39 protein-coding genes and 1 pseudogene (1 of these 40 running past the window's edge) are annotated in these 42587 nt (G+C 54.1%); 19 read left to right on the forward strand and 21 right to left on the reverse strand.

Annotation, left to right across the window (positions count from 1 at the left end; genetic code table 11):
- Positions 1–3827: the 3' portion of an enterobactin synthase subunit F gene (locus M2371_RS17170; RefSeq protein WP_259268295.1), read on the forward strand. Its footprint begins 103 nt before the window's first position; only the last 3827 of its 3930 coding nucleotides appear in the window; its start codon lies off the left edge, out of view; it ends in the stop codon at positions 3825–3827.
- A gap of 36 nt (positions 3828–3863) precedes the next feature.
- On the opposite strand, the gene fepC is transcribed toward M2371_RS17170, so the two are convergent.
- The 3 genes from fepC to fepD are packed head-to-tail and all read right to left on the reverse strand — an operon-like array spanning position 3864 to position 6657.
- Positions 3864–4664 carry an iron-enterobactin ABC transporter ATP-binding protein gene (fepC, locus tag M2371_RS17175; RefSeq protein ID WP_172895319.1) on the reverse strand — a complete coding sequence of 267 codons (801 nt, stop codon included), beginning with the start codon at positions 4662–4664 and terminating at the stop codon, positions 3864–3866.
- Positions 4661–5653: an iron-enterobactin ABC transporter permease gene (gene fepG, locus M2371_RS17180; RefSeq protein ID WP_259268268.1), complete on the reverse strand. Its 993-nt coding sequence runs from the start codon at positions 5651–5653 to the stop codon at positions 4661–4663. The genes fepC and fepG overlap by 4 nt, the downstream gene beginning before the upstream one ends.
- Positions 5650–6657: a Fe(3+)-siderophore ABC transporter permease gene (gene fepD, locus M2371_RS17185; RefSeq protein ID WP_172895317.1), complete on the reverse strand. Its 1008-nt coding sequence runs from the start codon at positions 6655–6657 to the stop codon at positions 5650–5652. Before fepD ends, fepG begins: the two co-directional genes overlap by 4 nt.
- Positions 6658–6769: 112 nt before the next feature.
- Here fepD and entS point away from each other — a divergent pair, with 112 nt between their 5' ends.
- Positions 6770–8026, forward strand: a complete 1257-nt coding sequence (gene entS, locus M2371_RS17190) for an enterobactin transporter EntS (RefSeq protein WP_259268269.1) — start codon at positions 6770–6772, stop codon at positions 8024–8026.
- Positions 8027–8072: 46 nt separating this feature from the next.
- Here the strand turns inward: entS and fepB are convergent, their stop codons facing one another.
- Positions 8073–9038 carry a Fe2+-enterobactin ABC transporter substrate-binding protein gene (gene fepB, locus M2371_RS17195; protein WP_259268270.1) on the reverse strand — a complete coding sequence of 322 codons (966 nt, stop codon included), beginning with the start codon at positions 9036–9038 and terminating at the stop codon, positions 8073–8075.
- Between the two features lie 83 nt (positions 9039–9121).
- On the opposite strand from fepB, the gene entC reads away from it, so the two are divergent.
- The 13 genes from entC (at position 9122) to M2371_RS17260 (ending at position 20922) form a co-directional block, all read left to right on the forward strand.
- Complete coding sequence (gene entC / locus M2371_RS17200) at positions 9122–10327, forward strand: isochorismate synthase EntC (protein WP_259268271.1); 1206 nt, start codon at positions 9122–9124, stop codon at positions 10325–10327.
- Complete coding sequence (locus M2371_RS17205; RefSeq protein WP_259268272.1) at positions 10328–11944, forward strand: (2,3-dihydroxybenzoyl)adenylate synthase; 1617 nt, start codon at positions 10328–10330, stop codon at positions 11942–11944.
- A gap of 14 nt (positions 11945–11958) precedes the next feature.
- Positions 11959–12813 carry an isochorismatase gene (locus tag M2371_RS17210; protein ID WP_259268273.1) on the forward strand — a complete coding sequence of 285 codons (855 nt, stop codon included), beginning with the start codon at positions 11959–11961 and terminating at the stop codon, positions 12811–12813.
- A 2-nt stretch (positions 12814–12815) separates the two neighbouring features.
- Positions 12816–13568 carry a 2,3-dihydro-2,3-dihydroxybenzoate dehydrogenase gene (gene dhbA / locus M2371_RS17215; protein WP_259268274.1) on the forward strand — a complete coding sequence of 251 codons (753 nt, stop codon included), beginning with the start codon at positions 12816–12818 and terminating at the stop codon, positions 13566–13568.
- Entirely contained in the window at positions 13569–13985 is a 417-nt protein-coding gene (entH, locus tag M2371_RS17220) for a proofreading thioesterase EntH (RefSeq protein ID WP_259268275.1), read from the forward strand.
- A gap of 252 nt (positions 13986–14237) precedes the next feature.
- Positions 14238–16343, forward strand: a complete 2106-nt coding sequence (cstA, locus tag M2371_RS17225) for a pyruvate/proton symporter CstA (RefSeq protein WP_259268276.1) — start codon at positions 14238–14240, stop codon at positions 16341–16343.
- A 115-nt stretch (positions 16344–16458) separates the two neighbouring features.
- Positions 16459–16656 carry a YbdD/YjiX family protein gene (locus M2371_RS17230; RefSeq protein WP_034493861.1) on the forward strand — a complete coding sequence of 66 codons (198 nt, stop codon included), beginning with the start codon at positions 16459–16461 and terminating at the stop codon, positions 16654–16656.
- Positions 16657–16671: 15 nt separating this feature from the next.
- Entirely contained in the window at positions 16672–17694 is a 1023-nt protein-coding gene (locus M2371_RS17235) for a GTP-binding protein (protein ID WP_172895307.1), read from the forward strand.
- 118 nt (positions 17695–17812) lie between these two features.
- Positions 17813–17911 (forward strand): ilvB operon leader peptide IvbL, encoded by a 99-nt coding sequence (gene ivbL / locus M2371_RS17240; RefSeq protein ID WP_259268277.1) that lies wholly within the window; start codon positions 17813–17815, stop codon positions 17909–17911.
- Between the two features lie 111 nt (positions 17912–18022).
- Entirely contained in the window at positions 18023–19711 is a 1689-nt protein-coding gene (gene ilvB / locus M2371_RS17245) for an acetolactate synthase large subunit (RefSeq protein ID WP_259268278.1), read from the forward strand.
- Between the two features lie 3 nt (positions 19712–19714).
- Positions 19715–19996, forward strand: a complete 282-nt coding sequence (ilvN, locus tag M2371_RS17250; RefSeq protein WP_034493851.1) for an acetolactate synthase small subunit — start codon at positions 19715–19717, stop codon at positions 19994–19996.
- 270 nt (positions 19997–20266) lie between these two features.
- Positions 20267–20530: an antitoxin gene (locus tag M2371_RS17255; protein WP_034493852.1), complete on the forward strand. Its 264-nt coding sequence runs from the start codon at positions 20267–20269 to the stop codon at positions 20528–20530.
- Positions 20530–20922, forward strand: coding sequence for a type II toxin-antitoxin system VapC family toxin (locus M2371_RS17260; RefSeq protein WP_172895304.1), 393 nt, complete (start codon positions 20530–20532; stop codon positions 20920–20922). Before M2371_RS17255 ends, M2371_RS17260 begins: the two co-directional genes overlap by 1 nt.
- 31 nt (positions 20923–20953) lie before the next feature.
- Here the strand turns inward: M2371_RS17260 and M2371_RS17265 are convergent, their stop codons facing one another.
- The 3 genes from M2371_RS17265 to M2371_RS17275 form a co-directional block, all read right to left on the reverse strand.
- The gene (locus M2371_RS17265; RefSeq protein ID WP_259268279.1) at positions 20954–21703 is read right to left on the reverse strand and encodes an anti-sigma factor; all 750 of its coding nucleotides are present in this window, start codon (positions 21701–21703) and stop codon (positions 20954–20956) included.
- Positions 21700–22149 carry an RNA polymerase sigma factor gene (locus M2371_RS17270; protein ID WP_259268296.1) on the reverse strand — a complete coding sequence of 150 codons (450 nt, stop codon included), beginning with the start codon at positions 22147–22149 and terminating at the stop codon, positions 21700–21702. The genes M2371_RS17265 and M2371_RS17270 overlap by 4 nt, the downstream gene beginning before the upstream one ends.
- A gap of 87 nt (positions 22150–22236) precedes the next feature.
- Positions 22237–22770, reverse strand: coding sequence for a tetratricopeptide repeat protein (locus M2371_RS17275; protein ID WP_259268280.1), 534 nt, complete (start codon positions 22768–22770; stop codon positions 22237–22239).
- Between the two features lie 158 nt (positions 22771–22928).
- Here M2371_RS17275 and M2371_RS17280 point away from each other — a divergent pair, with 158 nt between their 5' ends.
- Complete coding sequence (locus M2371_RS17280; RefSeq protein ID WP_172895301.1) at positions 22929–23357, forward strand: OsmC family protein; 429 nt, start codon at positions 22929–22931, stop codon at positions 23355–23357.
- Positions 23358–23883: 526 nt separating this feature from the next.
- Here the strand turns inward: M2371_RS17280 and lldD are convergent.
- The 9 genes and pseudogenes from lldD to M2371_RS17325 form a co-directional block, all read right to left on the reverse strand.
- The gene (gene lldD, locus M2371_RS17285; RefSeq protein ID WP_259268281.1) at positions 23884–25065 is read right to left on the reverse strand and encodes an FMN-dependent L-lactate dehydrogenase LldD; all 1182 of its coding nucleotides are present in this window, start codon (positions 25063–25065) and stop codon (positions 23884–23886) included.
- Positions 25062–25847: a transcriptional regulator LldR gene (gene lldR, locus M2371_RS17290; RefSeq protein WP_172895299.1), complete on the reverse strand. Its 786-nt coding sequence runs from the start codon at positions 25845–25847 to the stop codon at positions 25062–25064. The genes lldD and lldR overlap by 4 nt, the downstream gene beginning before the upstream one ends.
- Positions 25847–27502 (reverse strand): L-lactate permease, encoded by a 1656-nt coding sequence (gene lldP, locus M2371_RS17295; protein WP_259268282.1) that lies wholly within the window; start codon positions 27500–27502, stop codon positions 25847–25849. The genes lldR and lldP overlap by 1 nt, the downstream gene beginning before the upstream one ends.
- A 306-nt stretch (positions 27503–27808) precedes the next feature.
- Positions 27809–29164 (reverse strand): annotated as a pseudogene (locus M2371_RS17300) (PepSY-associated TM helix domain-containing protein); the annotation flags it as partial.
- A gap of 31 nt (positions 29165–29195) precedes the next feature.
- Entirely contained in the window at positions 29196–29621 is a 426-nt protein-coding gene (locus tag M2371_RS17305; protein ID WP_259268283.1) for a DUF2946 domain-containing protein, read from the reverse strand.
- Positions 29622–29717: 96 nt separating this feature from the next.
- Entirely contained in the window at positions 29718–30773 is a 1056-nt protein-coding gene (locus tag M2371_RS17310) for an NAD(P)-dependent alcohol dehydrogenase (RefSeq protein ID WP_310473324.1), read from the reverse strand.
- Between the two features lie 22 nt (positions 30774–30795).
- Positions 30796–31203, reverse strand: coding sequence for a cupin domain-containing protein (locus M2371_RS17315; protein WP_172895296.1), 408 nt, complete (start codon positions 31201–31203; stop codon positions 30796–30798).
- A gap of 225 nt (positions 31204–31428) precedes the next feature.
- Positions 31429–31986 (reverse strand): LuxR C-terminal-related transcriptional regulator, encoded by a 558-nt coding sequence (locus tag M2371_RS17320; protein WP_172895295.1) that lies wholly within the window; start codon positions 31984–31986, stop codon positions 31429–31431.
- 227 nt (positions 31987–32213) lie between these two features.
- A complete protein-coding gene (locus M2371_RS17325) occupies positions 32214–33332 on the reverse strand; it encodes a YbdK family carboxylate-amine ligase (RefSeq protein WP_259268284.1) in 1119 nt (372 codons plus the stop codon).
- 226 nt (positions 33333–33558) lie between these two features.
- Here M2371_RS17325 and M2371_RS17330 point away from each other — a divergent pair, with 226 nt between their 5' ends.
- A complete protein-coding gene (locus M2371_RS17330) occupies positions 33559–34806 on the forward strand; it encodes a mechanosensitive ion channel family protein (RefSeq protein ID WP_034493870.1) in 1248 nt (415 codons plus the stop codon).
- Between the two features lie 39 nt (positions 34807–34845).
- On the opposite strand, the gene M2371_RS17335 is transcribed toward M2371_RS17330, so the two are convergent.
- The 5 genes from M2371_RS17335 to M2371_RS17355 all read right to left on the reverse strand — a co-directional run bounded on the left by M2371_RS17335 (position 34846) and on the right by M2371_RS17355 (position 40878).
- Positions 34846–35097, reverse strand: a complete 252-nt coding sequence (locus M2371_RS17335; protein WP_034494557.1) for a DUF1158 domain-containing protein — start codon at positions 35095–35097, stop codon at positions 34846–34848.
- Positions 35098–35212: 115 nt separating this feature from the next.
- A complete protein-coding gene (gene fdnI, locus M2371_RS17340; protein WP_172896161.1) occupies positions 35213–35866 on the reverse strand; it encodes a formate dehydrogenase-N subunit gamma in 654 nt (217 codons plus the stop codon).
- A complete protein-coding gene (gene fdxH / locus M2371_RS17345; RefSeq protein WP_172895293.1) occupies positions 35862–36746 on the reverse strand; it encodes a formate dehydrogenase subunit beta in 885 nt (294 codons plus the stop codon). Before fdxH ends, fdnI begins: the two co-directional genes overlap by 5 nt.
- Positions 36747–36757: 11 nt before the next feature.
- Positions 36758–39805 carry a formate dehydrogenase-N subunit alpha gene (fdnG, locus tag M2371_RS17350; protein ID WP_259268285.1) on the reverse strand — a complete coding sequence of 1016 codons (3048 nt, stop codon included), beginning with the start codon at positions 39803–39805 and terminating at the stop codon, positions 36758–36760.
- A 164-nt stretch (positions 39806–39969) separates the two neighbouring features.
- Positions 39970–40878, reverse strand: coding sequence for a LysR family transcriptional regulator (locus tag M2371_RS17355; RefSeq protein WP_259268286.1), 909 nt, complete (start codon positions 40876–40878; stop codon positions 39970–39972).
- A 105-nt stretch (positions 40879–40983) separates the two neighbouring features.
- On the opposite strand from M2371_RS17355, the gene M2371_RS17360 reads away from it, so the two are divergent.
- Positions 40984–41850, forward strand: a complete 867-nt coding sequence (locus tag M2371_RS17360) for an MBL fold metallo-hydrolase (RefSeq protein WP_259268287.1) — start codon at positions 40984–40986, stop codon at positions 41848–41850.
- A 12-nt stretch (positions 41851–41862) separates the two neighbouring features.
- Positions 41863–42510: a DsbA family protein gene (locus M2371_RS17365; RefSeq protein ID WP_259268288.1), complete on the forward strand. Its 648-nt coding sequence runs from the start codon at positions 41863–41865 to the stop codon at positions 42508–42510.
- Positions 42511–42587 lie beyond the last annotated feature (77 nt).

Genomic DNA, 42587 nt, shown 5'->3' on the forward strand with positions numbered 1-42587 from the left:
TTGCGCACTATATTGAATTAAACTGCGGGGGCGAACTTAACGGTGAGCTTAATGAAGCGCTGCTGTGCAAGGCGATAGTGGCGGGCATGAGCGAGGCGGATACGCTGAAAATGCGTTTTAGTGAAGTGGATGGCGAGGCGCGTCAGTGGGTCGATCCTGATGCAACATTTACAGCCCCGCTTTGCCGTGATTTACGCGGCGTCGCTGAACCCGAAACGGCTGCTCTTGCGTTGATGCGTGAGGATCTGGAGCAGGATTTGCGTATCAGCAGCGCAAAACCGCTTTATCATCATCAGCTCCTGCGTATCGGCGAAACGCGCTGGTTCTGGTATCAACGTTTTCACCATTTGGTGGTTGATGGCTTCAGTTTCACCGCAATTACCCGCCGTATTGCCAATATTTACAGTGCGTATTGTCAAAATCAAAATCCTGAACCCAGCCCATTTACCCCGTTTAGTGATGTTGTTGCAGAATACGAGCATTACCGCAAAACAGACGCCAGGCTTCGTGATGCGTCGTTTTGGGCTGATAAAACTCGCCAGCTACCGCCTCCTGCCACGCTTTCGGCAAAACCGCTGACGGATTTGGGCTCCTCCACCCAACTGATTCGCCAGTCGCTGAATTTTGAGAGCGCAGATTTCCACCTGCTGATGGATAACGCCCGCCAGAAAAACCTGACGGCCGCCGATATGGCATTAGGGCTGGTGGCGCTGTGGCTCGGGCGTTTAAGCGGGAGGGCTGATTACTCCGCGGGCTTTATCTTTATGCGCCGCATGGGGTCTGCTGCGCTGTGTGCAACCGGGCCAGTGCTGAATGTGTTGCCGTTTGGTGTGCGCATCGAACCCGATTTTACCCTGCCGGAATTCGCCTTAAACCTTGCAAAAGAACTCAAAAGCCTGCGCCGTTACCAGCGCTACGATGCTGAACAAATCCTGCGCGACTCAGGGACAGTCACCAGCGGTGAGCCGTTGTATGGCCCGGTGCTGAACCTGAAAATGTTCGATTACCGCCTTGATTTCAACGGCATCGAAGGCATTACGCATCAATTGGCTTCCGGCCCGGTGCGCGATTTAGAAATTGCGCTGTATATCAGCGAACAGGGTGAGTTCTCCCTCGAACTACTGGCAAATGCGCAGCGCTACGATGCCGCCACGTTGCAACAGCACATCGCCCGCTTGCCGCTTCTTTTACGCCAGTTTGCGGCCAGTCCCGCATTACGTTGTGTGGATGCGCAATTGCTGCACCCTTGCGAAATCGAACGGCTGGAAGGCATTAACGCGACGCAAACTCCGGTTCCCGTCACGACGTTAAGCCAGTTAATTGCCGAGCAGGCCGCCAGAACTCCCCATGCGCCCGCGCTGGCTGACGAAAACACTCAGTTCGACTATCGCCAGATGCGCGAACAGGTGCTGGCGCTGGCCGCAGAACTCATTTCACGCGGCGTGAAACCGGGGGATGTCGTGGCTGTCGCGCTGCCGCGCTCGGTGTTTTTATCGCTCGCATTGCAGGCGATTGTTGAAGTCGGGGCAGCCTGGCTGCCGCTCGATACCGGTTATCCCGACGATCGTTTGCAGATGATGCTTGAAGATGCCGCCCCGCGTTTACTGCTGACTTCTGACTCTCAGTTACCCCGGTTTAGTGCCGTAAATGGCCTGAAAACCTTCTGCTATCAAAGTATTATGGATACGGCTAATGTGCCGGAAACCCAAAATCTCTCACGCCCGGAACACACCGCGTATGTAATCTTCACCTCCGGTTCGACCGGGCGACCAAAAGGGGTAATGGTCGGGCAGCAGGCTATCGTTAACCGTCTTTTGTGGATGCAAAATCACTATCCGCTCAACGGCGAGGACGTGGTTTTACAGAAAACGCCGTGCAGTTTTGACGTCTCCGTGTGGGAGTTTTTCTGGCCGTATATCGTTGGCGCACAACTGGTGATGGCTCCGCCAGAAGCGCATCGTGACCCGGAAGCGTTACAGCAGATTTTTGCCCGTTATAGCGTGACTACCACGCACTTTGTTCCGTCAATGTTAGCGGCGTTTGTCGCGGCATTAACCGATGATGACGCGAGAGCAAAATGCGCCACTCTGCGCCGGGTGTTTTGTAGCGGGGAAGCGCTACCGACCGAACTTTGCCGCCAGTGGGAACAACTCACTCACGCACCATTACATAATCTCTATGGCCCAACCGAAGCCGCCGTTGATGTCAGCTGGTATCCGGCGTCTGGCGAAGAGCTGGCGCGGGTTTCAGGCAGCAGCGTGCCGATTGGCTGGCCGGTATGGAATACCGGATTACGCATTCTGGACTCAGCGATGCGCCCCGTTCCGCCGGGGATCGCAGGCGATCTGTATCTCACCGGAATTCAGTTGGCGCAGGGTTATTTATCGCGCCCGGATCTCACCGCCAGCCGCTTTGTGGCCGATCCTTTTGATGCAGGTGAACGCATGTATCGCACAGGCGATGTCGCGCGTTGGCTGGATGACGGGGCTGTGGAATATCTCGGGCGCAGTGACGATCAGCTCAAAATTCGCGGCCAGCGTATCGAACTGGGTGATATCGACCTGGCGATGCTGGCGCTGCCGGGCGTTGCTCAGGCGGTGACGCACGCCTGCGTGTTGAATAAAGATGCCGTCAGCGGCGGCGATGCCCGTCAACTGGTGGGGTATCTGGTGTCAGCCTCCAGCGAGGTTTTGGCTCTCGATACCCTGCGCGAACGACTGGCTGCCGTGCTGCCTGCACACATGGTTCCGGTGGCGTTAATTCAGCTGGATGATTTCCCCCTCAGCGCGAATGGTAAGCTGGACAGAAAAGCGCTGCCTTTACCCGAACTGGCGCAACGCGGCAGCGGGCGTGCTCCCGAATCGAGCCTGGAAATCACCATCGCCGACGCATTTTCACAGCTTTTAAACTGCGAAATTTCCACAGTCAATGATGACTTCTTTGCGCTCGGCGGGCACTCGCTACTGGCGATGCGCCTGGCGGCACAGTTACGCGAAAAACTCGCAAGGCCAGTCACGGTCGGGCAGGTGATGGTGGCGTCAACCGTCGGCCAGCTTGCGGAAATACTGGCCCAGCAACAGAGTGAAGAAGAAGCCAGCCGCGCGGGTTTTGATACGGTGCTGCCGTTGCGTAAAGGCAGTGGGCCAACGCTCTATTGTTTCCATCCGGCGTCGGGCTTTGCCTGGCAATTTAGCGTATTGCAGCGTTATCTCGACCCGCGTTGGTCGATTACGGGCATTCAATCTCCGCGCCCGAATGGCCCGATGCAGCAAGCCGAAAACCTGGCGCAGGTTTGCGAAACGCACTTGCAAACCCTGCGCGAGCTTCAGCCCCATGGCCCGTATTATCTGATGGGCTATTCGCTCGGCGGCACGCTGGCGCAAGGCATTGCGGCACGTCTTGAAGCGGCAGGGGAAGAAGTCGCGTTCCTCGGCCTGCTGGATACCTGGCCACCAGAAACGCAAAACTGGACGGAGAAGGCGGCAAACGAACTCGATCCAGCGGTGCTGGATGAAATCAACCGCGAACGTGAGGCTTTTGTCGCCGCACAACGTGGACAAACGTCAGATGCTTTATTCCAGGCTATTGAAGGGAATTACGCCGATGCGGTGCGACTGCTGACGACCGCAAACAGTGTGCCGTTTGGCGGGAAAGCTACGTTGTTTGTTGCAGAGAGAACGTTACCCGAAGGAATGGACCCGCAAAAAACCTGGGCACCGTGGATTGCCGAGCTTGATGTCTTCCGCCTCGACTGCGCCCACGTCGACATTATTTCCCCAAAATCTTTTGAGGAAATAGGGCCGGTATTGCAGCGAGTGTTGGTGTAAGCGCCGGATGACGCCGACCTACTATGAAAGGGATTTTCAGCCACGCCCGAGCGGCACGACCAGCGGTGTATGCGCTACCGGATCTTCGATAATCATGCAGCGCAGGCCGTAAATTGCTTCGATAAGCTCGGGCGTGACAATCTCTGTCGGCGCGCCTTCAGCGATAATTTTGCCATCTCGCAGCGCGATTAAGTGAGTCGCGTAGCGGCAGGCCTGGTTCAAATCATGCAGCACCGCGGCAAGGGTAAAACCTTGCTTTTGGTTCAGGTCGCGCAGCAATTCCAGCAAATCAATTTGATGGCTGATATCAAGCCAGGTGGTAGGTTCATCCAGCAACAGAATGGACGTTTCCTGCGCCAGCACCATCGCAATCCAGGCACGCTGGCGCTGGCCGCCGGAAAGCGTATCAACGGGTTGGTCAGCCAAATCCTCAATATTCGTCGCTTTTAACGCCCGTTCCACCGCCAGTCTGTCTTCTTCGCGCCAGCGAGAAAACATCGGCTGATGTGGATATCGCCCACGCGCCACCAGTTCTGCGACGCTGATATCTCCCGGGGCGCTGGAGTTTTGCGCCAGTAAACCCACGCGACGCGCCACTTCTTTGGTCGCAAAGCGATGGATTTCATTGCCATCGAGCCACACCTGGCCGTGCATTGGTTTCATCAGGCGGCTAAGGGTGCGCAGCAGCGTGGATTTCCCGCAGCCGTTGGGGCCGATAATGGCGGTGAATTTCCCGTCAGGAATGGCAACGGTCAGGCCGTCGGCGACCACATGATTGCCATATCCCAATGTGAGCTGTTCGCCATGCAGGCGCGGTGGAGCGGAAATCTGGCTCATTTTTTACGGGACTCCTGAATCAACAACGCAATTAAATAGATACCGCCGAGGCTTACCGTAACCACGCCAACCGGCAGCTGATAAGGCATGAAAAGATGTTGAGCGCATAAATCGGCCGCCAGTAATAACGCCGAACCACAGAGTGCTGATTGCAGTAAACCCCAACGCGAAGTGCCACTCAGGCGGCGCGCAATGTGCGGGGCGACCAGGGCGACAAACGAAATCGGCCCGGCAAGTGCGGTGGCGGCGGCAGTCAGAATCACGCCGGTTAACATCAGCATCAGGCGCGAACGCTCAACTGAAACGCCAAGCGCACAGGCGCTGTCATCGCCCATTTCCAACAAGCGCATCCGCCGGACCAACAATCCACCGGCAATCAACGCCAACAGCATTAATGGTACAGCCGGGAAGATTTTCCCCCAGGTTAACCCATTGAGCGAACCGGCATTCCACAGCCCGGCGGAAATCGCCGTTTCAAGCGAGGCGTGCAGCAATAACCAGGTATTAAACGCGACCAGCATCGCCCGCACGCCGATGCCAATAATGATCAGGCGGAAAGTTTCGATGCCGTTTCGCCACGCGAGCAGCCAGACCACCAGCGCGGTCACCACGCCGCCGATCATCGCCGAGGTAGCAATGGCGGTTTGATGCTGGCCGAATAGCACCATGGCCACCAGCACGCCACTCCAGGCACCGGTGTTAAAGCCCATCACATCCGGGCTGCCGAGCGGGTTGCGCATCAGCGACTGGAAAATAGCACCGCTCACGCCTAATGCCGCGCCAATGAGTAGCGCCATCACTACGCGGGGCAAGCGCCATTCGACAACGACGAGTGAAACATTTCGCGGTGCAGAACCGGCCAGAGCGTCAATCACCTGGCCTACTGAAAGCGGTAAAACGCCGCTTCCCAGGCTCCACACGCCTAATGCGCAACTGAACAGCAATAGCGCCAGGCTGACGAACAGTAAGCGAGGAGAGAGACGGGTCATGCATTCGCTCCCTTGCGTTGGCGGCGCACCAGATAAATCAGCATCGGCGCGCCAATAAACGCGCTAACCACCGACACCCGCAGTTCACCCGGCACCAGCAGGCGGCCAACAATATCGGCGAACAGCAATAGTGCAGGCGTGGCAATCAGGGTGACGGGGAGCGACCAGCGGTGATCGGCCCCCACCAGCCAGCGCGAAAGATGCGGCATCATCAGGCCGATAAACGCAATCGGGCCAACGGCTGCCGTCGCGCTGCCGCACAATAACGTGATGGCGATTAAACCGAGCAATTGAGTGCGTGCAACTTTGCTACCCAGCGCGGTGGCGGTGTCGGTTCCCATGCTCAGGCTGTTGAGTGAACGGCTTATAAACAGGGCAATGGCGCAGCCTGCCAGTACCGGCAACACGATTATTTTCAGCGTGTCGAGGGTGCGAATATCCAGCGTTCCGGCCTGCCAGAAACGTAACTGGTCGTAAACCACCGGGTTAAGCAGTGCGATGCCGTTGCTCAGGCCTTCCAGCACGGCGGCAAGCGCAACGCCCGCCAGCGTTAAACGCACCGGGCTGAGTTGCCCGCCGCCCTGGCTGCCGGTAAATGCCACCACCAATGCGGCGCACAGCGCACCAGCAAAGGCCATGCCGAGCAGGGCAATCGGTGAAGAAAAACTCCAGACCGCCGCACCTAATACAATGGCAAAACTGGCCCCGGCATTGACGCCAAGCAGGCCGGGGTCGGCTAGGGGATTACGAGTCAGAGTTTGCATCAGCGCCCCGGCAAGGCCGAGTGCGCCACCGGCGAGAATGCCTGCCAGCGTACGCGGAAGGCGAGCGTCGAGCACGATAGTGCAATCAGCACTTCGGCATTGACCGCTGAATGCATCGATAACGACCTCAACGGGCAGTGATTTTGCCCCAATAAGCAGACTCATCACCGCCATTAAGAGCAACAGCAAAAACAGAATCAGCAGCGTCACAACGCGTGTTGATGGCCGTGGAAATAACATAAATCCCTTTCATGAAAATTAATGATAGTTATTATCATTATCACTCTTATTTGTTTATGTTAGCATGAGCCGCCTCGCACCCGGAAAGAAAAATTCGCTTTAAGGCCCTGTAATGAACCGCAATTCTTTGCTGCTAAATCTCAGTTTGCTCAAGACTCATCCCGCTTTTCGCGCCGTCTTCCTTGCTCGCTTTATTTCCATCGTCTCGCTGGGGTTACTCGGTGTTGCCGTTCCGGTACAAATCCAGACGCTGACCGGCTCCTCGCTGCAAGTCGGCCTCGCGGTGACGCTCACCGGCAGTGCGATGTTTATCGGCCTGATGATGGGCGGGGTGCTGGCTGACCGTCATGAACGCCGCCGTCTGATTTTGCTCGCCCGCTCCACGTGTGGCGTCGGTTTTATTGGCCTGACGATTAACGCCGCGTTGCCGGAACCTTCGCTGGCGGCGATTTACTTGCTTGGCGTGTGGGATGGATTCTTTGGCGCACTGGGCGTGACGGCACTTCTGGCGGCGACTCCCGCGCTGGTTGGGCGTGAAAATTTAATGCAGGCGAGCGCGATAACCATGCTCACCGTGCGCCTGGGTTCAGTGATTTCACCCATGATTGGCGGGCTGCTGCTGGCGTCAGGCGGTGTGGTATGGAACTACGCGCTGGCTTCCGTCGGCACGTTTATCACGTTATTGCCGCTGCTGAGTTTGCCGAAACTGGCACCGCCGCCGCAGGCGCGTGAAAATCCGCTGCTCTCGTTGTGGAATGGGCTGCGTTTCCTGGTCGGCCATCCGGTAATCGGCGGCATTGCGTTAGTCGGTGCGCTGCTGACGATGGCGAGTGCGGTGCGCGTGTTGTATCCGGCACTCGCCGGGCACTGGAATATGAGTGCGGCGCAAATCGGCCTGATGTACGCCGCCGTTCCGCTCGGTGCGGCAATCGGCGCGTTGACCAGTGGGCGTATCGCGCATCACGTTCGCCCGGGCATGATTATGCTGGGGACGGGAATTGTGTCGTTTATCTCCATTGGCGTCTTTAGCCTGATGCCGGTTTGGGGGCTTGGGCTGGCGTGCCTCGCGCTGTTTGGCTATCTCAGCGCCATCAGCTCTTTGCTGCAGTACACCTTAATTCAGACGCTGACGCCGGACGGGATGTTAGGGCGAATCAACGGTTTATGGACGGCGCAGAACGTGACGGGCGATGCGATAGGGGCCGCAATTTTAGGCGGGATGACGGTGGCGTTAACGCCAGTCGCAGCAGCGAGTTACGGCGGTTTAGCATTGACGTTGTGCGGCGTGGTATTGGCGGTTGTGTTGGTGCAGTTGCGCGGTTATTTGCAAGCCGCCCCGGAGCAAACCGAAGCGGCAGACATCAAATAGACCCGTAGGTCGGATAAGCCGCAGGCGTCATCCGACACTGAATCAATCACTTGCTGGCAAACAACTGGCTCATATGCTCCAAAATTTGCGTGGCGCTGTAATAATCCAGGCGGAAGGTTTCGGTGCCCAGCGCGTACACACGCTTATTCTGCACGGCAGGAATGTGTGAAAGCAGCGGGTTAGTTTCAAGCGCGGTGGCGTCTTTCTCATCGCTGGCGAACAGGAACAGGCTTTCACCGTTCAGACCAGCAGCCAGATTTTCGCCACCCAATTGCACGATATCGTGACGTTTCCCCATGCTCTGGCTGGCATGAACCGCCCCCGGCAAAGTGGATAACGTGAAGCCAAGCTGCTGGAGCAATTTCCCTTGCGCAGACTCTTGCGTCCAGAGGTTTGCCGAGCGTGAAGCTGGGGTGTAAACGAGTGCTGTGACGGGCTGCGGTGGCAGCGTCATATGCATTTTGGACTCGCTTAATTGCTTGTCAAAACTGGCAATTCTTGCGGCGGCTTGCTTTTCATGCCCGGTGATTTGGCCCAACTGCGTGAGCAACTGCTGCCAGCTTTTATCGTCGTAATTGATGACCAGCGTTGGGGCAATGGCAGAGAGCTGATCGTAAAGGGCGAGGGCAGAATCACCGCCGGTGGCGCTAATTAAAATCAGATCCGGCATTTGCGCGGCCACCGCTTCGGCGCTCGCTTCGCCAATGTACAAACGCTGAACATTGCGTGCTTTTGCGACATCGCCCCACTGGCGCAGGAAACCTTGTGAATCCGCCATGCGATTTCCTGGCGTGGTTGCACCGCTTGCGACCACAGGTGCGTCAATCGCCAGCAGCGAACCGGTTAACGTCACGCTGGTAGAAACAATGCGCACCGGTGCTTGTTCAAACGTGTGCGAGCCGTGGCTGTCGGTAATGGTTCTTGGCCAGTCGGCGGAATGGGCGAGGTGACTCAAACTCAATAATACGAGTGCGGGAATTGTTAAAAAAAATTTAGCCTTTGTTGACAGCATGTCCTTTTCTCTTTAGGTTACGACACCGAAAAGCAAATGATAATCATTATTACTATCTTTTGTCATGTTTTTACGGAGGATGCATGGAAACGTCAATGGCGAAGCCGCCACAAGAAAAGCAGCTTACATCCACGCCAGGGCAAGCGGTGAAGCATTGCGCAGACAGTTTTTTCTTTATGTCGCCTTACCGCAGTTTTTCCACAAGCGGCTGCTTTACCCGACTGGTTACCCCGGCGCTAGACGGCGCACATTCCCATGGTCATCTGCAAACTCAGCTGCGCGAAGCGTTCGACAACGCCCGCAAGCACGGCATCGAAAAGCCTGTTGTCGTAGGGGCTATCCCATTTGACCCGCGCCAGCCTTCCGCATTATTCATCCCCGAAAGCTGGCAGCCGTTTTCACGCGCACAGCATCAGGATGCGGCTTGCCAAAAACGCGGCGGCCAGGCGCTGAATATTGCCTCGCGCCAGGCGATTCCTGAACAAGAAAAATTTATGGAAATGGTGGCCCATGCCGCCACCGCTACCGCGCAGCCGGATATTGATAAAGTGGTGCTCTCGCGCCTGATTGATATTGAAACCGATGCGGTTGTTGACCTCGACGCGCTGCTTAATCGCCTGATAAGCCAGAATCCGACCAGCTATAACTTCCACGTGCCGTTGCCGGATGGCAGCTCGCTGGTAGGCGCCAGCCCGGAATTGCTGTTACGCAAATCAGGCAAGAATTTCAGCTCCTTGCCGCTCGCCGGTTCGGCGCGTCGCGATAAAGACAATATCCAGCGCGACAGCGAAATTGGCGCGCAGTTACTGCGTTCCACCAAAGACCGCCACGAACACGGCCTGGTGACGCAAGCGATGCATGATGTTTTGCTGCCGCGTAGCCAGTATTTAACGCTTTCCGACACGCCTGAATTAATCACCACGCCGACCTTATGGCACCTCGCCACGCCGATTTACGGCCAAATTATAGACAGCCAGGACAACGCACTTTCTCTGGCTTGCCTGTTGCACCCGACGCCTGCGCTAAGTGGCTTCCCGCATGATGCAGCACAAAAACTCATTGCCGAGCTGGAGCCGTTTGACCGTGAACTGTTTGGCGGGATTGTCGGCTGGTGCGACGCCGAGGGGAATGGCGAGTGGGTAGTGACGATTCGCTGCGCGCGCGTCGGCGGTAAGCAAGTGCGACTGTTCGCAGGCGCAGGCATCGTTCCTGCGTCATCGCCCGAATCTGAATGGCGCGAAACCGGCGTCAAACTTTCCACCATGCTCAACGTTTTTGGAATTAAATAAATGGCTATCGAATTTACCCGCTGGCCGGATGACCTGGCTGCCCGCTACCGCGAAAAAGGCTACTGGGCGGATTTACCGCTGACCGATATTCTCACCCGCCAGGCCAAAAATGACGCGATTGCGTTAATCGAAGGTGAGCGTCATTACAGCTACCGCGAGCTGGAACTGGCCGCCACTCGCCTGGCGTGTGCGCTAAAACGACGCGGCCTGAGCAATGGCGAAACCGCGCTGGTGCAACTTGGCAACGTAGCTGAGTTGTACATCACGCTGTTTGCGCTACTGAAAATAGGTGTGGCTCCGGTGAACGCGTTGTTCAGCCATCAGCGCACTGAAATGGAAGCGTATGCCCGCCAAATCGAACCGGCGGTGGTGATTGCCGATCGCAAACACAATTTGTTCGCCCACGATGATTTCCTTGATGCGCTGTGCCAACAAAATCCCTCGCTGCGCATGGCGGTATTGCTTAATGAAAACGATCGCGAACGTTCGCTGAGCGCATTGATCGGCGAGCCGGAAGAGAACTTTGTCGCCACCCCATCGGCGGCTGACGAAGTGGCTTTCTTCCAGCTTTCCGGCGGCAGCACCGGCACGCCTAAACTGATTCCACGCACGCACAACGATTACTACTACAGCATTCGCCGCAGCGTAGAAATCTGCCGTTTTGATGCCCATACCCGCTTCCTGTGTGCGATCCCGGCGGCGCATAACTACGCGCTGAGTTCACCGGGTTCGCTGGGCGTATTTTACGGCGGTGGGCGCGTGGTGCTGGCAAACGACCCGAGCGCGACGCTCTGCTTCCCGCTGATTGAACGCCACCAGATAAACGTCACCGCGCTGGTGCCGCCTGCTGTCAGCCTGTGGCTGCAAGCGATTGGCGAGTGGGGCAGCAATAAATCCCTCGAATCATTAGAACTGTTGCAAGTGGGCGGCGCACGTTTAAGCGAAGCGCTGGCTGCACGCATTCCGGCAGAGATTGGCTGCCAGCTACAGCAAGTTTTCGGCATGGCTGAGGGGCTGGTGAACTACACGCGCCTGGATGACGACAATGAGCACATCTTCAAAACCCAGGGTAAACCGATGTGCCCGGACGACGAAGTTTGGGTGGCGGATGAAAACGGTAATGCGTTGCCGCACGGTGAAGTGGGCCGCCTGATGACGCGCGGGCCGTACACCTTCCGTGGCTACTATCGCAGCCGGGAGCATAACACCAGCGCCTTTGATGCTAACGGTTTCTACTGTTCTGGCGACCTGATTTCTATTGCCGAAGATGGCTACATCACGGTCCAGGGGCGCGAGAAAGATCAGATAAACCGTGGCGGAGAAAAGATCGCCGCAGAAGAGATCGAAAACCTGTTACTGCGCCACGAAGAGATTGTGCATGCCGCATTGGTTTCAATGGAAGACAGTTTGCTGGGCGAGAAAAGCTGCGCGTTTATCGTCGGCCTGCGCCCGTTCCGCGCCGTAGAAATTCGCCGTTATCTGCGCGAACTCGGCATTGCGGACTTCAAACTGCCCGATCGCATTGAAATCGTTGAAAACCTGCCGCTGACTGCGGTGGGCAAAGTGGACAAAAAACGTTTGCGCCAGTTGATTGCTGATAAGCAACTGGCTTCCTGATAGACGGAGAATTTATGGCTATTCCAAAACTGAACGCATACACCTTACCGACGGCTGCCGACATCCCGGAAAACAAAGTGAATTGGGCGTTTGAGCCTGAGCGTGCGGCGCTGCTGATTCACGATATGCAGGAATATTTCATTGATTTCTGGGGCGATAATTGCCCGATGATCCAGCAGGTTATCGCCAACATCGCTGCGCTGCGCGATTACTGCAAACGCCACAACATTCCGGTCTATTACACCGCGCAGCCTAACGCTCAAAGCGATGAAGATCGTGCGCTGCTGAACGACATGTGGGGACCGGGTTTAAACAAACATCCGGAGCGCCAGAAAGTGGTCGCGGAACTCGCCCCGGACGAGCACGACACGGTGCTGACCAAATGGCGCTACAGCGCGTTTATCCGCTCGCCGCTGGAACAAGTGTTAAAAGAAACGGGCCGCAATCAGCTGATTATTTGCGGTGTGTACGCCCATATCGGCTGCATGACGACGGCAACCGACGCGTTTATGCGTGATATCAAACCGTTTATGGTGGCCGATGCGCTGGCCGATTTCAGCCGCGAAGAACACATGATGGCGCTCAAATACACCGCAGGCCGTTCCGGGCGCGTGGTGATGACGCGTGATTTATTGCCGGAAGCGGCACCGCAGAATAAAGAGCAACTGCGTGAACTCGTGCTGCCATTGCTCGATGAATCCGACATTCCGCAAGATGACGAAAACCTGATTGATTACGGTCTGGATTCGGTGCGCATGATGGCGCTGGCGGCTCGCTGGCGCAAAATTCACACGGATATTGATTTCGTGATGCTGGCGAAAAACCCGACGATCGACGCCTGGTGGGCGCTGCTGTCGCGGGGTTCCTGAGCATGAACATCGACTTTAGCGGCAAAACCGTTTGGGTAACTGGCGCGGGAAAAGGCATCGGCTATCACACCGCAAGGGCGTTTAGCGACGCCGGGGCGACCGTCGTCGGCCTCGATTTGGCCTTCCCGCTGGAAGTCTATCCATTTGAAACTGAAGTGTTAAACGTGGCGGATGCCGAACAGGTTGCCGCCGTTACGCAGCGTTTATTGAGCAACGAGCCACAGCTTGATGTGCTGGTAAATGCGGCGGGTATTTTACGCATGGGCGCAACGGATGCACTGGCGTTGCAGGACTGGCAGGATACTTTTGCCGTAAACGTAGGCGGGGCGTTTAATCTGTTCCGCGCCGTCATGCCGCGTTTTCGCGAACAGCAAAGTGGCGCGATTGTGACCGTCGCATCTGACGCTGCCCACACGCCGCGCACCGGAATGTCGGCGTATGGTGCATCGAAAGCGGCGCTGAAAAGCCTGGCGTTAACGGTGGGTCTGGAGCTGGCACCGTTCGGCGTGCGTTGTAATGTGGTGTCGCCGGGTTCAACCGATACCGATATGCAGCGCACGTTGTGGAAAACGCCGGATGCCGAGCAGCAGCGCATTCAGGGATTCCCGGATCAGTTCAAACTGGGCATTCCGCTGGGCAAAATCGCGCGTCCGCAGGAAATTGCCAGCACCATTCTGTTCCTCGCCTCATCGCACGCCAGCCACATCACATTGCAGGATATTGTGATTGACGGCGGCGCTACGCTGGGAGCCTGAATGAGTATCTGGAAACGGCAGTTATCGCTCGACGAGCTAAACCAAACCAGCGCCGGAACGATGGTTGAGCAACTCGGTATTATTTACACGCGCATGGACGACGAAAGTCTGGAAGCGGAAATGCCGGTCGATAACCGCACCCAGCAGCCGTTTGGTTTGCTGCACGGCGGCGCGTCGGTGGTGCTGGCAGAAACCCTCGGGTCGATGGCGGGATTTCTGACGACCACTGACGGGCAGTGTGTGGTAGGAACGGAGATAAACGCCAGTCATCATCGCGCTGTTGCGTCCGGGTCAGTGCGCGGCGTATGCAAACCGCTGCATCTTGGGAGGAGTTCCCAGGTGTGGGAAATTGCCATCTTCGACGCGCGCGGCAAGCGGTGTTGCACGAGCCGGTTGACGACGGCGACGATAGGGTGAATTTGTGGTGGATGACGCCTGGCGGCTTATCCACCCTACAAAACCGCATGTCATTCGTAGGTCGGATAAGCGCAGCGTCATCCGGCAGCTTTTCTCCCCCGCCGCACCCCGCATCGTGATCTCCTTAACAAGCTGATGTAAAGACCTGGTCAAACCACTCCATTCTCTCGTTTCAATATTGTTAAATCCACGCGCTTGATCTAGAACAAATCGGTAACACCTCTGCTTCTGGTCTATACATGGAAAACAAAGATGAATAATCCAGGGAAACACCTCATATGGGCTGTGCTTGCACTGATCGGTGCATTCGCGCTCGGCTATATCGCACTCAATCGTGGCGAACAGATAAACGCATTGTGGATTGTGGTTGCTGCAATCTGCGTCTACCTCATCGCTTATCGTTACTACGGCTTGTTTATCGCTAAACGAGTCTTAACCGTTGATGCCACTCGTATGACGCCTGCCGTGCGCCATAACGACGGGCTGGACTATGTTCCGACCGACAAGAAAGTGCTGTTCGGTCACCATTTTGCTGCGATTGCTGGGGCGGGGCCGCTCGTCGGGCCGGTGCTTGCCGCGCAAATGGGGTATTTGCCAGGCATGCTCTGGCTGCTGGCGGGTGTGGTGTTGGCCGGCGCGGTACAAGATTTTATGGTGCTGTTTGTCTCGACGCGTCGTGATGGGCGCTCGCTGGGCGAACTGGTCAAAGAAGAGATGGGTAACACGGCGGGTGTGATTGCGCTGGTGGCCTGTTTTATGATTATGGTTATCATCCTCGCGGTGCTGGCGATGATCGTGGTGAAAGCGCTGACTCACAGCCCGTGGGGCACCTACACCGTGGCGTTTACCATTCCGCTGGCGCTGTTTATGGGGGTCTACATCCGTTACCTGCGCCCTGGCCGCATTGGTGAAGTGTCGGTAATTGGACTGGTGATGCTGATCTTCGCGATTATCTCCGGCGGTTGGGTAGCCGAAAGTCCAACCTGGGCGCCGTACTTCGACTTTACCGGTGTGCAACTGACCTGGATGCTGGTGGGCTACGGTTTTGTGGCGGCGGTATTGCCGGTCTGGCTGCTGCTTGCGCCGCGTGATTACCTTTCTACCTTCCTGAAAATCGGCACCATTATCGGCCTGGCCATTGGCATTTTGATTATGCGTCCGACGCTGCAAATGCCTTCGTTGACCAAGTTTATTGATGGCACCGGCCCGGTCTGGACCGGCGATTTGTTCCCGTTCCTGTTTATCACCATCGCGTGTGGCGCGGTTTCTGGCTTCCACGCGCTGATCTCGTCCGGCACCACGCCGAAGATGCTGGCTAATGAAAACCAGGCTTGCTTCATCGGTTACGGCGGCATGTTGATGGAATCGTTTGTGGCGATTATGGCGCTGGTGGCGGCTTGTGTTATCGACCCAGGCGTGTACTTCGCGATGAACAGCCCACTGGCGGTTCTGGCTCCGGCGGGTACCGTGGATGTTGTGGCTTCTGCGGCTGGCGTGGTCAGCAGTTGGGGCTTCCATATTACCCCTGAAACCTTAACCAACATTGCCAACGATGTGGGCGAGCAGAGCATTATTTCACGCGCGGGTGGCGCACCAACGCTCGCGGTCGGGATGGCGTACATTCTGCACGGCGCGCTGGGCGGCCTGATGGATGTGTCGTTCTGGTATCACTTCGCCATTCTGTTTGAAGCACTGTTTATTCTGACGGCGGTCGATGCGGGCACACGTGCGGCGCGCTTTATGCTGCAAGACTTGCTGGGCGTGATCTCGCCGGGGCTTAAACGGACTGACTCGCTGCCGGCAAACTTGCTGGCGACGGCACTTTGCGTAATGGCGTGGGGTTACTTCCTGCACCAGGGCGTGGTTGATCCGCTCGGCGGGATTAACACCCTGTGGCCGCTGTTTGGTATCGCCAACCAGATGCTGGCAGGCATGGCGTTGATGCTGTGCGCGGTAGTGCTATTCAAGATGAAGAAGCAGAAATACGCCTGGGTGGCGCTGGTGCCAACCGCGTGGTTGCTGTTCTGTACCTTGACGGCTGGCTGGCAAAAAGCGTTCAGCCCGGATGCCAAAGTGGGCTTCCTGGCTATCGCTAACAAGTTCCAGGCGACTCTCGACAGCGGCAATATTCCGGCGCAATACACCAAATCGCAGCTTTCGCAGTTGGTGTTTAACAACCGTCTGGATGCCGGGTTGACCATCTTCTTTATGGTGGTTGTGGTGGTGATTGGTCTGTTTGCGATTAAAACCGCCATGCAGGCGCTGAAGTCGGACCTGCCAACCGCGAAGGAAACGCCTTACGAGAAGATGCCGGAAGACGTTGAGCAGGTTTTAGCGCAGGCTAAAAGCGTGCATTAATTGAGTTTTCCCCTCACCCCGGCCCTCTCCCCAAAGGGGCGAGGGAGAAAAGAAAATACCCTCTCCTGTGGGAGAGGGTTAGGGTGAGGGCAGTCCAATAAACACAGGAGCCACAATGTTCGACACACTCGCCAAAGCAGGCAAATATCTCGGCCAGGCCGCGAAGCTAATGGTTGGCGTGCCTGATTACGACAACTATGTACAACACGTGCGCCTGACACATCCTGAACAGACGCCGATGACCTACGAAGAGTTTTTCCGCGAGCGTCAGGATGCACGCTACGGCGGCAAAGGCGGCGCTCGCTGCTGTTAATCTAAGGAATATGACATGAATCAAGCGGTATCTGTCACTTTGTTAACGGGCTTTCTTGGCTCAGGGAAAACCACACTTCTTAACTACTTTCTCGCCCACAACGACAACCAACCTGTTGCGATTCTGGAAAATGAATTCGGTGCGGTAAACATCGACGGCGCGCTGCTCAAAGGCGGGGATAACGTCAACGTTGTGGAGTTAAGTAACGGCTGCGTGTGTTGTAGCGTTCGCGGGGAATTCACTGCTGCATTACGAGAAATGTTGGCAAAACGCGCGGCGGGACAACTCAATTTTGAACGCCTGATTGTGGAAACCACCGGCCTTGCCGACCCCGCGCCCATCGTCCAGACCTTCTTTGTTGATGAATATCTGCGTGAAGCGTTGCGCCTTGATGCCGTGATCGCGTTGGCCGATGCGGAACATATTTCGCGCCAGTTAGATGAACATGCGGTGGCGGCCTCGCAGCTCGGTTTTGCCGATCGAATTTTACTGACCAAAGCGGATCGTGTTGACGAAGACACCAAACTCCAGGCGCTGGAAAGGATTCATCGGATCAACAGCAAAGCGGATCTTTTTGAGATAGTGAACGGCGAATGCCCGGCCGATTTATGGCTCGATCTCGATGCATTCGAGCTTACGGATAGCATTGAAACGACCGCCGGATTCCGGGTTATCCGTGCCGACGCCGACCATCCCGTGAGCTTCCAGCCATTTCGTAAAGCGTCTGCAAAACGCTCCTGGGACGACGCCATTCAGGCACACGTTTTTGATGCGGGATTGTTGGATGTGAAGAAAATAGGCGCGTTTATGGAAAGCTGCATTGCGCGTTTTGGCAACGACATGTTGCGCTACAAAGGTGTGCTGGCGATTGACGGCAACCCGCAACGGCTGATTGTGCAAGGCGTCCACAAAGTTGCGGGTTTTGATTATGGTTCGGTCTGGCACCCCACTGAACAACGGGTTTCAAGGCTGGTCATCATCGGACGTTATCTGCCGATTGACGAATTAAAACGTGAATTCGCTGCAACGGCTATTTAAGTGCTGTGATCTGGTGCACGTTTTTTTGCTGAGACAAATAAAGCTGTTGTGTGAAATGAAGCAGTATGTTTGTATAAATTTCGACGTTAAAAACGCACAACACATATTCAGGACCCTAATGACTACATTCACTCGCAACACTGGCCTACTACTAACCGCGCTACCAGCCGCGGTGGTCGTCGTGCGTGTGGTGGTGGTCGTCGGCTTAGCGCCGTAGGGTCTGAATCAACGCATCGATTCCAAAACCCCGCCGGCGCAAACCGGGCGGGGTTTCTTGTTTTAGTCCCCCGGCCAAAAGCGAAACGGCATAAGAAGAAGGACTGGAGCAATGGCAATATCGGAAAACCCACCGCAAGCAAACCGTATTACGGGTGCAGAATTAATTGTGCAACTGCTTGAACATCATGGCATTACTACCATCAGCGGTATTCCCGGTGGCACCGTTCTGCCGCTCTATAACGCACTAAGCAAAAGCGAAAAAATTCGCCACATTCTTGCGCGTCACGAACAAGGCGCAGGCTTTATGGCGCAAGGCATGGCACGAACCCAGGGCAAAGCCGCGGTGTGTATCGCGTGTAGTGGCCCGGGTGCGACGAATCTGGTTACCGCCATCGCCGATGCGCGCCTCGACTCCATCCCGCTGGTCTGCATCACCGGGCAGGTGCCGAAATCCATGATTGGCACCGATGCATTCCAGGAAGTCGACACCTACGGCATCTCCATTCCCATTACCAAACACAACTATTTAGTGCGTGATATCGCCGAACTGCCGCAGGTGATTTGCGAGGCGTTCCGCATTGCTGAGTCAGGCCGCCCTGGGCCGGTATGGATTGATATTCCTAAAGACGTACAGACCGCTGAAATCGACATCAGCGAGTTGCCAGCGGTGTGTGCGCCAACCCATGCGCCACAATTTGATGCTCAACAAATCTCTGATGCCGCCGCGATGATTAACCAGGCGCAGCGCCCGGTGCTGTATCTCGGTGGCGGGGTGATTAATGCTCATGCGGATGCGCGCGCGCTTGCTGAAAAAGCGAATCTGCCCACCACGATGACGCTCATGGCGCTCGGCACGATCCCGGCTAAACACCCATTATCTCTGGGCATGTTGGGGATGCATGGCGCCCGCAGCACCAATTTTATTTTGCAGGAAGCGGACTTGCTGATTGTTCTGGGCGCGCGTTTTGACGACCGGGCAATTGGTAAAACCGAAGAATTCTGCCCGAATGCGAAAATCATTCACGTCGATATCGACCGCGCCGAGTTGGGTAAAATTAAACAAGCGCATGTGGCTATTCGCGCCGATGTGGGCGAAGTGCTGGAACAATTACTGCCAAAAGTTAACGCGCAACCGCGCCAGCAGTGGCTGCAACAGGTTGCTGGTTTGCAGCAGGAATTTCCATTTAACATGCCGGGCGCTGACAACCCGTTGACGCCATACGGCCTGATCAACGCGGCGGCAGCGTGTGTGGATGACGAAGCGATTATCACAACCGACGTTGGGCAACACCAAATGTGGGTGGCGCAAGCTTATCCGCTGAACCGTCCACGCCAGTGGCTGACTTCGGGTGGTTTAGGGACGATGGGCTTTGGCCTGCCTGCGGCGGTTGGCGCGGCGCTGGCGGAACCCAATCGCAAAGTGCTGTGTTTTACCGGCGATGGCAGCATCATGATGAATATTCAGGAAATGGCGACCGCTGCCGAACATAACCTGGATGTGAAAATTATTCTGCTGAACAACCAGGCGCTGGGACTGGTACATCAACAACAAACGCTGTTCTATCAACAAAATGTGTTTGCCGCGACCTATTCCGGGCAGACTAACTTCCTGAAAATTGCCGAAGGTTTTGGGCTACAAACCTGCGATTTGAACGCCGCCGAAAACCCACAAGCTGCGTTACAAGAAGCTATTTCGCGCCCAGGCCCATGCCTGATTCATGTGCGCATTGATGCCAGCGAAAAAGTATTCCCGATGGTGCCGCCAGGCGCTGCAAATATTGAGATGATTGGAGAGTAAGCCATGCAACAACTAACTGTTATTCTTGAACTTACTGTGCGCAACCATCCGGGCGTAATGTCTCACATTTGCGGCTTGTTTGCCCGCCGCGCTTTTAACGTTGAAGGGATCCTCTGTCTTCCGCTCCCGCAGGGCGACCAGAGCCGTATCTGGCTACAGGTGGCAGACGATCAGCGTCTTGAGCAAATGATCAGCCAAATCGACAAGCTTGAAGATGTGGTGCAAATCAAACGTGACGCGGACGGTGCACAAGTGTTTGGCAAACTGACGGCTTTAGTGCAATAACCTGGCGGCTGGCGGAGAGATTTTTCCCTCCGCCAACATTCTTAAATTGCGAGATCCCTTCAGTTAATTTGGGTTTAAATGTCCGTGTTTCATTTCCTGCGCAAACCTCCTCGCACAATCAAAATCCACTCTCGAAAAAACCAGGCAAACGCCGCTGAAACGCGTTAGTTTTTGCCTGTCGTTTATTCTTTCTTCTTACGAATCCCTGTTGGCTAAAATCAGCAGAAGGCATATGCTTTGGCATAGGCTATATTTTGTAGGGAGAAGGGAATGGAACGTATCGCGAAGATTTTTAAAAATGGCAGGAACCAGGCGGTGAGGTTACCGGTGGAATTCGAATTCGATACCGACAGGGTTTATATCCGACAAGACAAGGAAGGCAATGTGATTCTTTCAAAAAGGCCAGCAAAACCAGATAACTGGGATAACGTTATCTCTCTGATTGCAAAAGCGCGTGTGCCAGATAACTTCCTGGATGCAGAAGAACGCAATCAGCCTCCTGCGGACAGAGATCCTTTTGCAGGAATTAAGTAATGGTCTGGATGCTGGATACCAATACGGTCAGTTATTTTTTACGCCGACATCCACAGGTCATGGCGAAGATTTCAAACATTCCGCCTTCCAGTATTGTGATTTCAAGTATTACGGAGGCGGAGCTGCTTTTTGGCGTGGCAAAACGGCAAAATAAAACCCTGAAGGCAGCAGTTATGGGCTTTCTTGATACTGTATCGGTGTACCCATGGGACAGCGCAGCGGCGGAAACGTACGGTAAACTCAGGGCGAGTCTGGAGAAAAAAGGCCAGGTGATGGGCACGTTAGACATGTTGATTGCGGCTCACGCATTAAGTGAAAAAACCACTATTGTGACCAGCGACCGCGCATTCCATAGTGTGGCAGGGCTACGCGCGGAAGACTGGACTGTCTAACGTTGATTTCCCGGACGTAAAAGCACGCGAATCAGGTGCCGATACCGTGCTGCAACCGTTCGGCAATTTCGCTCATTTTTGCAGGTGTTTCGTGGCCAATCACCATAAACTGGTGTGACTGACTCGCCCAGTAAACAATATTCATGTCCAGACGTTGTTCGCTTTGAGTATCTATCGCGTTTCCGGTTTGCCGGGTAATACACAGTGCCAGCGGACCGCTACTTTCAAGCCAGGTAATTTGCGCGATGCGCCGATCTTCGTAGGCCAGAACACGAGCGTTTTTCAGCGTGGCATTGGGCAGAGCAAGGCTTGCGGCGGCGAGCGTAACGCCGAGCTGCGTTTCGGTAACTTTCAACTGCGCATCGAGAGCCTGCGGAGTTGGCGTTTCAGCCAGTGTTTCTGGGGTATAAAGCGCCATATATTGCGCCACTAATTCGCGCCAGTTTTCCTCCGGTTGCGAAAAGTGCAGAAACGCCCGATCGCCAATCACGCCTAACGCCAGCAAACTTACGGCGGCGGCAATTAAATTGCGTCTTGAGACGTTGTGATTTTTGCGAACCTCTGGAGAAAACTGCTGTTGTAATTGTTCATCAGGAGCCAGCTCCAGCAAAGGCTCAAAAGCGGCTTTGAATGGAAGATTGCTGCGTTCGAGCAGCGCCAGACGCTGCGCCAGCGCATTGTCTTTAGCTAACCGGGATTCAAGCACCTTACGCTGGGTTTCACTTAGCTCATTATCCAGGTACGCCACCAGCATTTCGTCAGAACCGAGGTGAAGCCTCATGTATTCTCTCCTTTGAATTGCGGCGAACTGGCCTGGAGCGCAGTGTCCTGTGCGAGGGTGAGGCGAGCGGTGGCAAGACGGCTCATGACTGTCCCAACAGGGACATTCAGTACGACTGCGGCTTCCCGGTAAGACAACTCTTCCACGTAAACCAAAAACACGGTATTGCGCTGGGCTTCGGGTAGGCGATTCACCCGCTTCATTACATCATTTGACCAGATGGGGTCGTCGCTGTGTTCTTCACCGACCAGTTCATCCACATCGACAAAACCTTGCCCACGGCGAATTTGCTGCGCCCGAACTTCATTAATCCAGATCGAATGCAATATCGAAAACAGCCAGCGGTCCATACGACTGCCAGCAATAAATTGCGGGGCGCGTTCCAGCGCCCGCACACAGGTAGCCTGCACCAAATCATCCGCCACATCCCGCCGGTGGGAAAGCACCAGGCCATAGCGCCACAAGCGGGAAAGGTATTGGGCAATTTCTTTGCGTATCGTTTCGCTGCTGATTTTTGCCTCCACAGGCGAATATCAGGATTCCGGATGACCGTCGATGGCGGCTGCCAGGTCACGATATTCTTCGCAGCCTGTACCGCATAAGGTTTTGATGGTCGCCAGTTGTTCACGCGCCAGGTCAGGACGGTTTTTGATCATGTAGGCTTCACCCAGGTATTCACGAACTTTTGGATATTTGGGATCAAGCGCGACAGATTTTAAATAATAGCTGATGCCTTCATCGGTGCGGCCAAGCTTGCGGGTGGCATATCCCCGGTAATTCAGCGCTTCGGCTGTATTCGGGTCTTGCAGGGTGTTGAGCATCTCCAGAGCCTCTTGATAACGACCCGCTTTTGCCAGCGCGTAGGCGTAATCGGTACGGGCTTCGTCACCTATCATCCCGCCTTTATCGACCATGCAAGTTTTGGTTTTTTGATCGTAAATTTGCCCTTTGGGACAGGTTGGCGGCGTGGGTTCATCGCTGCTGCCACCCATTGCCTGAGCATAGCCTGAAAGTAAAAATACGCTGCTAACAACAGCGGGTAACAAAAAGCGAGAAAAACGGTTCATGGCAAAACCCTCATCGTGTTCGGTATGCAGTGAACATTCGAGAACGATGATTTATTCGATTTATTTTTACGTTACGAAAGGATTGCTCTTAGTTACCAGGCGAAGACGTATCCAACTCCTATACTTGTGGTTTGTGTCAATAAAACAGGAGCGCAGATATGACGATTCATAAGAAAGGGCAAGCACACTGGGAAGGCGACATTAAACGCGGTAAGGGCACCGTATCCACCGAAAGTGGGGCGCTAAAGCAGCAACCCTATGGCTTTAATACTCGTTTCGAGGGTGTACCTGGAACCAATCCCGAAGAGCTAATCGGTGCAGCACACGCGGCATGTTTCTCCATGGCGCTGTCGCTGATGTTGGGCGAAGAGGGTTACACCGCAGAAAGCATTGATACCACCGCGGATGTTTCACTGGATAAAACCGATGGCGGTTTTGCTATCACCAAAATTGCGCTAACCAGCACGGTAAAAGTGCCTGGTGCCGATAGCGCCAAATTCGACCAAATCATTCAAAAAGCCAAAGCCGGTTGCCCGGTATCACAACTGATGAAAGCTGAAATTACGTTGGACTACAAACTTAACTGATAATCAATATGTGTTGCCTCCGGTAAATCTGGAGGCAAAACTCTGTCATTTTTTTCCATGCTGGAAGGCATGCCGCAAAGCTGAAACTCCCTCTCGAACATCCCTGCCAATTTTCCTTTCGATGCCATAGCCTGCATCCCCAAGCGATTATTTTGCTCAAAATAAAGTCATTAAACTGGTGTGGTATAAAAGCTATAATTTAGGGATATCAAGGACGTACTCTTAATCACGGTCCGCTTATTAAGGTACGGATATTGACCAAAGATTCATGGCATACCCCTTTTCCGTAGGTCGGATTAGCGTAGCGACATCCGACACTGAGCCTTTAAATGGTGGATGACGCTGCCGCTTATTCCCCCTACAAAACCTGTTTAGTTAGCTTTTACTGAGTATTACTCGGGGACGGCAACCCGACTATTAGCACCACTAAAAAAATCATTAATGCGGCTGGGATCCACTTCGCCGAATTAACGGGGTAAACAAAATGCTCGCCACATTGTGCAATGGTGCGAGCACTTTTCTTTCTCTAAAAACCAACCGCCATGCTTTGCGGCGAAAGGATATCTTTCAGACCTTCACGCACCAGCATCTCCTGGCTGATTTCCGCGATGGATTTCGCACCCGTTAACGTCATGGCCACGCGCATCTCTTTCTCGATCAAGTTCAGTAGATTGGCAACGCCAGCCTGGCCGTGAGTCGCCAGCGCGTAGAGATATGCGCGGCCTAACAGGCAAGTGTCGGCTCCCAGCGCAATCATGCGTACCACGTCCAGACCGCTGCGAATACCGCTGTCAGCGAGGATCGCGATATCGCCTTTTACCGCGTCGGCAATAGCAGGCAGGGCGCGGCAAGACGAGAGCACGCCGTCGAGTTGGCGGCCTCCGTGGTTGGAAACCACAATACCATCGGCACCAAATCGCACGGCATCTTTGGCGTCTTCTGGGTCGAGAATACCTTTAATGATCATCGGGCCGTCCCAGAACTCACGGATCCACTCCAGGTCACTCCAGGAAATTGACGGGTCGAAGTTATTCGCCAGCCAGCCAATGTAATCTTCCAGCCCGGTTGGTTTGCCCAGGTAAGTCGAGATATTGCCTAAATCATGCGGGCGACCATTCAGACCCACATCCCACGCCCACTGCGGGTGCGTCACCGCTTGCCAGTAGCGCCGCAGGGCAGCGTGCTGCCCGCTCATGCCGGAGTGGGCGTCGCGGTAACGAGCGCCTGGCGTTGGCATATCGACGGTAAACACCAGTGTCGAACAGCCCGCCGCTTTGGCTCTTTCCAGCGCATTACGCATAAAGCCACGGTCTTTCAAAACATAAAGCTGGAACCACATTGGGCGGTCAATGGCCGGAGCGACTTCTTCAATCGGGCAGACGGAAACGGTGGAAAGCGTAAAAGGAATGCCTTTTGCCGCCGCCGCTTTTGCCGCCTGGACTTCACCACGACGCGCGTACATTCCACATAGCCCAACTGGAGCCAGTGCGACCGGCATCGACAACGTTTCGTTAAACAGTTTGGTTTCAAGGCTCAGTGCCGACATATTTTTTAAAACGCGCTGCTTTAACGCCACTTCTGCCAGGTCATCAACGTTACGTCGCAGCGTGTGTTCGGCATACGCCCCACCGTCGATATAATGGAACAGGAAGGGTGGCAGGATGCGCTTTGCAGCGGCACGGTAGTCACTTGCAGCAGAAATAATCATGGATTTTCGTCCCTTATTACGTCGGTGTCTTCATCGGGCAGGCGGCTGATTCGCGCCTGTCGGGCTTCGTCTTCATGCAGGGTTTTTATCGTGGTATGGACAAACCCGAGGTGCGTTTTTGCAGCCAGGCGTGCGCGTTCCGGGTCGCCTGCCAGAATGGCCTGCAACAGTTCGTTATGTTGTTCGGTGAGTCCGGCAAAAATAGTCGGCACGGTGTACATGCGTTGGCGGCTGTGCATCACAGAGGATTGCAGCAGGTCAAAAAATCCACGCATCGTCTGGAGCAGCACGATGTTGTGCGAGGCCTCGGCAATCGCCAGGTGAAAACGCACATCCGCCTGCGCGGCCAGATCCGGGTCGTCGCTTTCTTTGAATTTCACGGTGGCATCAAAGCAGGCGATGAGCTTCTCTTTGTCGGCGGGCGTGGCACGCTGAGCGGCGTACCAGGCGGTGCTGGCTTCTATCGCATGGCGGGCTTCCAAAATGTCGTAGCGATAGTTCGGATCGTTCTCAACCAACGTTTTGAGCGGCTGAACAATGCGTTGCTCGGACCAGGCCTGAACTTCGTAACGGACAAAAGTCCCGCCGCCGCGACGGCTTATCAGAATGCCTTCGCTGATCAGTTTTTGAATCGCCTCGCGAAGAGAGGAGCGCGAAACGCCCATCTCGGTGGCAAGCTGGCGTTCGGCGGGCAACCGCATGCCCGCCTCCAGTTTACGTTCGCTAATTAAGGCTTTTACGCGCTCAACTAAATGGTCAGCCAGGCGCGGTTGAGTCGTCATTAAGGGATCATCCAGGTTAAGACATAGGCCTGAAGCGTGGTGATGACGCCGACCATGCAGGTGAAAATTAAGCTGTGTTTGACGGTGAAGCGGAACAAGTCTGATTCACGCCCCACTAAACCTACCGCGGCGCAGGCAATCGCAATCGACTGCGGCGAAATCATCTTCCCGGTCACGCCCCCGGTGGTGTTAGCGGCAACCAGCAATAAATCTGAGACGCCAATTTGTTGTGCAGTCGTGGCCTGTAAGGCGGCGAACAACGCGTTTGATGATGTATCGGACCCGGTCAGGAATACGCCCAGCCAACCCAGGAATGGCGAGAAGAAAGTAAATGCGTGGCCGGTGTGCGCCAGTGCCAGCGCAAGCGTTGCCGAAAGCCCGGAATAGTTCGAGATAAAGGCAAAGGCCAACACCATGCCGATGGAGTAAATCGGCAGCGCTAATTCTTTAAGCGTTTCACCGAAGGTTTCGATGGCGGCTTTCGGTTTCATGCGCAGATAAACGATGGAGATAAGTGCGGCAACCAGAATCGCGGTGCCGGTTGCGGAGAACCAGTCAAATTTATACACCGCCGCGTAGGCCATGCTTTCGGCGACAACCGGTGGCATTTTGGCGACCATTTTGTCCAGATATGGCACAGAAACGTTAAATACCCAATCGGCCATTGCACCACCTGGTGCGAACAGCGCTTTAAACGGTGGAATGCTCCACAACGTTACGGTCGCCGTCAGGAAGATAAATGGCATCCAGGCACGAACCACCTGGCCTGCGGTGTAATTTTTGCGAGCCAGCGTCTGGTCTGTGACTGATGCGCCGACATCGCCAAAGCGGAAGATGCGAACCGGCTTCCAGACGCGCAAGAAAGCCGTCAAGCAAACCAAAGAAACCAGTGAAGAGATGATATCCGGCAGTTCCGGGCCTAAGAAGTTGGAGCTGAGATATTGCGCGATGGCAAACGAGCCGCCCGCTACGATAACCGCAGGCCAGGTTTCTTTCACGCCGCGCCAGCCATCCATGATAGCCATAATCCAGAACAGCACGATCATCGTCAGGAACGGTAGCTGACGGCCAACCATCTGCCCGATTTGAAAACTGTCCAGCCCGGTCACCTGGCCTGCAACAATAATCGGGATCCCCATCGCGCCAAATGCCACCGGCGCGGTGTTGACGATCAGGCATAATCCGGCTGCATACAGCGGGTTAAAACCCAGCCCAACCAGCAAGGCGGCGGTGATGGCGACCGGAGCGCCAAATCCCGCAGCCCCTTCAAGAAACGCGCCAAACGAGAAACCGACAATCAGCATTTGCAGGCGCTGGTCTGGCGTGATGGAGAGAATCGACGAGCGGATAATGTCGAATTGCCCGGTCTTCACCGAAATTTTGTAGACGAATACCGCAGCGATAATAATCCACGCAATCGGCCATAAGCCGTAGAAGAAGCCGTAAACCACTGACGACAATGCGCGGTCAACCGGCATGCGATAGAAAAAGAGTGCCACGAGTAACGCCAGGCCCACGGTAATTGTGGCGGCGGTGTAGCCCTTCATGCGCAGTTTTATCAGTGCGAAGAAGAAGAAAATAATCGGAATTGCAGCGATGAGACTTGATAGCCAAATGTTACCTGCGGGGTCGTAGACTTGTTGCCAGGCTTGCATGCAGGACTCTCCAGAACGTGATGTGCTTATTATTATTTGCCTGATTGGTAGGACCAATGCGGCAATGTAGGGTAGTTAATGCGTAAAGGTTAATCTTTTGTTAATGATTGGCAATGGTTGTGTTGTGCATTTTGTCAGTAAGCGTGAGGTGGTCACGTTTTAGAAGGGATTGGTAGGACCAATATTTGAAGAGAACCCTCACCCCGGCCCTCTCCCACAGGAGAGGGGGAAAACCGGACAATCCCCTCTCCCTTAGGGAGAAGGCTAGGGTGAGGGGGAAAACTACGAAACCTGCAATTTCAATGTGCTCTTGCGCCAGCGCACGACATCCGCAGCAATAAACAGCAGCAGGCTCACGCCCATGACAGGCAAGCAGTAGCCAAATACCGCCGCGATCAACACCATGGCTGCACGCCATAAGCCAGGCAGCGCCAGCCACGCCTCGATCAGCGTTTGTGCGGGATTGCTCGCAGAAATCGCCGGGCGTTTTAACCACCACATCCGGTATCCGAGAAGAATCATCGCGCACAGACCAAAGCCGAATGCGGCGAGTAACAGCTGGTTTGCCAGGCCAAACAGCACGCCCATATGGGCATCAATTCCCCAGCGCGTGAGTTTTGCAACCAGCGGGAAATCGGCGAAAAACGTTCTGTCGATGACTTTAAAACTGTGGGGATCGACCGCCGCGGTATCGACATGCGTTGGCCAGGAACGGTCAATTTCAGTCACCGTCCAGGCTTTATCGGCGGCACGAGGAGGGCGAATTTCTGTTTTGTGTGACTCGATTCCTGCTGCGCGAGCGGCAAGCAGAACGCGATCCCAGCTGTCATCTGCGGTATCTGGCATCACCATTCCCGGCATCATGCCGTGATGTTCGGCATGGGGATCGTGGTGCTGATGGCCGGTTTTCGGTGCCAGGGACGTATTCACCTGCGGCGTCATCCAGCCCAGCGAACTGCGCATTTTGTCGATATTGCCACCTGCCCACTGCGACCAGGTCAGCCCGGTCGCGGAGAAAAACAGCAGGCCCAGCAGTAACGTTGCACCGAGAGTGATGTGCCAGTGGCGTGCTTTACGTTGCGGGGTTTGTCGCACTTTTAGCTTTCGTTTCGGACGTGAAGTCAGCCACAGCACCACACCCCCCAGGGCGGCAACCCACAGCCAGGATGCCGCCAGTTCGCTGTAAATTCGCCCAATATCTCCGAGCAATAATCCACGGTGGAATTGATCAATCCAGGTACGCAACGGCAGCACGCCGCTGGTGCCGTACACCGTCATATCGCCCTGAATGGCCAGCGTGGAAGGAGAGACAAAAATGGCTCTGGACTCAGATTCTCCCAAAGAAGAATCGGCAAATTGCACGCGGGTGGTGTCTCCGGGGTCAGGTGCCGGGCGTATCGCGTAAATAGTTGCTTCTTCGCCAATATAGTGACGAGCCGCCGCTATTTGCTGCGAAAGCGGGTGGTTTTGACCTGAGTCCTGAGTGTGGAGCGCGTCATGATAAAGCGCGTTCTCAATTTGCGGCGTTAAAACGTATAACGTGCCGGTCAGGGCCGCGACGAAAATAAACGGGCCGACAAACAGGCCAATATAGAAATGCAGGCGACGCAAAAGCGTCAGCAGCGCGCCACGGTAGGCGAGCTGAGATTGATTCGCAGACATGATAATCCTCTGTCGTTAAAAGAAGTGTGTATTAACGAAGCAGGGCGACAGGAGGGGCGCGTGGCAGCGCTTCGGCGTCATCATGTTGGGCAAGAAGTGGGGCAATAACGGGTGGCGGAGGAAGACGAGAAATGCGCCAGATTAACCAAATAAACGGAATAAATAGCCAGACAATCAACGGAATATGCAGCAGCAACTGGCAATAACCGCAGGCGATATCATCCATCAACGATGCGCCTATGCCTGGCATCAGATGCGAAGGCGAGGGCATTTTCTCGCCAGCCATTTCCATCATCATGCCGCCTGAGTGGCTCATCATATGATGCTCGCCATTCATCGCAGCGCGCCGGTGCTCCAGTGATTTTGAAATCACCGGGGCGATAAAAAGCATCAGCATCGCCAATATGGCGAGTGCGGCAGGCAGTTTATGGCGTGATAAAGAGAAAAGTGATGGCAACCGGGCTATCCGTAGTACAACCGTTTTGTTGCGCGATTGTACACGGATTGATAGGGAATGTTAAAACCCTCCCAGTTTGCAGAGAGGGGGAAAGAATCAGGCTTTCAGCGTCGCCATATCGATCACGAAGCGGTATTTCACATCGCTTTTCAGCATCCGTTCGAAGGCTTCGTTGATATCCGGCATATTGATCATCTCGATATCGGAAACAATCCCGTGCTCACCACAGAAATCCAGCATTTCCTGGGTCTCTTTGATACCGCCAATGCAGGAACCGGCAACGGAACGACGGCCCAGAATCAATGGCAGCGTACTGACGGGCGGCTCAATTTTGCCCAATAAACCCACGTAGACCAGCGTGCCATTCAACGTGAGGGTTGGCATATATGGGTTGATGTCATGATCGTAAGGTACGGTGTCGATAATTAAATCGAACTGGTTGGCGACCGACGCCATTTGCGATTCATCGGTTGAAAGTACAATGTGATGCGCACCTAAACGGCGGGCATCTTCTTCTTTGCTGGCGGAACGGGTGAATAGCGTGACTTCGGCACCCATCGCGTTTGCCAGTTTTAGCGCCATATGGCCCAGGCCTCCCAGGCCGACAACCGCCACTTTACTGCCTTTACCCACATTCCAGTGGCGCAGAGGGGACCAGGTTGTGATACCCGCGCAAAGCAGTGGTGCGGCACCTTTCAGGTCCATTCCGTCAGGCATTTTCAGCACGAAATCTTGTGAGGCAACAATGGCCTGGGAGTAGCCACCATAAGTGGGTTGGTGATCGTGGCGGTCCACACCGTTATAAGTCTGGGTGTTGCCTTCTTCGCAATACTGTTCCAGCCCTTCTTGACACGGATGGCAGGTGCGACACGAGTCGACCATGCATCCTATTCCTGCATAATCGCCCGGTTTAAATTTTGTGACGTTGCTACCCACGGAGGCCACGCGCCCCACAACTTCATGGCCTGGCACCACAGGATACTGGCTGAAACCCCAGTCGTTACGTGCCTGGTGCAAGTCTGAGTGGCAAACCCCGCAGTACATCACTTCAATCACTACGTCATCCGGACGCGGTTCGCGTCGCATAAACTCGAAGGGAGCAAGTGGAACTTCTGCGGACTGAGCCGCATAACCGAGCACTTTCATCGTCATCTTAATTCTCCGAATTGAGAGGCTATTTTTTGTATTGATCGTCGCTGACGTGTTCCATCCACTCGACCGGGCTGCCGTTGAGTGATTCAGCAATGGCGATATGTGTCATCGCGTTGTCGGGTGTCGCACCATGCCAATGCTTCACGCCCTCGGGGATCCAGACAATATCGCCTTGATTCATTTCACGGATGGCACCTCCCCATTCCTGCAACCAGCCATGACCATGAGTGATAATCAGCGTTTGCCCTAACGGATGTGTGTGCCATGCGGTGCGTGCGCCTGGTTCAAAAGTGACGGTGGCACCGCCGGTACGGGCGGGTGGCGTGGTCTGGAAAGGTGCATCAATACGGACTCTACCTGTGAAGTAACTTTCCGGACCCGATTGAGATGGCTGAGATCCCGCCTGGATAATTTTCATTTTTTCTTCCATTTTTTCCTCGATTCGACGTTTATAGTCGGAGTTAGATGGACAACAGTGACTCTGAAGTATAGGAAACTCACCCAGGCTTGCCGTGTTATCCGAAAATGAAACTCTATCACCGCGCCCGCAAGGGGATTAGATCACCTAATACGGCAGGGGCTATGAGCTGAATTCATGAATGGGAATTGCGGCGAAAAGAGGGGGGCTTCCTCTTTTGCCAGAGGAAGCAAATTGTTAGTGGCTTTGGATCAGCGGGTGAATCGAAAGATTTCGCATGTAATATTCGTTGAAATTTGAAAAGCCACTTTTTCTGATCGCAACTTGCTTATGATGGCTAACAGTTTTAATTGAAATACCTAACTTATCGGCAATGCTTTTATGTGGCATACCTTCGAGTAGCAACGAAACGATTTCTACTTCACGATGAGAGTGCGTATTACGATAATAAAAATCTGAGTTGAGTTCATTTGTGCTTCGGTTAGGTTTTAATAAAATAGACTGTAATTCACTAATTGATACCGTAGGCGGAATAAGGACTCCGCGCGGCGAAAGGTTGTGTGATTTTAAAATATAAAAAACATGGCGTTCAGCAATAAAGTAGTTAAACGTGTGAGGGTCATTTTTCTGATCGTTAAGCTGGGTTAACAGGCCGAGAAGCTGGCTGTTCGGGATGTGCCTGACCGTCAGTACAGCATTTGGGGCATGAAAATTAGAAAGGGCTTTTTCGACACCCGGCAACAAAAAACGGTTGTCACTAAGAATATAAATAACCTTGTTTGATAATACAGTCACAATATAAATCCTTTTAATAAGATGTATTAATGTTTAAAGTTAGAGGAGAGTATTGCTTGCGGCTGAAATAAAATGTTACCAGTCACTTTATCATGTTTTTGGTGTTAATAAATGGCTGGCATCATTAGTTATAATTAAGGATGTGTTTAGCAATGCTAAATATATTGAAATGTCATGGGCTTTGATGAGTGCAAGAATATTCTTAATCCTATTTTGGACAAAATAACTTATTCATTCGCCCATATTTCAGAATGTTCGCGCATCAACTCGGTTAAAAGACCTCCACCGGCGATAAACTGTCGAATGCGTCGGGTATCACTCTCGTTATTACGCACATAGCGTTCAATGGACTCTAACGCTGAAAACCCCTTAAGTTGCGTGGCGTACGGAGCCAGGGTATCAAGCAGCGGTAAAATATCTTCCGCTATCGTGCGTTGTTCACCGGTGCGCACATCCGTCAGCACACCTTCAAACCCAAAACGGCAGGCTTGAAAACGATTGAAACGGTATAGCAGGTAATCTTCTGAACGCGGTACGAATGGGCGTTCGGTTAACAACCAGTGAGCCAGTGCCTGAAGAAAACCGGCAATATTCACCGCGCGAGTGATGGTCAGAGGAGTGTCCATGACGCGCACTTCAACCGTGCCAAATTTTGGGCTGGGGCGAATATCCCAATGCAGGTCTTTCATGGATTGCACAATGCTGCTGGACTCAAGGCGTTGATACATCCATTTGAATTCGTTCCAGTCACTCACAAATGGAGCGGGGCCGTTATCCGGGAAAGCGGAGAAGATATTCAGGCGTGACGAAGCATAAGTGGTGTCAGCCCCCTGGATGTAGGGCGATGAAGCGGACAGCGCAATCACATGCGGCACAAACCGCGACAACCCGTGCAGCAAATAAATGGCATCTTCTTCGTTATCACAGCCGATATGCACATGCTGACCAAACACGGTCGCCTGCTTCATTAAATAACCGTAAAGCTCCAGAGTCTGGTTATATCGTTCACTCTGGCAAACTTCCTGACGCTGCCATTTCTGGAAGGGGTGAGTGCCACCACCGCAAATAGCCAGATGATGTTGGCTTGCGGATTGCAAAACCTGCGTGCGTAAACCGGAAAGTTGGGAATAAGCCTCTGTGATATCGCCGCACACTCCGGTGGCGATTTCGAGCATACTTTCAGTGATGTCATGTTTGACTTCACCCTCAGTCACCGCCTCTTTCAGCGAACTGATCAGCAGGGAAGAATCCTGGCTCAGATCGTTTCCCGGCGGATTGATTATCTGCAATTCCAGCTCCACCCCGAGGGTGTACGGGTCGGAATGAACAAAATCTCCTAAAGGCATGCTGTCTTCTCGCAACTGAACCCTACGTGAATTCAGTATAGCCAGCGCCAGGAGAAATGTTCGCGGTATTAGCTGATTTTATCTCTTTATTCTCGTTAGGAATTATCCCGTGTCCATTATTGCAATGAAAATATTGTAAAGAATATTCAGGATATTAAAAATGCCTTAATAGTTGCACATGAATACATCAGCCATCATTATATGCGCTGATTCAGAAGGAGATGTTATGAAAGATTTGGTTTCACTTTTTAGCAAATTTGGAATTGTCATTGACCAGACAACTTCCATATTTGTGGTTTTGTGTATTATTTTTGTATTTTCATTAATAGTCCATTTTATTCTGCACAAAGTTGTTCTGCGCACTTTTGAAAAACGTGCAAATTCCAGCCAGCATTTGTGGCTGCAAATTATCACGGAAAACAAGTTGTTTCATCGGGTTGCGTTAGCGCTGCAAGGTATCATCGTTAATGTTCAGGCGGTGCTGTGGTTGCAGAAAGGTACAGATGTCAGCACGATTCTGATTATCTGCGCGCAGCTATGGATTATGCTCTATTCCTTGCTGTCGTTATTTTCCTTGTTGGATGTTATTTATAACTTCTCACAGAAATTTACCGTTGCCTCAAATATTCCGCTTAAAGGCATATTCCAGGGGGTGAAATTAATCAGCTCGATAATCATTGGTATCATGATGATTTCGAGAGTCATCGGTCAGTCGCCAGCGATTCTTATCAGCGGCCTGGGTGCGATGGCGGCGGTATTAATGTTGGTATTTAAAGACCCTATTCTGGGGCTGGTTGCGGGGATTCAGCTTTCGGCAAACCGCATGTTAAAGCTGGGTGACTGGCTGGAAATGCCAAAGTTCGGCGCAGATGGTGCCGTTACCGATATCGGCCTGACCACCGTTAAAGTCCGCAACTGGGATAACACCATCACCACTATCCCGACCTACGCGCTGGTTTCAGATGCCTTTAAAAACTGGAGCGGGATGTCGCAATCTGGCGGCCGTCGTATTAAGCGCAGCATTAATATTGATACCACCAGTATTCATTTTCTCTCAGAGGATGAAATTCAGCGTTTAACCCATGCGCGTTTATTAAAACCGTATATAGATTCGCGCAGTAAAGAAATTGAAGACTATAACCGTACGCATAATAGCGACGGGACTTCAGTGCTTAACGGACGCAGAATGACGAATGTTGGCACGTTCCGCGTTTATCTGACTGAATATCTGCAAAACCATCCGCGTATTCGCAAAGACATGACCTTAATGGTTCGCCAGCTTGCACCTGGTGCTGAAGGATTACCGATAGAGATTTATGCCTTTACCAATACCGTGGCATGGCTGGAATATGAAGCCATTCAGGCTGATATTTTCGAGCATATTTTCGCGGTCGTTGACGAGTTTGGTTTGCGTATTCACCAGGCACCAACCGGCAATGATATTCGTTCGATTGTGTTGCAGAAGGCTTTGTAGGTCGGTTACGCGTAGCGTCAACCGACACAAATAACCTTATCAATCACGGTCAATCGAAAACCAACGCTTCCAGATAAAGCGAATCACGAAGTATTCAATTGCACCTAACGCCAGGAACCACAGGCAGAAAATAATGGTGTAGAGCTGGTTCATATCCAGCAGGTGAAACATCGTGATGAGCTTTTGCGCCAGTTCAATCGTCAGCGCCGGAGCCGGAAGCAGCAGGCAGGAGAAAAAGGCCAGCAGCAAAATACTGCCAGCGCTCATCAGGGTTTCGAGAGGGTGTTTCATCATTATTGTTACGCCGGAAGTCAGGTGAAAATAGCCAAAAAGGCTATTGTCCGGGAAAATAACGGCTGATACAAATCCCCGGCAAACGTTCGCCGGGGACTACAGGGCGTATCCACTACAACCCTTCAGTGCTCTCTTTCTTTGCTTCTTTCGCCAGAACCGCCCGATACCAGCGCGGATGGTGTTTCTGCGCCCAGCGGCGGCTAACTTTGCCGACGACCATGCCTTTTATCGAACCTTTCACCCAGAACGCCATGTACATATGAATCAGGATGGCGTGAATCAAAATAATGGCGACCGTCGCGTGAATCAGCAGGCTGTAGCGCACCAGTTTGATGGGGAAGTACGAGGCAAAATAAGGCCGCCAGATAATCACGCCCGTCACCAGCAGCACGAAAATCATGCTCATAATGGTCCAGAACATCATCTTCTGCCCGGCGTTATATTTGCCGACATCCGCCACTTTATGCTCGTTGCCTTTCAGCACTTCGACAATATTTTTCACCCACGGCCAGTCCTGCTTTTCCGGGATATTGTGATGTACGAAACGCGCAAACATAAACATCAGTGCCACGAAAATCAGCACCCCAAAGAACGGGTGCAGAATACGGCCCATTTGCGGTGTGCCGAAAGTTTCGGTCAGCCATTGCAGCGTCGGGAAGAACAGCGCAATACCCGAGAGCGACACCAGGAAGAAGCAAATCACTACCGTCCAGTGGCAAGCGCGGTCGATAAACTTCGTCCTGACAATCGATTTACTCTGCTTAATCATGATGTTCGTCCTCGTCTTCATCCACTTCTTCATTCGGCCCGACGCCGATGTAATGGAAAATCAGCCCGGCGAAGGTGGCGATAAAACCTGCCGCCGACAGCGGTTTGAGGATCCCTTTCCACAGGTTGATTGGCGTGTCGATTTGCGGATCTTTCGGCAGATTGTGGTACAGCTCCGGCTGGTCGGCATGATGCAGCACGTACATCACGTGTGTACCGCCTACCGCCTGCGGATTGTAAAGCCCGGCGTGCGGATAGCCGCGCTTTTGCAGCTTCGCCACGCGCTCGTCGGCCACGTCTAACATCTCCTTTTTGGTGCCGAAATGAATGGCACCCGTCGGGCAGGTTTTCACGCAGGCCGGCTCCTGGCCGACGCTGACTCGATCCACACACAGCGTGCATTTGTAGACGCGGTTATCGTCTTTATTCAGGCGCGGAATATTGAACGGGCACCCGGCGATGCAATACCCACAGCCAATACAATGTTCCGACTGAAAATCGACGATCCCGTTAGCGTACTGAATAATGGCACCCGCAGACGGGCAGGCCTTCAGGCAGCCCGGATCTTCGCAGTGCATGCAGCCATCCTTGCGGATAAGCCACTCCAGCTTGCCGTTTTGCGTGGTTTCGCTAAAGCGCATTAACGTCCAGGATTTGGCACTCAAATCGGCGGGGTTATCGTAAACCCCGACGCAATGACCGACTTCATCGCGGATGTCGTTCCACTCCGAACAGGCGACCTGGCAGGCTTTGCAGCCAATACAGCTTGAGACGTCAATCAGCTTGGCGACTTCTTCTTTGAAGTCACGAGCCTGCGGCGGCGGCGTAAAGCCGTTGGTAGCCGAACGCTTGATAATATCCTGAGATTGCATGGACATGAGTTCGCTCCTTACGCCTTCTCAATGTTGACCAGAAACGCCTTGTACTCTGGCGTTTGCGAGTTAGCGTCACCGACGGAAGGCGTTAGCGTATTGGCGAGATAGCCTTTACGCGCCGTGCCTTCAAAGCCCCAGTGCAGCGGAATACCGACGGTTTCCACTTCCTGCCCGCCAGCGTTCAGCGTTTGCAGGCGCTGCGTGACGACCGCAACGGCGCGAATAAACCCGCGTTTGCTGCTGACTTTCACGTGGTCGCCGTTGGCAATACCTTTGCTTTTCGCAAGCGCCACGCTGATTTCCACAAACTGCTCGGGCTGCGCAATCGCGTTAAGCCGCGAGTGTTTAGTCCAGGTATGGAAATGCTCGGTCAGGCGATACGTGGTGCCGACATACGGGAACTCATTGCGTTTGCCCATGCGTTTGGCGTCAGCTTCATACAGGCGAGCTGCCGGGTTCGACACCACATTTGGGTGCAGCGGGTTGGTGCCCAGCGGCGTTTCAAACGGCTCGTAATGCTCAGGGAACGGGCCTTCCGCCATTTTGTCGATGGCAAACAGGCGGCCTAAACCTTCCGGCTGCATGATAAACGGCCCCACGCCGCTGCCCGGTGCGGCAGTGTTGTAGTCCGGGATATCGTTGCCGACCCACTTCGCGCCATTCCATTGAATCAACATGCGTTTCGGGTCCCACGGTTTGCCCTGTGGGTCAGCAGACGCGCGGTTGTAGATAATGCGGCGGTTGAGTGGCCATGCCCATGCCCAGCCCAGCGTGTTACCCAGCCCGGACGGATCGGCATTATCGCGGTTCGCCATCTGGTTACCTTTCGCCGTCCAGCTTCCGGCATAAATCCAGCAGGCAGACGCGGTAGAACCGTCGTCACGCAGCAGCGCAAACGAGTCCAGAAGCTGACCTTTTTTCGCCAGCAAATTCCCCGACGGATCGTAGAGATCTTCCAGCGCGTAGCCGTTGTTCTCTTTGGCGACTTCTTCCGATTCAGGATGGTCAGGCTGCTCGTAATGCCAGCCCATTTTCAGCAACGGTTCAGCGCCTTTACCGCCTTCGGCGCGATAAAGCTGGCGGATCTGGTGGTAAATCCCGGCCAGAATTTCTCCGTCGTTACGGGCTTCTCCCGGTGCATCCGCGCCTTTCCAGTGCCACTGCAACCAGCGCCCGGAGTTGGCAATCGAACCGTCTTCTTCAGCAAAACAGGTGGACGGCAGGCGGAACACTTCGGTCTGAATCGCCGCCGGGTTCACGTCGTTCATCTCGCCGTGGTTCTGCCAGAAGTTAGACGTTTCGGTGACGAGCGGGTCGATGATCACCAGGTATTTCAGCTTGCTAAGGCTTGCGACAATTTTGTTTTTATCCGGGAACGAGGCAACCGGGTTAAAGCCCTGGCAGATATAACCGCTGACTTTATTGCGGTCCATCATGTCGAAGTACTTCAGCACGTCGTAGGCCTGGTCCCACTTCGGCAGCCAGTCGTAGCCCCAGTTGTTTTCCTTTTGCGCATCATCGCCATAGAACGCTTTCATCAGGCTGACGAAGAACTTCGGATAGTTACCCCAATAGTTCACCTGGCCTGGCAGCGTGGCTTTTGGCGTGTTTGCCGTCAGATAAGTTTGCAGGTCGGTTTGCTTTTCAGACGGCAGCGTCAGATAACCCGGGAGGCTTGTGGACAGCAGGCCGAGATCGGTCAACCCCTGAATATTGGAGTGCCCGCGCAGGGCGTTCACGCCGCCGCCCGCCATGCCCATATTGCCGAGCAGCAACTGGATCATCGCCATCGTACGGATGTTCTGCGCGCCCACGGTGTGTTGCGTCCAGCCCAACGCGTACAAGAACGTGGTGGTGCGGTCGGCGGCGCTGGTGGAGGCCAGCACTTCACACACTTTCAGGAAATCGGCCTGCGGCGTGCCGCAAATATGCTCGACCATTTCCGGCGTATAGCGGGAAACGTGCTCTTTGAGCAGGTTCCACACGCAGCGCGGGTCGGTGAGCGTGTCGTCACGCTTCGCATAACCGTTTTCGTCGAACTGATAGTTCCAGCTGGTTTTGTCGTACTGGCGTTTTTGCTCGTCGTAGCCGCTAAACAGGCCGTCATCAAAACTAAAATCGTCACGCACCAAAAGGCTGGCATTGGTGTAATGCTTAACGTATTCGGCGTTGATTTTGTTATTGGAAATCAGGTACAGCAGCACGCCCGACAGGAAAGTAATGTCGGTGCCGGAGCGGATTGGCGCATAAATATCCGCCACCGAAGCGGTGCGGGTAAAGCGCGGATCGACCACAATCAGCGTGGCGTCGTTGTTGTTTTTGGCTTCCATCGCCCAGCGGAAACCCACCGGATGCGCTTCTGCGGCGTTGCCGCCCATCACCATCACAACGTTGGCGTTTTTGATATCAACCCAGTGGTTGGTCATCGCACCGCGACCAAATGTTGGAGCAAGACTTGCTACCGTTGGTCCGTGTCAGACGCGTGCCTGGTTATCTACCGCTAACATGCCCAGGGATCGGACAAATTTTTGTGTCAGCATCCCGGTTTCGTTGCTGGCCGCCGACGCACATAACATGCCGGTGGAGAGCCAACGGTTTACCGTGACGCTTTGCTCATTCTTCTCAACGAAATTGGCATCGCGGTCGTCTTTCATCAGGCGGGCGATGCGCGTGAACGCATCTTCCCAACTAATACGCTGCCATTTATCGGAGCCTGGCGCGCGGTATTCCGGGTAACGCAGGCGGCTTTCGCTGTGGATATAATCCAGCAAACCCGCGCCTTTCGGGCATAACGCCCCACGGTTCACCGGATGATCCGGGTCACCTTCAATATGGAAAATACTGGATTTAGCGTTTTTCGAGCCATCGCCCAGGCTGTACATCAACAAACCACAGCCTACGGAGCAGTATGTACAGGTATTGCGGGTTTCTTTGGCACGCAAAAGCTTAAAGTTGCGTACCTCGGCAAGTGCCGCTTTGGGAGAAAATCCCAAAACTGCGGCGGTAGTCCCTGCCATCCCGCCGGCACAGATCTTGAAAAATTTTCTGCGACTGACGTCCATCGTAACCTCATTGTTATGACGTATGAATGGTCGCGAAAATACCCATATTTACCGGTTGGTTATTGAGCAAAATCAAGTCGCTAAACATTGGGTAGCCAATTACCCCTTCATGAGTAGGGGTAATGGCGGGGGATTAACCATAACGAGATAATCATTGGCGATATTTAGCGCAGAGTCCCTCGCCACTGCTCATCCGTGGCAAACCACTCCACCAGATAATCCAGCATCGCGCGCAGCGTGGCGGGCATCTGTTTGCGGGTGGAGTAAATGCCGTAGATCCCCATCGCCTGCGGTTGGTAGCCTGGTAATAGTTCTACAAGTTCACCTTTTTCCAGTAGCGGGGCGGCAGAATAGTACGGCTGGAGCGAAATCCCTGCGCCCTGTAGCGTCCCCGCCAGCAGCACCACCGATTCATTGGCGCTGAGATTGCCGCTCACCGCCACGGCAGATTTTTCCCCTGCACGGTCAAAATGCCACAGGCTTTTGCCGAACCAGTTGTAAGTCAGGCAATTATGGCTGGCGAGATCTTCAGGATTATTCGGAGTGCCGTTTGCCGCCAGATAAGCAGGAGCGGCGCATACCACCGAGGCGCAGGTGGAAAGCGGGCGGGCAATCAAATTCGGGTCCAGTTCATTGGTGATGCGCAGTGCCAGATCGATCCGTTCTTCCACCAGACTGACCGTCCGGTTGTTCATTTGCAGATCGACGCTCACTAGCGGGTGGCGTTTCAGAAACTGCGTCACGGCACCAGCAAGCGCGGTTTGCCCCAGTGACTGGGAGCAGGTGATGCGCAGCAGGCCGCGTATTTCCTCGGTCTGATTATCCTCAACCAGATCGATGGCTTCGGCGACCGCGAGCATTTTGCGTGACAGGCTCAGGGTTCTTTCGCCCGCATCGGTCAGGCTCAGTTTGCGCGTGGTGCGGTGCAGCAGGCGTGCGCCCGTCCACTCTTCCATCTGCGCCAGATAACGCGTCACCATGGCTCGCGACATCTCAAGATGGTCTGCGGCGGCAATCATACTGCCCAGATCGACAATGGTGACAAACACCCGTGTGGCGGTAATGCGATCCATTATTCGTCCGATTTATGCAATGAACAGTTGCTTATTATCCGGTTTTTGTATCAATTTATGCAACGTAAGATATGCCCATCATTAAGACAATTTAGGGCATCTGCTATGTTTAAAAAATCTGTACTTACTCTGACTCTCGCAAGCATTACGACTCTGGCACACGCCGCCAGCCCGTTAACGATGGAAGTCTACAATCCCGGTGAGAAAAGTGTGTTCCCGGTGTCATCCGAGATAGTCAGCGGCGAGAAAGAAGTGGTGCTGATTGACGCGCAGTTCCAGGGTAACGACGCCGAGCAGCTGATTCAGAAGATCAAAGCGACCGGCAAAACGCTGACGACCGTTTACATCAGCCATTCTGATCCGGACTTCTACTTCGGTCTGGACAAAATTAAGGCCGCGTTCCCGCAGGCAAAAATCGTCGCCACGCCGGAAACCATTGCGGCGATTAATGCCTCAAAGGACGGTAAACTGGCTTACTGGGGACCGATTCTCAAAGAGAACGCACCACAATCGGTGGTGGTGCCGCAGCCGCTTCAGGGCAACAGCTTCATGGTTGACGGCCAGAAAATCGAAGTAAAAGGCCCAACGCCAGACCGCACCTATGTGTGGATCCCCGCGCTAAAAGCGGTGGTGGGCGGGGTGCCAGTGGCGGGCAATAATATTCATCTGTGGGTGGCTGATACTCAAACGCTGCAATCGCGTGCCGACTGGCAGCAAACGCTGGAAAGCATCAAAGCCCTGAAACCGGAAGTCGTGATTCCAGGCCATTTCCTGCCGGGCGCACCGCAAACGCTTGAGTCGGTAAGCTTTACGCAAAACTACCTGACGACGCTTGAAAACGCGTTGCCGAAAGCCAAAGATTCAGCTCAACTGATTGCGGGGATGAAAAAGCAGTATCCGGGCCTAAAAGATGAGTCGAGCCTGGATCTCAGTGCGAAAGTGCTTAAAGGTGAGATGAGCTGGCCGCAGTAACCAGGAGGCAAAATGACAACTCACACTCTGCATTACATTTTCGACCCGCTCTGTGGCTGGTGCTACGGCGTGGCACCGCTGGTGAAGGCGGCTCGTGCGCTCAACGGAGTTTCGATTACCCTGCATGGCGGCGGCATGATGGTGGGCAACCACCGTCGCACCATAGATGCGCAGTGGCGCGGGCATGTTATCGAGCATGATGCGCGGATTGCCGCCATGACCGGGCAGCCGTTCGGTGATGCGTATATCAATGGCTTGTTGTTGGATACCACGGCAGTGATGGACTCGGCCCCGCCTACGTGCGCGATTCTTGCGGCGCAAAAGCTGGCCGGGCGCGGGCTCGATATGCTGCATCTTATTCAGGTGGCGCATTACCAGCATGGCAAGCGTGTGGCAGATTTACCGGTTCTGGAAGCGTTGGCCCAGGAACTTGGCTTATCGGCCCCGGCTTTTAGCGCAGAAATGCAGGCCATCGACGGTGAAATCCTGAATCAGCATATTGCTGAAAGCCGGGCGCTACTGGCTGAGCTTGGTGGCCGTGGTTTCCCCACTTTTGCACTTCGCAATAACGCCGGGCAGTTACAGGTGCTGGATGCCGGGCGATACCTGGGCGATGTCCCAGCCTGGCAGGAGATGTTGCTGTGCACTGCACCCATTTAGTTGGACTATAAAATGGAATAGTCCCTTATATGGCAAAGCCAAAATACTCCTTTGAGAAACGTCTTGAGGTTGTTAAG

The organism is Buttiauxella sp. BIGb0471, assembly GCF_024807715.1.
GTDB lineage: Bacteria > Pseudomonadota > Gammaproteobacteria > Enterobacterales > Enterobacteriaceae > Buttiauxella > Buttiauxella agrestis.

Coding starts and splice junctions, on each gene's coding strand:
- fepC (WP_172895319.1), bottom strand. CDS start 4,664: ATGAGCCAGATTTCCGCTCCACCGCGCCTGCATGGCGAACAGCTCACA.
- fepG (WP_259268268.1), bottom strand. CDS start 5,653: ATGACCCGTCTCTCTCCTCGCTTACTGTTCGTCAGCCTGGCGCTATTG.
- fepD (WP_172895317.1), bottom strand. CDS start 6,657: ATGTTATTTCCACGGCCATCAACACGCGTTGTGACGCTGCTGATTCTG.
- entS (WP_259268269.1), top strand. CDS start 6,770: ATGAACCGCAATTCTTTGCTGCTAAATCTCAGTTTGCTCAAGACTCAT.
- fepB (WP_259268270.1), bottom strand. CDS start 9,038: ATGCTGTCAACAAAGGCTAAATTTTTTTTAACAATTCCCGCACTCGTA.
- entC (WP_259268271.1), top strand. CDS start 9,122: ATGGAAACGTCAATGGCGAAGCCGCCACAAGAAAAGCAGCTTACATCC.
- M2371_RS17205 (WP_259268272.1), top strand. CDS start 10,328: ATGGCTATCGAATTTACCCGCTGGCCGGATGACCTGGCTGCCCGCTAC.
- M2371_RS17210 (WP_259268273.1), top strand. CDS start 11,959: ATGGCTATTCCAAAACTGAACGCATACACCTTACCGACGGCTGCCGAC.
- dhbA (WP_259268274.1), top strand. CDS start 12,816: ATGAACATCGACTTTAGCGGCAAAACCGTTTGGGTAACTGGCGCGGGA.
- entH (WP_259268275.1), top strand. CDS start 13,569: ATGAGTATCTGGAAACGGCAGTTATCGCTCGACGAGCTAAACCAAACC.
- cstA (WP_259268276.1), top strand. CDS start 14,238: ATGAATAATCCAGGGAAACACCTCATATGGGCTGTGCTTGCACTGATC.
- M2371_RS17230 (WP_034493861.1), top strand. CDS start 16,459: ATGTTCGACACACTCGCCAAAGCAGGCAAATATCTCGGCCAGGCCGCG.
- M2371_RS17235 (WP_172895307.1), top strand. CDS start 16,672: ATGAATCAAGCGGTATCTGTCACTTTGTTAACGGGCTTTCTTGGCTCA.
- ivbL (WP_259268277.1), top strand. CDS start 17,813: ATGACTACATTCACTCGCAACACTGGCCTACTACTAACCGCGCTACCA.
- ilvB (WP_259268278.1), top strand. CDS start 18,023: ATGGCAATATCGGAAAACCCACCGCAAGCAAACCGTATTACGGGTGCA.
- ilvN (WP_034493851.1), top strand. CDS start 19,715: ATGCAACAACTAACTGTTATTCTTGAACTTACTGTGCGCAACCATCCG.
- M2371_RS17255 (WP_034493852.1), top strand. CDS start 20,267: ATGGAACGTATCGCGAAGATTTTTAAAAATGGCAGGAACCAGGCGGTG.
- M2371_RS17260 (WP_172895304.1), top strand. CDS start 20,530: ATGGTCTGGATGCTGGATACCAATACGGTCAGTTATTTTTTACGCCGA.
- M2371_RS17265 (WP_259268279.1), bottom strand. CDS start 21,703: ATGAGGCTTCACCTCGGTTCTGACGAAATGCTGGTGGCGTACCTGGAT.
- M2371_RS17275 (WP_259268280.1), bottom strand. CDS start 22,770: ATGAACCGTTTTTCTCGCTTTTTGTTACCCGCTGTTGTTAGCAGCGTA.
- M2371_RS17280 (WP_172895301.1), top strand. CDS start 22,929: ATGACGATTCATAAGAAAGGGCAAGCACACTGGGAAGGCGACATTAAA.
- lldD (WP_259268281.1), bottom strand. CDS start 25,065: ATGATTATTTCTGCTGCAAGTGACTACCGTGCCGCTGCAAAGCGCATC.
- lldR (WP_172895299.1), bottom strand. CDS start 25,847: ATGACGACTCAACCGCGCCTGGCTGACCATTTAGTTGAGCGCGTAAAA.
- lldP (WP_259268282.1), bottom strand. CDS start 27,502: ATGCAAGCCTGGCAACAAGTCTACGACCCCGCAGGTAACATTTGGCTA.
- M2371_RS17310 (WP_310473324.1), bottom strand. CDS start 30,773: ATGACGATGAAAGTGCTCGGTTATGCGGCTCAGTCCGCAGAAGTTCCA.
- M2371_RS17315 (WP_172895296.1), bottom strand. CDS start 31,203: ATGGAAGAAAAAATGAAAATTATCCAGGCGGGATCTCAGCCATCTCAA.
- M2371_RS17325 (WP_259268284.1), bottom strand. CDS start 33,332: ATGCCTTTAGGAGATTTTGTTCATTCCGACCCGTACACCCTCGGGGTG.
- M2371_RS17330 (WP_034493870.1), top strand. CDS start 33,559: ATGAAAGATTTGGTTTCACTTTTTAGCAAATTTGGAATTGTCATTGAC.
- M2371_RS17335 (WP_034494557.1), bottom strand. CDS start 35,097: ATGAAACACCCTCTCGAAACCCTGATGAGCGCTGGCAGTATTTTGCTG.
- fdxH (WP_172895293.1), bottom strand. CDS start 36,746: ATGTCCATGCAATCTCAGGATATTATCAAGCGTTCGGCTACCAACGGC.
- M2371_RS17355 (WP_259268286.1), bottom strand. CDS start 40,878: ATGGATCGCATTACCGCCACACGGGTGTTTGTCACCATTGTCGATCTG.
- M2371_RS17360 (WP_259268287.1), top strand. CDS start 40,984: ATGTTTAAAAAATCTGTACTTACTCTGACTCTCGCAAGCATTACGACT.
- M2371_RS17365 (WP_259268288.1), top strand. CDS start 41,863: ATGACAACTCACACTCTGCATTACATTTTCGACCCGCTCTGTGGCTGG.